Annotated in this window: 57 protein-coding genes, 2 pseudogenes and 1 riboswitch (2 of these 60 only partly in view); of the genes and pseudogenes, 26 read left to right on the top strand and 33 right to left on the bottom strand. The window is 72.9% G+C overall.

From position 1 onward, the window contains the following. Positions 1–427: the start of a sensor histidine kinase gene (locus tag ACZ6S4_RS07690; RefSeq protein WP_465474125.1), read on the bottom strand. It extends 758 nt beyond the left edge of the window; 427 of the gene's 1,185 nt are visible here — the first part of the coding sequence; it begins with the start codon at positions 425–427; its stop codon lies beyond the left edge, outside the window. Between the two features lie 132 nt (positions 428–559). Between ACZ6S4_RS07690 and ACZ6S4_RS07685 the strand changes: the two genes are divergently transcribed. Next, on the top strand, positions 560–1,981 hold the full coding sequence (locus tag ACZ6S4_RS07685; protein ID WP_465474124.1) for an alpha/beta fold hydrolase: 1,422 nt from the start codon (positions 560–562) through the stop codon (positions 1,979–1,981). Here ACZ6S4_RS07685 and ACZ6S4_RS07680 read toward each other — a convergent pair. Then, complete coding sequence (locus ACZ6S4_RS07680) at positions 1,957–2,556, bottom strand: dihydrofolate reductase family protein (protein WP_465474123.1); 600 nt, start codon at positions 2,554–2,556, stop codon at positions 1,957–1,959. The genes ACZ6S4_RS07685 and ACZ6S4_RS07680 overlap by 25 nt on opposite strands. 116 nt (positions 2,557–2,672) lie before the next feature. On the opposite strand from ACZ6S4_RS07680, the gene ACZ6S4_RS07675 reads away from it, so the two are divergent. Both ACZ6S4_RS07675 and ACZ6S4_RS07670 read left to right on the top strand, forming a co-directional pair. Then, complete coding sequence (locus tag ACZ6S4_RS07675; RefSeq protein WP_465474122.1) at positions 2,673–3,176, top strand: winged helix-turn-helix transcriptional regulator; 504 nt, start codon at positions 2,673–2,675, stop codon at positions 3,174–3,176. A gap of 219 nt (positions 3,177–3,395) precedes the next feature. Beyond that, on the top strand, positions 3,396–4,100 hold the full coding sequence (locus ACZ6S4_RS07670; RefSeq protein WP_465474121.1) for a PASTA domain-containing protein: 705 nt from the start codon (positions 3,396–3,398) through the stop codon (positions 4,098–4,100). A gap of 1 nt (position 4,101) precedes the next feature. Here the strand turns inward: ACZ6S4_RS07670 and ACZ6S4_RS07665 are convergent, their stop codons facing one another. The 3 genes from ACZ6S4_RS07665 to ACZ6S4_RS07655 are packed head-to-tail and all read right to left on the bottom strand — an operon-like array spanning position 4,102 to position 7,029. Continuing rightward, positions 4,102–4,971, bottom strand: coding sequence for an ABC transporter permease (locus ACZ6S4_RS07665; RefSeq protein WP_465474120.1), 870 nt, complete (start codon positions 4,969–4,971; stop codon positions 4,102–4,104). After that, entirely contained in the window at positions 4,958–5,890 is a 933-nt protein-coding gene (locus ACZ6S4_RS07660; protein ID WP_465474119.1) for an ABC transporter ATP-binding protein, read from the bottom strand. Before ACZ6S4_RS07660 ends, ACZ6S4_RS07665 begins: the two co-directional genes overlap by 14 nt. Beyond that, entirely contained in the window at positions 5,887–7,029 is a 1,143-nt protein-coding gene (locus ACZ6S4_RS07655) for a LolA family protein (protein WP_465474118.1), read from the bottom strand. Before ACZ6S4_RS07655 ends, ACZ6S4_RS07660 begins: the two co-directional genes overlap by 4 nt. Positions 7,030–7,131: 102 nt before the next feature. Here ACZ6S4_RS07655 and ACZ6S4_RS07650 point away from each other — a divergent pair, with 102 nt between their 5' ends. Further along, positions 7,132–7,800, top strand: a complete 669-nt coding sequence (locus tag ACZ6S4_RS07650; RefSeq protein ID WP_360828146.1) for a response regulator transcription factor — start codon at positions 7,132–7,134, stop codon at positions 7,798–7,800. Between the two features lie 2 nt (positions 7,801–7,802). Beyond that, on the top strand, positions 7,803–9,161 hold the full coding sequence (locus ACZ6S4_RS07645; RefSeq protein WP_465474117.1) for a HAMP domain-containing sensor histidine kinase: 1,359 nt from the start codon (positions 7,803–7,805) through the stop codon (positions 9,159–9,161). A 2-nt stretch (positions 9,162–9,163) separates the two neighbouring features. On the opposite strand, the gene ACZ6S4_RS07640 is transcribed toward ACZ6S4_RS07645, so the two are convergent. Beyond that, entirely contained in the window at positions 9,164–10,333 is a 1,170-nt protein-coding gene (locus tag ACZ6S4_RS07640) for a hypothetical protein (protein WP_465474116.1), read from the bottom strand. Positions 10,334–10,455: 122 nt separating this feature from the next. On the opposite strand from ACZ6S4_RS07640, the gene ACZ6S4_RS07635 reads away from it, so the two are divergent. Together ACZ6S4_RS07635 and ACZ6S4_RS07630 are read left to right on the top strand one after the other, a co-directional pair. Then, on the top strand, positions 10,456–11,175 hold the full coding sequence (locus tag ACZ6S4_RS07635) for a YcnI family copper-binding membrane protein (protein WP_465474115.1): 720 nt from the start codon (positions 10,456–10,458) through the stop codon (positions 11,173–11,175). Next, positions 11,172–11,747 (top strand): sigma-70 family RNA polymerase sigma factor, encoded by a 576-nt coding sequence (locus ACZ6S4_RS07630; protein WP_360543318.1) that lies wholly within the window; start codon positions 11,172–11,174, stop codon positions 11,745–11,747. Before ACZ6S4_RS07635 ends, ACZ6S4_RS07630 begins: the two co-directional genes overlap by 4 nt. An 8-nt stretch (positions 11,748–11,755) precedes the next feature. Here ACZ6S4_RS07630 and ACZ6S4_RS07625 read toward each other — a convergent pair whose 3' ends face one another. Both ACZ6S4_RS07625 and ACZ6S4_RS07620 read right to left on the bottom strand, forming a co-directional pair. Continuing rightward, complete coding sequence (locus tag ACZ6S4_RS07625) at positions 11,756–12,388, bottom strand: SRPBCC family protein (protein ID WP_465474114.1); 633 nt, start codon at positions 12,386–12,388, stop codon at positions 11,756–11,758. Continuing rightward, positions 12,385–12,744 carry an ArsR/SmtB family transcription factor gene (locus ACZ6S4_RS07620; RefSeq protein ID WP_465474113.1) on the bottom strand — a complete coding sequence of 120 codons (360 nt, stop codon included), beginning with the start codon at positions 12,742–12,744 and terminating at the stop codon, positions 12,385–12,387. Before ACZ6S4_RS07620 ends, ACZ6S4_RS07625 begins: the two co-directional genes overlap by 4 nt. Positions 12,745–12,816: 72 nt before the next feature. Between ACZ6S4_RS07620 and ACZ6S4_RS07615 the strand changes: the two genes are divergently transcribed. Further along, positions 12,817–13,566: an RlpA-like double-psi beta-barrel domain-containing protein gene (locus tag ACZ6S4_RS07615; protein ID WP_465474112.1), complete on the top strand. Its 750-nt coding sequence runs from the start codon at positions 12,817–12,819 to the stop codon at positions 13,564–13,566. On the opposite strand, the gene ACZ6S4_RS07610 is transcribed toward ACZ6S4_RS07615, so the two are convergent. The 4 genes and pseudogenes from ACZ6S4_RS07610 to ACZ6S4_RS07595 form a co-directional block, all read right to left on the bottom strand. Next, a complete protein-coding gene (locus ACZ6S4_RS07610; RefSeq protein ID WP_212989454.1) occupies positions 13,547–13,816 on the bottom strand; it encodes a DUF2277 domain-containing protein in 270 nt (89 codons plus the stop codon). The two genes, ACZ6S4_RS07615 and ACZ6S4_RS07610, sit on opposite strands and share 20 nt — an antisense overlap. A 522-nt stretch (positions 13,817–14,338) precedes the next feature. After that, a pseudogene (locus ACZ6S4_RS07605) lies at positions 14,339–14,655 on the bottom strand (response regulator); the annotation flags it as partial. Further along, a complete protein-coding gene (locus ACZ6S4_RS07600; RefSeq protein ID WP_465474149.1) occupies positions 14,577–15,068 on the bottom strand; it encodes a histidine kinase in 492 nt (163 codons plus the stop codon). The pseudogene ACZ6S4_RS07605 and the gene ACZ6S4_RS07600, both read right to left, overlap by 79 nt. Then, positions 15,068–15,367 carry a hypothetical protein gene (locus tag ACZ6S4_RS07595; protein ID WP_465474111.1) on the bottom strand — a complete coding sequence of 100 codons (300 nt, stop codon included), beginning with the start codon at positions 15,365–15,367 and terminating at the stop codon, positions 15,068–15,070. Before ACZ6S4_RS07595 ends, ACZ6S4_RS07600 begins: the two co-directional genes overlap by 1 nt. Positions 15,368–15,506: 139 nt before the next feature. Between ACZ6S4_RS07595 and ACZ6S4_RS07590 the strand changes: the two genes are divergently transcribed. Then, complete coding sequence (locus ACZ6S4_RS07590; RefSeq protein ID WP_465474110.1) at positions 15,507–17,129, top strand: glycosyltransferase family 39 protein; 1,623 nt, start codon at positions 15,507–15,509, stop codon at positions 17,127–17,129. An 18-nt stretch (positions 17,130–17,147) separates the two neighbouring features. On the opposite strand, the gene ACZ6S4_RS07585 is transcribed toward ACZ6S4_RS07590, so the two are convergent. Beyond that, complete coding sequence (locus ACZ6S4_RS07585; RefSeq protein WP_465474109.1) at positions 17,148–18,308, bottom strand: branched-chain amino acid ABC transporter substrate-binding protein; 1,161 nt, start codon at positions 18,306–18,308, stop codon at positions 17,148–17,150. A 137-nt stretch (positions 18,309–18,445) separates the two neighbouring features. Between ACZ6S4_RS07585 and ACZ6S4_RS07580 the strand changes: the two genes are divergently transcribed. Together ACZ6S4_RS07580 and ACZ6S4_RS07575 are read left to right on the top strand one after the other, a co-directional pair. After that, positions 18,446–20,392, top strand: a complete 1,947-nt coding sequence (locus ACZ6S4_RS07580; RefSeq protein ID WP_465474108.1) for a putative bifunctional diguanylate cyclase/phosphodiesterase — start codon at positions 18,446–18,448, stop codon at positions 20,390–20,392. 40 nt (positions 20,393–20,432) lie between these two features. Further along, entirely contained in the window at positions 20,433–21,236 is an 804-nt protein-coding gene (locus ACZ6S4_RS07575) for an MBL fold metallo-hydrolase (protein WP_465474107.1), read from the top strand. 32 nt (positions 21,237–21,268) lie between these two features. Here ACZ6S4_RS07575 and ACZ6S4_RS07570 read toward each other — a convergent pair whose 3' ends face one another. From ACZ6S4_RS07570 to ACZ6S4_RS07560, 3 genes are all read right to left on the bottom strand, one after another. Next, positions 21,269–23,395, bottom strand: coding sequence for a catalase (locus tag ACZ6S4_RS07570; protein ID WP_465474106.1), 2,127 nt, complete (start codon positions 23,393–23,395; stop codon positions 21,269–21,271). A gap of 88 nt (positions 23,396–23,483) precedes the next feature. Continuing rightward, positions 23,484–24,284, bottom strand: coding sequence for an alpha/beta fold hydrolase (locus ACZ6S4_RS07565; RefSeq protein ID WP_465474105.1), 801 nt, complete (start codon positions 24,282–24,284; stop codon positions 23,484–23,486). Between the two features lie 180 nt (positions 24,285–24,464). Then, positions 24,465–25,799, bottom strand: coding sequence for an aminotransferase class V-fold PLP-dependent enzyme (locus tag ACZ6S4_RS07560; RefSeq protein ID WP_465474104.1), 1,335 nt, complete (start codon positions 25,797–25,799; stop codon positions 24,465–24,467). A 35-nt stretch (positions 25,800–25,834) separates the two neighbouring features. Then, positions 25,835–25,951, bottom strand: a riboswitch (SAM riboswitch). A gap of 152 nt (positions 25,952–26,103) precedes the next feature. On the opposite strand from ACZ6S4_RS07560, the gene ACZ6S4_RS07555 reads away from it, so the two are divergent. From ACZ6S4_RS07555 to ACZ6S4_RS07540, 4 genes and pseudogenes are all read left to right on the top strand, one after another. Further along, on the top strand, positions 26,104–27,093 hold the full coding sequence (locus ACZ6S4_RS07555) for a methionine ABC transporter ATP-binding protein (RefSeq protein WP_465474103.1): 990 nt from the start codon (positions 26,104–26,106) through the stop codon (positions 27,091–27,093). Then, a complete protein-coding gene (locus tag ACZ6S4_RS07550; RefSeq protein ID WP_465474102.1) occupies positions 27,090–27,746 on the top strand; it encodes a methionine ABC transporter permease in 657 nt (218 codons plus the stop codon). Before ACZ6S4_RS07555 ends, ACZ6S4_RS07550 begins: the two co-directional genes overlap by 4 nt. 14 nt (positions 27,747–27,760) lie before the next feature. Further along, entirely contained in the window at positions 27,761–28,585 is an 825-nt protein-coding gene (locus tag ACZ6S4_RS07545) for a MetQ/NlpA family ABC transporter substrate-binding protein (protein WP_465474101.1), read from the top strand. Positions 28,586–28,620: 35 nt separating this feature from the next. Continuing rightward, positions 28,621–29,600 (top strand): annotated as a pseudogene (locus ACZ6S4_RS07540) (DMT family transporter). A 7-nt stretch (positions 29,601–29,607) separates the two neighbouring features. On the opposite strand, the gene ACZ6S4_RS07535 reads toward ACZ6S4_RS07540, so the two are convergent. From ACZ6S4_RS07535 to ACZ6S4_RS07525, 3 genes are read right to left on the bottom strand one after another with little or no spacing between them, the layout of a single operon-like run. Then, positions 29,608–30,063 (bottom strand): GNAT family N-acetyltransferase, encoded by a 456-nt coding sequence (locus ACZ6S4_RS07535; protein WP_465474100.1) that lies wholly within the window; start codon positions 30,061–30,063, stop codon positions 29,608–29,610. Between the two features lie 50 nt (positions 30,064–30,113). Beyond that, positions 30,114–30,275: a hypothetical protein gene (locus tag ACZ6S4_RS07530; RefSeq protein WP_465474099.1), complete on the bottom strand. Its 162-nt coding sequence runs from the start codon at positions 30,273–30,275 to the stop codon at positions 30,114–30,116. Between the two features lie 40 nt (positions 30,276–30,315). Beyond that, complete coding sequence (locus tag ACZ6S4_RS07525; RefSeq protein WP_465474098.1) at positions 30,316–30,717, bottom strand: winged helix-turn-helix transcriptional regulator; 402 nt, start codon at positions 30,715–30,717, stop codon at positions 30,316–30,318. Between the two features lie 81 nt (positions 30,718–30,798). On the opposite strand from ACZ6S4_RS07525, the gene ACZ6S4_RS07520 reads away from it, so the two are divergent. Both ACZ6S4_RS07520 and ACZ6S4_RS07515 read left to right on the top strand, forming a co-directional pair. Next, positions 30,799–31,731, top strand: a complete 933-nt coding sequence (locus ACZ6S4_RS07520; RefSeq protein WP_465474097.1) for an NADP-dependent oxidoreductase — start codon at positions 30,799–30,801, stop codon at positions 31,729–31,731. A gap of 55 nt (positions 31,732–31,786) precedes the next feature. Then, positions 31,787–32,419, top strand: a complete 633-nt coding sequence (locus ACZ6S4_RS07515) for a redoxin domain-containing protein (protein WP_465474096.1) — start codon at positions 31,787–31,789, stop codon at positions 32,417–32,419. A 442-nt stretch (positions 32,420–32,861) separates the two neighbouring features. Here the strand turns inward: ACZ6S4_RS07515 and ACZ6S4_RS07510 are convergent, their stop codons facing one another. The 4 genes from ACZ6S4_RS07510 to ACZ6S4_RS07495 all read right to left on the bottom strand — a co-directional run bounded on the left by ACZ6S4_RS07510 (position 32,862) and on the right by ACZ6S4_RS07495 (position 35,972). Beyond that, positions 32,862–33,914, bottom strand: a complete 1,053-nt coding sequence (locus tag ACZ6S4_RS07510) for a hypothetical protein (RefSeq protein ID WP_465474095.1) — start codon at positions 33,912–33,914, stop codon at positions 32,862–32,864. Between the two features lie 83 nt (positions 33,915–33,997). Then, positions 33,998–35,107 carry a DUF4241 domain-containing protein gene (locus ACZ6S4_RS07505; RefSeq protein ID WP_465474094.1) on the bottom strand — a complete coding sequence of 370 codons (1,110 nt, stop codon included), beginning with the start codon at positions 35,105–35,107 and terminating at the stop codon, positions 33,998–34,000. Between the two features lie 51 nt (positions 35,108–35,158). Next, positions 35,159–35,428: a hypothetical protein gene (locus ACZ6S4_RS07500; protein WP_465474093.1), complete on the bottom strand. Its 270-nt coding sequence runs from the start codon at positions 35,426–35,428 to the stop codon at positions 35,159–35,161. Positions 35,429–35,660: 232 nt separating this feature from the next. Beyond that, positions 35,661–35,972 (bottom strand): hypothetical protein, encoded by a 312-nt coding sequence (locus tag ACZ6S4_RS07495; RefSeq protein ID WP_465474092.1) that lies wholly within the window; start codon positions 35,970–35,972, stop codon positions 35,661–35,663. Between the two features lie 125 nt (positions 35,973–36,097). Here ACZ6S4_RS07495 and ACZ6S4_RS07490 point away from each other — a divergent pair, with 125 nt between their 5' ends. Together ACZ6S4_RS07490 and ACZ6S4_RS07485 are read left to right on the top strand one after the other, a co-directional pair. Then, complete coding sequence (locus ACZ6S4_RS07490) at positions 36,098–36,805, top strand: hypothetical protein (protein WP_465474091.1); 708 nt, start codon at positions 36,098–36,100, stop codon at positions 36,803–36,805. Beyond that, on the top strand, positions 36,805–38,067 hold the full coding sequence (locus ACZ6S4_RS07485; protein WP_465474090.1) for a hypothetical protein: 1,263 nt from the start codon (positions 36,805–36,807) through the stop codon (positions 38,065–38,067). Before ACZ6S4_RS07490 ends, ACZ6S4_RS07485 begins: the two co-directional genes overlap by 1 nt. Here ACZ6S4_RS07485 and ACZ6S4_RS07480 read toward each other — a convergent pair. Beyond that, the gene (locus ACZ6S4_RS07480; protein ID WP_465474089.1) at positions 38,047–39,474 is read right to left on the bottom strand and encodes an MFS transporter; all 1,428 of its coding nucleotides are present in this window, start codon (positions 39,472–39,474) and stop codon (positions 38,047–38,049) included. The genes ACZ6S4_RS07485 and ACZ6S4_RS07480 overlap by 21 nt on opposite strands. Positions 39,475–39,611: 137 nt before the next feature. On the opposite strand from ACZ6S4_RS07480, the gene ACZ6S4_RS07475 reads away from it, so the two are divergent. The 5 genes from ACZ6S4_RS07475 to ACZ6S4_RS07455 are packed head-to-tail and all read left to right on the top strand — an operon-like array spanning position 39,612 to position 43,513. Further along, on the top strand, positions 39,612–40,487 hold the full coding sequence (locus tag ACZ6S4_RS07475; protein ID WP_465474088.1) for an ABC transporter permease: 876 nt from the start codon (positions 39,612–39,614) through the stop codon (positions 40,485–40,487). Between the two features lie 9 nt (positions 40,488–40,496). Further along, positions 40,497–41,525 carry a taurine ABC transporter substrate-binding protein gene (locus tag ACZ6S4_RS07470; protein WP_465474087.1) on the top strand — a complete coding sequence of 343 codons (1,029 nt, stop codon included), beginning with the start codon at positions 40,497–40,499 and terminating at the stop codon, positions 41,523–41,525. Then, positions 41,512–42,291 carry an ABC transporter ATP-binding protein gene (locus ACZ6S4_RS07465; RefSeq protein WP_465474086.1) on the top strand — a complete coding sequence of 260 codons (780 nt, stop codon included), beginning with the start codon at positions 41,512–41,514 and terminating at the stop codon, positions 42,289–42,291. The genes ACZ6S4_RS07470 and ACZ6S4_RS07465 overlap by 14 nt, the downstream gene beginning before the upstream one ends. After that, a complete protein-coding gene (locus tag ACZ6S4_RS07460; RefSeq protein WP_465474085.1) occupies positions 42,288–43,151 on the top strand; it encodes a TauD/TfdA dioxygenase family protein in 864 nt (287 codons plus the stop codon). Before ACZ6S4_RS07465 ends, ACZ6S4_RS07460 begins: the two co-directional genes overlap by 4 nt. A gap of 20 nt (positions 43,152–43,171) precedes the next feature. After that, positions 43,172–43,513, top strand: coding sequence for a VOC family protein (locus ACZ6S4_RS07455; RefSeq protein WP_465474084.1), 342 nt, complete (start codon positions 43,172–43,174; stop codon positions 43,511–43,513). 2 nt (positions 43,514–43,515) lie between these two features. On the opposite strand, the gene ACZ6S4_RS07450 is transcribed toward ACZ6S4_RS07455, so the two are convergent. Next, a complete protein-coding gene (locus ACZ6S4_RS07450) occupies positions 43,516–44,418 on the bottom strand; it encodes a DMT family transporter (RefSeq protein ID WP_465474083.1) in 903 nt (300 codons plus the stop codon). A gap of 59 nt (positions 44,419–44,477) precedes the next feature. Beyond that, the gene (locus ACZ6S4_RS07445; protein ID WP_465474082.1) at positions 44,478–45,398 is read right to left on the bottom strand and encodes a LysR family transcriptional regulator; all 921 of its coding nucleotides are present in this window, start codon (positions 45,396–45,398) and stop codon (positions 44,478–44,480) included. A 49-nt stretch (positions 45,399–45,447) separates the two neighbouring features. Here ACZ6S4_RS07445 and ACZ6S4_RS07440 point away from each other — a divergent pair, with 49 nt between their 5' ends. Together ACZ6S4_RS07440 and ACZ6S4_RS07435 are read left to right on the top strand one after the other, a co-directional pair. After that, complete coding sequence (locus ACZ6S4_RS07440; RefSeq protein ID WP_465474081.1) at positions 45,448–45,933, top strand: MarR family winged helix-turn-helix transcriptional regulator; 486 nt, start codon at positions 45,448–45,450, stop codon at positions 45,931–45,933. Continuing rightward, entirely contained in the window at positions 45,930–47,177 is a 1,248-nt protein-coding gene (locus ACZ6S4_RS07435) for an MFS transporter (protein WP_465474080.1), read from the top strand. Before ACZ6S4_RS07440 ends, ACZ6S4_RS07435 begins: the two co-directional genes overlap by 4 nt. A gap of 92 nt (positions 47,178–47,269) precedes the next feature. Here the strand turns inward: ACZ6S4_RS07435 and ACZ6S4_RS07430 are convergent, their stop codons facing one another. The 7 genes from ACZ6S4_RS07430 to ACZ6S4_RS07400 form a co-directional block, all read right to left on the bottom strand. Beyond that, positions 47,270–47,875, bottom strand: coding sequence for a hypothetical protein (locus ACZ6S4_RS07430; RefSeq protein WP_465474079.1), 606 nt, complete (start codon positions 47,873–47,875; stop codon positions 47,270–47,272). Then, positions 47,872–49,191 (bottom strand): hypothetical protein, encoded by a 1,320-nt coding sequence (locus ACZ6S4_RS07425; RefSeq protein ID WP_465474078.1) that lies wholly within the window; start codon positions 49,189–49,191, stop codon positions 47,872–47,874. Before ACZ6S4_RS07425 ends, ACZ6S4_RS07430 begins: the two co-directional genes overlap by 4 nt. Continuing rightward, positions 49,188–49,991 (bottom strand): ATP-binding cassette domain-containing protein, encoded by an 804-nt coding sequence (locus tag ACZ6S4_RS07420; RefSeq protein WP_465474077.1) that lies wholly within the window; start codon positions 49,989–49,991, stop codon positions 49,188–49,190. Before ACZ6S4_RS07420 ends, ACZ6S4_RS07425 begins: the two co-directional genes overlap by 4 nt. Before the next feature lie 35 nt (positions 49,992–50,026). Further along, positions 50,027–50,827, bottom strand: coding sequence for a hypothetical protein (locus tag ACZ6S4_RS07415; protein ID WP_465474076.1), 801 nt, complete (start codon positions 50,825–50,827; stop codon positions 50,027–50,029). Beyond that, entirely contained in the window at positions 50,824–51,375 is a 552-nt protein-coding gene (locus ACZ6S4_RS07410; protein ID WP_465474075.1) for an RNA polymerase sigma factor, read from the bottom strand. The genes ACZ6S4_RS07415 and ACZ6S4_RS07410 overlap by 4 nt, the downstream gene beginning before the upstream one ends. 71 nt (positions 51,376–51,446) lie before the next feature. Then, complete coding sequence (locus ACZ6S4_RS07405; protein WP_465474074.1) at positions 51,447–52,949, bottom strand: IMP dehydrogenase; 1,503 nt, start codon at positions 52,947–52,949, stop codon at positions 51,447–51,449. Between the two features lie 61 nt (positions 52,950–53,010). Continuing rightward, positions 53,011–53,794: the 3' portion of a glutamate-cysteine ligase family protein gene (locus tag ACZ6S4_RS07400; RefSeq protein ID WP_465474073.1), read on the bottom strand. Its footprint extends 302 nt past the window's final position; 784 of the gene's 1,086 nt are visible here — the last part of the coding sequence; the start codon falls outside the window, past its right edge; it ends in the stop codon at positions 53,011–53,013.

Raw genomic sequence — 53,794 nt, 5'->3', positions numbered from 1 at the left:
GGTCCACCCACACCGGAAACTCCGGGCTGTCGTGCAGCACGAAGTACACCGGCACCACCGCGACGTACGCCACGCCGAGCGCCAGTGCCACCGGGCCGCGCCGATGGATCGCCACGGTGAACAGCGCGACGATGACGGCGCCGGTCGCCATCACCGACACCGTGCTCACGGGCAGCAGGGCGATGGTCAGGCCCACGGGCCGGCGCCGGCGTACCAGCAGCGCCGCGCAGCACAGCACGCCGAGCGCGACGTCGGCGAGCCACGGCAGCGGCGCACCCTCGCGGGTGGCGTCGCCGAGCGGCACCATCAGCGACCCGTACGCCAGCGCCACGGTCACCGCGACGGTGTCGGCCAGCCGATCCCGGACCGCCGACCGGCGACCGCCCGCCGGGTCGGGCACGAGCAACGTGAACACCAGGCCGGCCATGTGCCGAGCCTACGATCCGGCGTCGCGCGAGGGCACTGTCCGAAGTCACCGGTGCCCCCTACCGAAGTATGGGTGCGTACCGGATCCGAGGGCCGATGCGCCGGGCGGCCGGCCGCGGCCAGGCTCTCGGCCATGGTGAGACGAGCGGGGTGGATCGGTGCGGCGGCCGGCTGGGGGATCGTCGCGGGGTGGTGGATGCCGCGCGGCCCGTTGACGGGCGCGCAGGCGCTGTGGTCGGTGGGGCTCAGCATCGTCGTGGGGGTGGCGATCGGCCGGCTGAGCTGGTCACGGTGGTCGCTGCTGATCGCGCCGGCGGTCTTCGTCGTGGCGGTGGAGCTGCTGCGGCTGCGCGTGGACGGGCCATCGGTCGACGCGCCGCACGCCAGCGCTCTCGGCTTCATCGTGCTGGTCGCCGGGCGCGGCCTGCACGCGGTGCTGTCGGTGCTGCCCATGGTGCTCGGTGCCCTGTACGCGCGGCGCGGCGGCACCGGCGGCCGGCGATATCTGCGGCGTACGGCGACGGCGTTGCTGAGCGCGGTGCTGCTGGCGGTGACGGTGGCGGTGGCCGTACCGGCCCGGACGCCGGGGATCGCGGGGGAGCGGAGCATCGCCGAACTGACCCGGATCGACGCGGGCGGAGATCGGCTGGGTGCGCTGATCCGGGGCGTCGACCGGTCGGCACCTGTGTTGCTGTTCGTGCCGGGGGCGCCGGGCGGCTCCGAGCTGGGCGCGGCCCGGCGCCACCTGGCCGAGCTGGAGAAGCGGTTCGTGGTGGTGACGCTGGACCGGCGTGGCGGAGGATCGTCGTACCCCGCCCTGGATCCGACCGCGACGGTGACGCTGGACAGTGCGGTCGCGGACGTCATCGCCGTCACCGAGGCGCTGCGCCGCCGGTTCCACCAGGACAAGATCTTCCTGCTCGGGCACTCCGGCGGCTCGATCCTCGGCGTGCTGGCGGTGCAGCGGCGGCCCGAGCTGTACCGGGCGTACATCGGCGCCGGGCAGGCAGTGGATCTGCCGGCCAGCGACAAGATCTTTTACGCCGACATCCTGGCCTGGGCGCGAGCCACGGGCCGCGAAGAGCTCGTCCATACGCTGACCGCGCTCGGGCCGCCGCCGTACCGGGACGTCTACTCGTACGAGCCGATCATGCTCTACGCGAACCAGGTCTACGACTACGACCACTCGGGCAACGAGGCCGGGGCGGACGATCCCTTCGACGGCATCAACGCCTCGGAGTACACGTTGTTGCAGAAGGCGCACACCGTCAACGCCGTGCTGGACACCTGGAACGCGCTCTACCCCCGGATGCAGAGCGTGGACCTGCGCCGCGACGCGCCCCGGCTCGACGTGCCGGTCCACTTCGTGCAGGGCGCCCACGAGATGCGGGGCCTCGCCGCCCTCTTCACCCCCTGGTACGAGGCGCTGCGGGCGCCCGGCAAGCGGCTGACCGTGGTGCCGTCCGGTGGCCATCGGGCGTTCCTGGAACAGCCGCGCCGCTTCGCCGAGGTGATGGACGAGGTGCTGGCTCAGGCCGGGGGCAGCACCCGGTAGGTGAGGTGGGTGACCAGCGACGCCGACCGGCCGGAGAGCTGCTCCAGGCGCACCGGCGGGATCCCGTCGAAGAGCCGCTCGCCCCGGCCCAGCACCACGGGCGCGATGTGCAGGCGCAGCTCGTCGATGATGCCGGCGGCGAGAGCCTGGTTGATCGTCGAGGCGCCGCCGGCCACCGAGGTCCGCCCGTCGCCGGAGGCCTCGCGGGCCCGGGCGAACGCCTCCTGGATGCCGCCGGTGACGAAGGAGAACGTGGTGCCGCCCTGCATCACCAGGTCGGCGCGCGGGTGATGGGTGAGGACAAAGACCGGCTTGTGGTACGGCGGGTCCTCGCCCCACCAGCCGCGCCACTCCGGATCCCAGTCGCCGCGCCCGGGGCCGAACATGTTGCGCCCCATGATGAACGCGTCGGCGGCGGTGATCGCCGCCAGCTCGGCGGTGTTCTCGTCCGGGGTGTCGAACATCCAGCGGTGCAGCTGCTCGCCGCCCTCGCCGATGGGATCCTGCCGGCTCTGGCGGGGTCCGGCCACGAAGCCGTCCGCGGAGACGGCCGGGTCGGAGGTCACGTAGGCCATGGTCGTTGTCCTCTCAAAACCGGTTGTAATCCGCAATCGGTTGGGACCGTACCGGAGACCGGTTGTAGAGTGCAACCGGTACGGCGTGGTGCGGTCCGAACCGGCGAGGAGCGACGATGACCGAGGAACACCGGTCCGGGTGTCCGATCAACCTGTCCCTGGAGGTCCTCGGGGACAAGTGGTCGCTGCTGATCATCCGGGACATGATGTTCGGCAACCGCCGGCACTTCCGGGCTCTGCTGACCGAGAGCGAGGAGGGCATCGCGTCCAACATCCTGGCCGACCGCCTCCAACGGCTGACGGCGCTCGGCATGCTGACCTCGGCGCCCGATCCCCGGCACAAGCAGCGCATCCTGCTCAGCCTGACCGAACCCGCCATCCAGCTGGTGCCGGTGCTGGCCCACCTCGGCGCGTGGGGCCGCCGGCACCTGCCGGTCACCCGCGAGCTGGCCATCCGGGCCGAGCTGCTGGAACGCGGCGGCCCGGCGCTCTGGGAGGACTTCATGGCCGAACTGCGCGAGCTGCACCTGGGCGTGCCCCGCCCGTCCGGCACCGAGTCGGTGCTGGTCCGGCTCACCGCCGCCTACCACGCCGAAGTGGCTCGGGGCGAAGCCGCGTGATCCCGGCTTGGCCCGGGGTGGGGCCGCGTGATCCCGGCTTGGCCCGGGGTGGGGCCGCGTGATCCCGGCTTGGCCCGGGGTGGGGCCGCGTGACCCCGGCCTGGCCCGATCGAGGCCGCGTAACCGCCGGATGTGCCGTCCCCGGCCCGGGCGGGAACCGGGCTCGCGCGCCGGCGCGTCCAAGCGCGGACTGCCCTCGTGCGATCCCGGAGGCCCACCATGTCCGTCCGCCGCGCCCGCCCGATATCCGCCCTGCTCAACACCGCGATTCTGCTGGGTCCGGTGATCCTGCTCGCCACCGCCGTGCGCCGGCCGCGCCGGGGAGGTGACCGGGTGGACACCGCGGCCGCGACCGTTCCCGATCTGGTCGGCCGCGACGTCGCGCGGGTCGACAAACTGGCCGGTGACGCCGGCGTGGTGCCGATCCTGAGCTACCGCCCCCGAGCCCGGCAGGCGCCCGGCACGGTGGTGGCGGTTCATCCCGCCGCCGGATCAGCGGTGCGGCGGGGCAGCACGATCCAGGTCTCCGTGGCGGGCCGCCCGGCCGCGGACCTCGACGGCCGGATCGCCGCCGACCGCCGCCGCTTCGTCGGGCTCGGCGCCGACCCGGACGGGACCGTGGTCGTCGCGGTCGCCGCCGGTGTGGACCCGGACGTCGCCGTCTCGGCCATCCGTCCGGCCCTGGCCGGCCGCCGGCACCGCGTCGTCGCCTGCCCGACCACCTTCGCCGAGCTGGAGAGCGTCCGGGCCGGGGTGAGTGCCGACCTGCTGCGGGCGGCCGGCTACACGGTGCGGGTGGATCCGGTAACGGGCGCCGTCCGCGTCGCGGGCGACATCCCGGCCGACGTCGCCGCCGCGCTCACCGACCGCTACGGCCGGGCCGTCGTCGTGGAGCGTGACGGAGCCGGCCGCCGGTCGGCGTGAGTCAGCTGGTGATGTCGCGGCCGGCGAAGCGTGCCCACGCCGCCGACAGGAACACCAGGATGTAGGCGCCGGCCGACAGCAGCCCGGGCGTCAGCGCGTCGAAGGACACCGGGTTGCGCAGCAGCTCCCCGAAGTCCTGCCAGTGCCGGGTCAGCAGGTACGGATGCAGCCAGTCAAGCTGCGGGATCTGCTGGAGCACAAAACTGGCCACGGTCAGCATGGTCAGCGCGATGGTGGCACCCATCGGCTGCTCGGTGAGCGTGGACAGGAACAGTCCCATGGCGCCCAGCGCCGACAGGCACACCCCGAGGAACAGACAGACGCCGAGCAGCCGGAGCAGCGCCTCGCCGAAGCCGACCTGGGTGCCCGACAGCAGCGTGACGTCCCCGCCGCCGAACAGGATCAGCCCGATCACCAGCCCCGAGACCGCCACGACCAGCGGAGCCAGGAACGCACCGGCGACAATGCCGGCGTACTTGACGGCCAGCAGGCGGGTCCGGCCCACCGGCACGGTCAGCAGGTAACGCAGCGTGCCCTGGTTGGCCTCGCCGGCCACCGCGTCCCCGGCCAGCATCGCGATGGCGATCGGCAGGAACAGTCCCAGCTCGACGCCGAGCGCGGCCAGCGCCACGAAGAAGCCGTTGCCGGTGATCTGGGCGAAGAAGTCCGGACCGCCACCGGGGCCGTCCGAGGTGTCCGGCGCGGCCACCTTCATGGCCACGGCCAGCACGATCGGTACGGCGGCCAGCGCGGCCAGGCCGACCTGGTTACGCCGGCGCACCGCGATCAGGCGCAGCTCGGAGCGCAGGAACCGGGTGGAGACCCGGCGTACCGGGGTCGCCGGGATCCCGGACACCTCAACCGCTGACATCGAAGCCTCTTCCGGTCAGGGAGACGAACACGTCCTCGAGGCTGGGCGACTCGGCCGCGAAGCCGCGTACCGCCACCCCGTCGTGCACCAGCGCGGCCACCACCTTCTCCGGCGCGATCGCGCCGAGCTGCCCGGTGGCCTCGGCCGCCGTCTCGGCGACCTCGGTCAGGCCCAGCGTGCGCAGCACCTGGGCGGCCTGGGCCGGCTGGTCGGTCAGCACCCGGGCCCGCGGCGCCGCGTCCGAGCGCAGCTGGGCCAGCGGCTCCTGGGCGACCAGCTTGCCGCGGTGCATGACCCCGACGTGGGTGCAGACCTGCTCGACCTCGGCCAGCAGGTGCGTGCTGAGCAGCACCGTCGCGCCCTCCGCGGCGAGCGCCCCGACCAGCGTGCGCACCTCGCGGGTGCCCTGCGGGTCCAGGCCGTTCGTCGGTTCGTCGAGGATGAGCAGCTCCCGTGGCACCAGCAGGGCGGCCGCGATGGCCAGCCGCTGCTTCATGCCGAGCGAGTAGGTGCGGTAGCGCTTGCCGGCCGCCGCGCCCAGCCCCACCCGGTCCAGGGCCGCGGCGATCCGGGCGTCCGACGTACGGGCCTCGGCGCTGCGATCGGCCGCGTCCACCCGGCGCAGGTTGTCGCGCCCCGACAGGTACGGGTGGAAGCCGGGGCCCTCGACCAGCGCGCCGACGCGGGGGAGCACGTCGGCGGCGTGCTCCGGCATCGCCGCGCCGAGCAGCTCGTGCTGCCCGGCGCTGGGACCGATCAGCCCCAGCAGCATCCGGATCGTGGTGGTCTTGCCCGAGCCGTTCGAGCCGAGGAAGCCGTAGACCGAACCGCGGGGGACAGCCAGGTCGACGGTGTCCACCGCGACCTGGCTGCCGAACCGCTTGGTCAGCCCCTGTGTGGCGACCGCGAGGTCAGTCACTTTCCGGCTGCCTCATACAGCTTCTCCGGGGCCACCGCGCCGACCAGGATCCGGCCGTCGTCGGTGATCAGCGCGCTGAACAGAGCGCTGGTGAGCAGGTGCCCGCTGCCCCAGCTGCCGCTGGTCTTCGGCAGCGTTCCGACGATGGCGTCCAGCTGCCCGGCCGCGCCCGCCGCGCCGTCCTCGGCCTTGGCGTCGTCGCCCTTGGGCATCTTGGCCACCAGCACCGACGTCCAGCCCTTGCCGACGACCTTGGTGCCCTCGGCGGCTTCCTTCTGCGCCTTCTCCGCCTCCGGCGTGGTCGCCTTCTTCTGCTCCTTGGCGATGTCGGCCTCGCTGGGCTCGGTCACCTTGGTGCCCGGCGGCGGGTTGAAGGTGAACTGCTCGGCGTCCGGCACCTCGAAGCTGACCTGCTGGAACGCCACCCGTACGGCCGGGTCGTTGGCGCCCTTGGCGTACACGTCCACGCCCAGCGGGATGTGCTTCTCCGCGTCGATGGCCAGGCGCACCTGGCCCACCAGCGAGGCGGTGTCACGCGGGGTGAGGACCAGCTCGTACGCGTCCCGGCCGGCGACCTTGGCCGCGCCGGTCGTGGTGACCGCCGTGGTCGGGTCGATCGCGGCGAGCGCCGCGTCGGCGGCCTCCTGCGGCGTCGACGGCACACCCGACGGCAGCGCCTCGGGCTTGGCCGCCTTGCCGGCCTTGTCCGCCGGCAGCTTGTAGTGCGTCGCCGAGCTGTCGGCGCTGCGCCACATCCACACGTCGGAACCGTTGCGGATCACGTCGGTCTCGCCGAGCGTGCCCATCAGGGCGAGGCGTGCCTTGTCCTCGCCGGCGTACCAGACGCGGGCGGTGTTGCTGCCCGCGACCAGGTTCATGATCTCCGAGCTGCCGGCTCCGCTGGTGACGCCGGGCAGCGACGGCAGGCCCAGGTCGGCCGTCTGCACGACCGTGCCGGAGAAGCCGTCGACCTTCGCGTTCTGCACGTCGACCAGCAGCTGAGCCGCGCTGCGCTCGGGCAGCGAGGGGTCCGCGCTGGCGACGATCGTGCCCGCCGCGGCGCCGCCTCCGATGACGACGACCGCTGCCGCTGCCGGAACCAGCCAGCGCAGCGCGGGCCTTGACCTGAACACACTCACGATGAGCACCTCCCGTTGTCTGCAGCCATCCTGCGCCGCACCGGCTGTGATGCCGCTGAGAACATCCCCTAGGGGTTGCCCCACCCGTGCCAAGGTAGTGGGGTGCGGTTGCTGGTGGTGGAGGACGAGGCGCGGCTCGCGGCTGCCCTGCAGCGTGGTCTGCAGGCCGAGGGTTTCGCGGTGGACGTGACCGGCGACGGTCAGGACGGGCTGGAGCTGGCCCGCCACGGTGACTATGACGCGATGATCCTCGACGTCATGCTGCCGCGGCTGTCCGGCTACCGGGTGGTGCGCCAGCTGCGGGCCGAGCAGAAGTGGCTGCCGGTGCTGATGCTCTCGGCCAAGGACGGCGAGTACGACCAGGCCGACGGGCTGGACTGCGGCGCCGACGACTACCTGACCAAACCCTTCTCGTACGTGGTGCTGCTGGCCCGGTTGCGGGCGCTGCTGCGGCGGGGCACCCCGGAACGCCCGGCGGTGCTGCGCCACGGCGACCTGGAGCTGGACCCGGCGCAGCGCAAGGTCACCGTGGCCGGGGCCGAGGTGGTGCTGACCGCCCGCGAGTTCGCGCTGCTGGAATACCTGCTGCGCCGCCCCGGCGAGGTGGTCTCCAAGACCGAGCTGCTCGACCACGTCTGGGACGCCGCGCTGGACACCGCGGCGAACGCGGTCGAGGTCTACGTCGGCTATCTGCGCCGCAAGATCGGCCGGGACCGGCTGGAGACGGTCCGCGGCGCGGGCTACCGGCTGGCCGCCGTCGACGGGTCCTGAGCATGGCCTGGCTGCGCCGGCTGAGCCTGCGGGCGCGGCTGCTGCTGGTGTCGGTGGTGGTGCTCTTCGTCGGGCTGGCCGGCGGCGGCGTGGTGCTGGTCGCGACGATGAACTTCGCGCTGCTGCGGACCGCGAACGAGGAGGCGCTCGACACCGCCAAGGCGGTGGCCGAGCTGGTGAACGAGAACACGCTGAGCGATCCGCTGCCGGCTGCTCCGGGCGTACGGGTGCAGGTCGTCGACGCCCAGAACCGGGTCCGTTCCGTGTCCGCCGGGGCCGACCGGCTGGTGCCGATCCTCTACCCGGACGAGATGGACGCGCTGGGGGACCGGGAGGGCCAGTTCATCCCCGGCAACCGGATCGGCTTCGACGGCCGGGTCCGGGTGGTCATGGTGCTGGCCGGGCCCGCGAACGACCGGGTCCGGGTGCTGGTCGCACGGCCCACCTCGGACCTGACCCAGGGCCTGCACCTGCTGCGCACCACGCTGCTGCTCACGTTCCCGGCGCTGGTGGCGCTGCTCGCGCTGGTCGCCTGGCGGGTGGTCGGCGCGACCCTGCGCCCGGTCGAGGCGTTGCGGGCCGGCGCCGAGGAGATCACCGGCGGCGCCCGCTCCGACCGGCTCCCGGTGCCCGACTCGCACGACGAGATCCACCGGCTGGCGGTCACCCTCAACGGCATGCTGCACCGCCTGGACGCGGCCCGGGGACGGCAGCGGGCCTTCGTCGCGGACGCCGCCCACGAGCTGCGCAGCCCGCTGACCAACATGCGCACCGAGCTGGAGGTGGCGCAGCGGCTGCCGGACACCACCGACTGGCCGGCGCTGGCCGACGATCTGCTGACCGATGTGGACAGACTCAGCCGGCTGGTCGACGACCTGCTGCTGCTGGCCCGGGCCGACGACGGGAGCACCCGGGTCGAGGAGCGGCGGATGGAGACCGTCGAGCTGGGCCAGCTGCTGGGCGAGGTCGCGGCCCGCTACCCGGCTGTCGAGTACGAACGCCCGGTGGTGCCGCTACGCACCCGCGGGGACCGCGACGCCCTCGGCCGGGTGGTGGCGAACCTGCTGGACAACGCCGTCCGGCACGCCGCGTCGTCCGTGCGGCTCACGGTGGTGGCCGACGGCGCGTACCAGTTGATCTCGGTCTCGGACGACGGCCCGGGCATCCCGGCGGCCGACCGGGAACGGGTCTTCGACCGCTTCACCCGGCTCGACGACGCGCGGGCCCGGGACGCCGGTGGCTCGGGCCTGGGCCTGGCCATCGTCCGTGAACTGATCCGCCGGCACCGGGGCACGGTGGTGCTGCGGGGTGCTTCCCCGCCGCCGGGGCTGCGTGTGGACGTCCGCCTGCCGGGCGCCTGACCTCAGTGGGCTCCGGGCTTGAGGCCGACGAACTGGGCCAGGGCCGCCTGCCCGGACGGCAGATTGCACTCGGCGATCACGCGGTGCCACGGTCCGAAGCCGTCGTCGTCGAGGATTCCTCCGTCGACGACGAAGCGGATCAGGTCGCGTTGCAGCGGGGTCAGCTCGGCGGCGGTGGTGCCGTCGGCCGCTGGCCCGTCCGGGAAGACGGCGCCCAGCAGCAGGGCGAGCAGGCGGGGATCGGCGCCGTACTCGTAGAACGGCTCGGCCAGCAGCTGGGGTAGGCCGGGTATCGATCCCGGGACCAGGGTGGCCAGCGCCCACAGTGCACCGTCGCGCGGGCTGTGGTGCATCGGCCAGGCCTCGGCCTCGTCTGCCGAGTCCGGCCGGCCGATGAGGTCGGCGAGTTCCCGGGCCAGGCCGGGGTCGGGCTCCTCGGCGAGATACACCGATGCCATCGCCGCCGACCAGCGGGTCAGGTCGTGCGGATGGTCGTGCCACCGGGCGATCGCGGGGATGAGCGCGGGGTCGAGGGTCGTGGCCGCGGTGAGACACAACGTGGCGGCCACCTGCGGGTCCTGCTCGGCGGTGAGCCGGGCGGCGAGCGCCTGCGCCGCGGCCGGAACGGCGGGCGACTCGGCGGGCGCTGCGGCGGATCCAGTGGGTGCCGCGGCGGTGAGCAGGTGTGCCGCGGCGATGCGCAGGCCGGCCTCGGGGTGGTCCAGCACCGTCAGGTAGGCCGGCGCACCCGCGGCGACGGCTGCGAGGGCGCGGTCCTCCCAGGTATCGAGGTCGTCGGGTGTGGCGGACGCCGGCTCGGACAGGCGGCTGACCCACCGGTCGCTGCGGTCGTCCGTCAGCTCGGCCAGGGTCGGCCCGGCGGCGCGGCGGCGCGGTGCGGGCTCGCGGTCGATGGCCATGATGTCGGCCAGCACCGCGTAGGCCGCCGCGCGGGCCGCCACTCCCGCACCGGCGAAGGTGTCGATCAAGAACGGCACCGCGGCGACGGTGGCCGGATATCTCGACCCCTGATGGACGAGCAGGTCGCTCAGGTCGTCCGCCGCCGCACTGTCTCCGGCGGCGAGTGAGCGGAGCAGACCGGGCACGTCACCGGCCGGCCCGTACGCGTGGGTCAGCGTCTGCCAGTCAGGCGCCGGCGGATCGTGGAGCACGCGGAGAAGTTAGCAGCCGAAGTTCGCGGCCGGGTCGCGAAACCCGCGGGAACTTTCCCGGGACGGTCACCGACCAATGACCGTGCCCGGCGCCCCGGCCGGGTCCGACCGGAAGGTTTCTGATGTCGCTGTTGAAGCGCTCGGCCGCGGTGGCCGGGATGGTCACCGCGCTCACCCTCGCCCTCGCTGTGCCCGCGTCCGCGCACGTCACGGTCAACGCGAACACCGCCGTGCAGGGTGGCTACGCCAAGGTCACCTTCCGGGTGCCGAACGAGAGCGACACCGCGAGCACCACCAAGGTCGAGGTCAACCTGCCGGCCGACACGCCGTTCGCGTCGGTGTCGCTCAAGCCGGTGGCCGGCTGGACCATGGCGCCGGTGAAGTCGAAGCTGGCCAAGCCGATCGAGGCGCACGGCACCCCGATCACCGAGGCGGTCACGAAGATCACCTGGACCGCCACCGGGGACGCGGCGATCAAGCCCGGCCAGTTCCAGGAGTTCGACGTCTCGCTCGGCCCGCTGCCGCAGGTGCCGCAGGTGGTGTTCAAGGCGCTGCAGACGTACTCGGACGGCAACGTCGTGCGCTGGATCGACGAGCCCACCACCGACGGCACCGAGCCGGAGAAGCCCGCGCCCGTCCTCAAGCTCACCGCGGCCGCGGCGACCGACGCGCCGGCCGCCGCCACCAGCGGCACCGCACCGACCGTCTCGGCGGCCGGCGAGGCCGAACCGGACGGCAACGGGACCTGGGCCGGCATCGTCGGCATCGTGCTGGGGCTGGCCGCGCTGGTGCTCGGGCTGCTCGCGTACCGCCGCTCGGGTCAGAGCACCGCGGGGCAGTGACCGACGAGCAGGTGACCGGGTGGGCGCTCGCCGCGGGCCGGGGTGACCGGGACGCGGCGGCGGCGTTCGTCCGGGCCACCCAGCGGCAGCTGCGGCGCTTCCTGCAGCACCTGGCCGGGCCGGAGGAGCTCGACGACCTGACCCAGGAGACGTACCTGCGGGCACTGCGCAGCCTGCCCGGTTTCGCCGGCCGGTCCAGCGCCCGCACCTGGCTCTACACCATCGCGCGCCGGGTCGCCGTCGACCACGTGCGGGCCGCGGTCGTCCGGCCGCGGATCGCCCGGGTCGAGGACTGGCAGGGCGCGGCCGACGCGGCGCTCGGCGCCGACCGGCCGCGCTTCGAGGACGACCTGGCCCTGCGCGACCTGCTGGGGGCGCTGAGCGCCGAGCGGCGGGAGGCCTTCGTGGCCACCCAGCTGCTCGGTCTCTCGTACGCGGAAGCGGCCGAGGTCTGCGACTGTCCGGTGGGGACGATCCGCTCCCGGGTGGCCCGGGCCCGCGAGGATCTGGTGGCGGCGCTGGCCGCCAGCGGTGACCCGCGCCGCGGCCGCCCCTCGAACGCGGCGGGCTGACGGCCCGGTCAGCTGCCCGTGTACGCCGCGTAGCACCGGTCGGCGCGTTCGCGGGCGACGGCCGGGTCGGTGCCGTCGGCGACGGCGGCCTCGGCCCAGCTGTCGCTGCTCAGCCGGTAGAAGAGCTTGCCCTCGTCGGAGGCCATCCACGCTTCGATGGCGGGCTGGTCGCGGGGCGCCGCCGGATCCGCCAGGTGCATGGCCAGGCCCAGCAGGCCCGCGTCCCAGCCGATCCCGACGGCGCCGGGGCCGAACTGCTCCCAGAACTCGTCGGCGACGTGCGCTACGTGCTCCAGCTCGAAGCGGGTGCGTCCGTCGCCCTCCGGGACGAGGCGGACTTCCACCCAGCTGACGTCGCCGTTGTACTCCCAGGTGGCGGCGAAGCCGTGCGGCTTGTCGCAGCGGGAGATCGTGCCGCCGGCGTTGCCCTCGAACTGGTACTTGCCGCCCTCGCGGAGCTCGCCGCTGACCGGCAGGAACCAGCGGGTGATCCGTTCCGGGTCGGTCACCGCGTCCCACAGGTCGTCCTGGCCGGTGTCGTAGACCTGGCTGATGGTCGACACGCGTGCCTCGCCGGCCTCCAGGGTGCGTCCACCGGCCTGCCGCCGTACCGCGCTGACCTGCTGCTTCGCGTCAATCATCCGTCGCTCCGATCGTCGTCGCGGGCGGCGAGCCGCCGCTGTCGTTTGCCGCGGGCCACCTCGGTGGCCAGCGCGTCCAGGTGGGGGGTCCAGAACCGGCGGAACCTGCTCAGCCACTCGTCGGCCTCGCGCAGCGCCGTGTCGTCGACCGCGTAGAGCCGGCGGGCGCCGTCCGGGCGTACCGTGGCGAAGCCGTTGTCGCGCAGCACCCGCAGGTGCTGGGAGACGGCCGGCTGGGAGATGCCGAACTCGGCCCGGATGACCTCGGTGACCGCGCCGGAGGGCCGCTCGCCGTCGGCGAGCAGCTCCAGGATGCGGCGGCGGACCGGGTCGCCCAGCACGTCGAAGGCATGCACCCCACCACCTTGTCAGCCGCAGCTTATATAAGTCAAGCCTTAATTGCCCGGCCGGCCGGGCGGACTGCTGCGATGCTGCATGACGTGCGGTTCTGCTCGGTGGTGCTGGCGCTGAGCCTGCTGGCGGGCTGCGGTGAACCCGCGACGCGGGCGCCGTCCACGGCATTGCCCCGGCCGTCGTTCGGGGCCTGGTCCGTCCCCGGCCCCTCGGTGGGCGCCTCGCCCGCCGCGCCGGCTCCCGCGTCGTCCCCGGCATCGTCCCCGGCGCCGGCCGCCGCCGTCAGCCGCGGGTGGGAGCTCACCGTCTACTACACCGCCGTGCAGAGCTTCCACGACGGCGAGCCCGAGACCGTCACCGGCTGCCGCGGGCTCGACTGCGCGCACGGCGACGAGGACCTGGGCGAATATCCCGCCGACTTCGTCGCGGCGGTCAAGGACGAGGGCACCGGGCGTACGGCGGCCGGCACGTACCTGAACTGGTCGTACGACATCGGCTACTGGCTGGACACCGCTGCCCGGGACACCGCCGGCGCCCCGCTGCGCCCGTTCGTCTCCGCCGCCGCCGACCCCGGCGTGCTGCCCCGCGGCACGACCTTCCGCGTCGCCGGCTGCGGGCACACCGACGACGGAGCCGCGGCGCCCGGGGAGGTCTGCACGGCTCTGCGCCGAGCCCGCTGGACCGTGACCGACGAGTTCACGCCCGGCCTCGGCGGCAGCAAGCACGTCGACCTCTACATCGGCGAGGAGACCGGAGCAGGCTTCACCAACTCGGCCTGGTACCTCACCCTCACCGGGGCCTCGGTCAGGACGCGTACCGCTTAGCGGCGCGCTCGCGTGCCTTGGCCGCCTCGGTCTCGCGGTCCTTGGGCGGCGCGGTGGTGACGAGCTCGGCGAGCAGCTCCTCGGTCGCGGCCGCGACCGCGGCGACCGCCCGGTCGAACGCGGCCTGGTTGCGCTGGGACGGATTGGTCGACCCGGCGACCTTGCGCACGTACTGCAGGGCGGCCGCCTGGACCTCGTCAGGGGTGGCGGGCGGCTCGAAGTTGTGCAGCTGGCGAATGTTTCGGCACATGGCAGAAGCGTAATCACTGCCGGCGGCTCGTGGGGGTCCCCGGCCGCCGGGGCGTCACGGCAGGACACCCGGCGGGAACCATTCGACGGTACGGAAGTCGCCGGTCTCCACCGTCTCGTAGGGCTGCTGGCGGTGATGATCCCGGTCGCGACGGCCACCGGCCCGCCGACCGCCAGGCAGTCGATCCGCCCGCTGAACCAGGCCCCCTCGGTGCCGAGGTAGTGGCTGACCCGGAACGTCCCCCGGGCGTCCGGGCCGAGGCCATGGGCGTCGAAGGTGAACCGGATGTCGTCGCCCGCGGCCCGCCACAACGTCGCCGAGCCGACCAGGCTGGGCTCGGTCGGCTTCGGGCGGGTGGCCGACGCGGCGCCACCGGACGTGATCAGGACGGCGGCCGCGGCGGTCAGGGCGAGAACTGCGCGCTCATCATGCTTCCTCCATGTCTCGGGTACTTCCGACATGGATCAGCCTGGTCCGTCGCGGCCCGGCCCGGCTCCCGCCCGGGAGGGAACCGGCTCCCTCTCAGGAGGGACTCACAAAACCCGACGCGTACGCGGCGATCACCGCCTGGGTACGGTCGCGGGCGCCGAGCTTGGCCAGCACGTTGCCGACATGGCCGGGAACAGCAGCGACTCGCCGGCCGCCACCACGCGGATCGCCGCCGGCACCTCGGCCGGACGGGCCCGCTTGAGCAGGAAGCCGCTCGCCCCGGCGCGCAGGGAGGCGTACACGTACTCGTCCTGCTCGAACGTCGTGATGATCAGGATGCGCGGCGGGCGGGCGGCGGTGGCGAGCGCGTGCCGGGTGGCCTGCAGGCCGTCGATCGCCGGCATCCGCACGCGCCGGTGGTCGCGAGCTGCGCTCCGGCGCCCGCAGCCAGCCGGGGGAGATCACGGAGGTCCGGCTGCCGGGTCACCGACGCCTGACCCTGTCGTGGCGGGGTGAGGGCGGCGGGGGAGCGGACAGGCCGGTACCGCTCGTCGCGGAGCAGGCCCAGGACCTGGTCCAGATCCTCCATGGCGGCGCGGCCCGTCTCCTCGATCGCGGTCAGCGCCCGGCGCCGCGCGAAGGTCGGGTCGCGTTCCAGCAGCTCGCCGGCGGCGGCCGCCTGCAGCACGCTCACTGTCAGTGCGTGGCCGACCGAGTCGTGCAGGTCGCGGGCCAGCCGGTTGCGCTCGGCGAGCTTGCGCGCCTCGGCCCGTACCGCCGCGACCCGTTCGTCGGCCGACGGGCCCAGCAGCACCGGCGCCATCACGGCGGCCAGGGCGCCCAGCCCGGCTGTCGCGTAGCCGGTGGCGAGCAGCAGGGCCACGCCCAGCAGCCCGAGGCCGGCCGGCCGGTATGCGTCATGATCAGCTCCGCGGCGACCGGCACGGCGACGAACAGCGCCAGCCCGACGATCGCGCCCACGCCGAGATGCACCGTGAACCACAGCGCCGCGCGCACCCGTGCCTCGAGCGCCGGCGTCGCGGGCGGATCCGGCAGGACGCCGCCGAGCGGCAGGAACGCGCCTCGCCGGTACGTCGTGGCCAGCACCAGCGGCCGGATCATCCGGGTCGCGGGGACCGCTCGCTTACCGCCGCGGGCGGGGTCCGGGGTGCCACGGTGGACATGCCGGGGCCCTAGTGCGCCACGGCACCGGCCGCTGCCCCGGCGAGGTCCGGCCCGCGGGCCCGGATAGGTTCTGCGGATGAGCGTGGACGTCGATGAGTCGCAGCCCGCTGCCGTTGCCGCTCCCCGGCATCACCGACGGTGGCTGGTCGCTTTGCTCATCGTGGTCATGCTGGGTCAGATGGCGGCCGCCATGGTGGTCACCTCGGTGCAGCAGACGCCGACCATCGACGAGCCGGTCTACGTCGGCGCGGCCATCACGTACGTCCAGCAGCACAGCCTGCGCTACAACCCCGAGCATCCGCCGCTCGGCAAGCTGATCATGGCGGCCGGGCTCGTGTTCGCCGATCCGCAGGTCGATCCGCGCTACCGGGGAAACCAGTCCGAGCTGGGCCGGTACGTGCTCTACGAGGCCGGCAACGACCCGTACGAGCTGATGTTCGCCGCCCGGCTCCCGATGATCATCCTGACGCTGCTGTTCGGGCTGGTGGTGTTCGCGTTCGCGCGTGACCTGGTGGGACCGGTGGGCGGGCTGCTCGCCCTGGCCCTGTACGCCTTCTCGCCCGACCTGATCGCGCACGGGTCGCTGGCCACCCTCGACGTGCCGGCGGCCGGTTTCCTGCTGACCGCCGCGTGGCTGCTCTGGCGGGCCCGGAACCGCCCGCAGCTGTACCTGCCGCTGGCCGGGCTGGCGCTCGGGGCTGCCCTGGCGACCCGGATGAGCGCGCTGCCCGCGGTGCCGGTGGTCATGCTCCTGGCGTTCCTGGCGGTCAGGCGGCTGCGCGGGGTGCTGGCCGCGGCCGGGGTCGGCCTGATCGCGCTCGCCGTGGTGTGGGTCAGCTACCTCGTCGTCGATCCGACGCTGCATTTCCTGACCCCGATCGGCCTGCCCGAGCTCCAGGGGCTGAAGCGGACGCTGGTGAGCCTGGTGCCGCTGCCGGAGCCGTACCGCGACGGCATGCGGATCCAGTTCGGCTTCGAGAAGCAGACGTTCAACGGCTTCCTGTTCGGCGAGGCGTACCGGGGTTCGCGCTGGTACTACCTGCCCGCGGCGATGCTGGTGAAGACGCCGCTGGGCCTGCTGGTGCTGTGGCTGGCCGGCGCGGTCACCATGCTGACCGTGGCCCGGCTGCGGGTGGCGGCCCTGTACGTGCTCGTGACGCCGGCGATCTTGTTCCTCGTGGCCATGACGGGCGCCCGCAACTACGGCAGCCGGTACGCGATCTTCCTGCCGGTATTCCTGGCCGTGGCCGCGGCGGCCGTGGTGACCCTGCGCCCGCGCTGGACCCAGGTCACGGCCGCGGCGCTGATGGCGTTCGTCGCGGTCAGCTCTGTCCGCACGTTCCCGTACTACCTGCCGTACTCGAACGAGGCCTTCGGCGGGCCGGCGAAGACCCACCTGCGGCTGCACGACTCGAACGTCGACTGGGGGCAGGACCTGGGCCGGGTCGCCGACCGGCTGCGCGAGCGCTATCCCGGCGAGCCGGTCTGGCTGCTGTACAAGGGCGCGGGGGTGCCGGCCGCGTACGGCATCGACGCGAAGGACCCGCGCGGGGTGCCCCCGGCCGAGGTGCGCGGCCTGCTGGTGGTCTCCGATTCCACGATCGCGGGCGCCACCGGCCGCACCCGGGCGCTGATCGCCGGCAGCGGCGCACCGATCGACTCGGTGGGCCACTCGATCAGCATCTACCGCCGTCCATGACGTCGTCCGCCCCGCCGGTCAGCCGGTGGTCGGCTCCAGGCCGAACTTGCCGTTCTCGGCCCGCAGCAGCAGGAACTTCGGTGTGGTGCGGGTGCCGTCCGGGTTGAAACTCAGCGGGCCGCTCATCGCCGCCAGGTCGGTGGCCGCGATCGCCTTGCGGACCGCCTCGCGGTCGGTGCTGCCCGCCCGCTTCACGGCGTCGAGGGCGACGTTCACCGCGTCGTACGCCTCGACCGTCGACGGTCCCGGCGGGGTGCCGAAGGCCGCCTGGTAGCGCTTCGACCATTCGGCCAGCTCCGGCAGGAACTCCGGGAAGATCAGTGCGGTGCCGTACACGTCGCGGGACTGCGCGGGGGTGAGGTTTTCGAGCAGCGGGCCGTCGGTCGCGCCGTCGCCGACGACGATCTTGCCGGTGAAACCGTTGCCGCGCAGGTCCTTGATGAGCTGGCTGGCCTCGGCGTAGTAGCCGGTGTAGTAGACGATGTCGGCCTTACCGGCCCGCACCGAGCCGGCGATCCGGGAGTAGCTCGGCGCGCCCTGGCTCAGCTCGAACTGGCCGGTCACGATCAGGTCGCCGGTGCGTTTCGCCGCCGTGGCCGTGGACTCCGCCAGGGTGACCGGGAAGCTGGTGCCGTCGTGCACGACCGCGACCCGGCGCCCGCCGAGGCGCTTCATCCAGCTGACCGCGAAGTCGGCCTCGGCGGTGACGGTGCCGCAGATCAGGAAGACGTTGTCGTACTTCGGCGCGAGCAGGTCGGTGGAGTTGGACTGGGCCACGACCATCGGCACGCCGGCCGACCGGAAGATCTTCAGGGTGGGCACGGTCGCGCTGCTGCAGTAGCCGCCGACCGAGGCGACGATGTCCTTGCCGACCAGCGTCCGGGCGGCGGTCACGGCGGTGCCGGGATCGCAGGCATCGTCCTCGACGGCCAGCTCGACCTGCCGGCCCAGGATCCCACCGGCCGCGTTGGCCTCACTGATGGCCAGCCGGGCCCCGTTCACCATGGCTTCGCCGGACGGGCTGCTGCGCCCGGTGAGCGGCACCAGGGTGCCCAGCCGGATCGTTCCCGACGACGGCGCGGGCGCACCCGCGGTCTCGGCCGCGGGCCCGCCGCAGCCGGCCAGTCCGGCCAGTACGACAGCCACGGCGACGCTGGACAGCACTCTGCGGCTGCGCATGGGACCACACCCCGTCCTTCGACTCATGGGTCTCATCGGTCCCCGGCCCGGTCACCTGAGCCCATTCGCCTTCACCCCCGCCGCCGGCTGCCGAATAGAGCGCCGTGATCAGCCGCATCCGGGGACGCAGTGTCGCGATGACGGCTGCCCTGGCTGGGGTGCTGCTGGCGCTGGCCGGCTACGTCATCCAGGGCACGGTGCACACCACCCGGGCCACCGAGCAGCAGAGCCACGCGCTGGTCGTCGACTCGCTGTTCTTCGAGGCGCGGATCGCGATCGCCATGCAGGAGGTGAACCTGCGGCACTACCAGGTCGAGCCGTCCGTGGCCGTCCAGCAGCGCTTCGACCAGGTCGCGCTGACGGCGAACGACACGCTGGCGCAGATCATCGCCGGGGACACCGGCCAGGCCCGGGTCGACGCACTGCGGTTGCGGGACGAACAACTGGCGTACCAGGCTCTGGCCGAGCAGCTGATCGCGCTCATCGCCGACAGCGACCCCGCGCACGTCCAGCTGGACCGCCTCGAGGTGACGCCGGCCTTCTACACGTTGCAGGACGACGTGGACGAGGTGTCGCGGGCGTACCACGACGCCGCCCAGTCGCAGGTGTCCGCCTTGCGCCGGACCCAGGTACGGCTGCTGGTCGGCACCTCGGTCGGTTTCGCGGTGGGGCTGACCCTGGTCGGCATGATCCTGCGGCTGGTGCTGAGCTACCAGCGGCGGCTGGTCGAACAGGCCGCGGCGAGCCGGCACCTGGCCCTGCACGACCCGCTCACCGGCCTGCCCAACCGCACCCTGTTCGGTCAGCGCCTGCAGACGGCCCTGGCCGGGGTGACCGCCGCCGCCGATCATCAGGTCGCCCTCATGGTCATCGACCTGAACGGGTTCAAGGCCGTCAACGACACCCTCGGCCACCACGCCGGTGACCTGGTGCTGCTCGAATCCGGGCGGCGGCTGGCCGCCGGGGTCGGTGCCGACGGCGTGGTGGCCCGGCTCGGCGGCGACGAGTTCGCCGTCCTGCTGCCCCGCGTGGCCGGCGCCGCCGAGGCCGCCGAGCTGGCCGAGCGGCTGGTCGGCGCGCTGCGCCGCGACTTCGTCCTGGCCGAGGGCCCGGCCGCGATCAGCGGCAGCCTCGGCATCGCGCTCGGCCCGCTGCACGGCGCCGGCGACGAGCTGTTCCGGCACGCCGACGCGGCGATGTACCGGGCCAAGGGAAACGGCGGCGGGGTCGCCGTCTATGACGCCGCCGAGGACGCTGAGATCCCGGACCGGATGCAGCTCTTCGCGGACCTGCGGGCCCTGCTCGACAGCGGCGACCCGGACGGTCAGCTGCGGCTCTACTACCAGCCCCAGGTACGCCTCAGCGACGGCGTCGTGACCTCGGTCGAGGCGCTCGTCCGGTGGCAGCACCCCGAGCGGGGTCTGCTGCTGCCGGCCACGTTCCTGCCCGTTGCGGAGAGCCGGGGCCTGGAGATCCGGCTGACCGACCACCTGCTGGGGCTGGCGGTCCGGCAGGCCGCGTGCTGGCTGGCCGAGGGGCACACGTACCAGGTGGCGGTGAACGTGTCGCCCGGCTGCCTGATCGACGCCGGTTTTGTCGCCCGGGTGCTGAGCACGGTCGCCGGCGCCGGCCTGCCGCCGCGGCAACTGTGCCTGGAACTGACCGAGACCAGCATCATGGCCGATCCGGACCGGGCGGTCCGCGCGCTGCACGAGGTCCGCGAGCACGGCATCACCGTGTCGGTCGACGATTTCGGCACCGGCTTCAGCTCGCTGGCCCAGCTGCGCCGGGTGCCGGCCGACGAGCTCAAGATCGACCGTACGTTCGTCCGCGACCTGACCCCCGGCACGCCCGACGCCGTCATGGTCCGCAGCGCGATCGACCTCGGGCACAACCTCGGTCTGTCCATGGTGGCCGAGGGCGTGGAGGACGTGTCCACGCTGCTGCGGCTGCGCGAGATGGCCTGCGAGTACGCCCAGGGCTACGCGCTGAGCCACCCGGTGCCCGCCGACCGGCTCCCGCAGGCCTGCCACGACGCCGAGGACGTCGTGCGCCACGCGATCGGTGCCGCACTGACCGCCTGATCCGGGGTGTGGACGGCCGTCGCCGGGGTATGCGCGCCCCATGGATCAGGACGGCCTGCGCGCGAGCATGACCTTCATCGGCAACGCGACGACCGTGTTGCGGCTCGGGGACTTCACCCTGCTGACCGACCCCAACTTCGTGTCGGCGGGCAGCCGGGTGCACCTGGGTTACGGCATGTGGACCCGGCGTCTGCTCGACCCGGCCTGCTCGATCGCGGAGCTGCCGCCGCTCGACGCCGTGCTGCTGTCGCACTTCCACGGCGATCACTGGGACCGGGTGGCCACGGCCGAGGTGGCGAAGGCGACGCCGATCGTCACCACCCTCCAGGCCCAGCGCAAGCTGCGGCGCCGCAAGTTCTCCGACGTCCTGGGCCTGCCGACGTGGGAGAGCCATGAGCTCTCGCGGGGACGGCAGCGGCTACGGGTGACCTCGGTCCCCGGCCGGCACGGTCCCGGCCTGATGGACCGCCTGCTGCCGGACGTCATGGGCTCGGTGGTGGAGCTGGAGGAGGACGGCCGGTGCCGGCTGCGCCTCTACATCACCGGCGACACGCTGTACCGGCCGTTCCTGGAGGAGGTGCCGCGGCGCTGCGGGGAGATCGACGCCATGATCATCCACCTCGGCGGCACGAAGATCATGGGCATGCTGCTCACCATGGACGACAAGCAGGGCGTGGCGACGACCGAGGTGATCCGGCCGCTGCTCACCATCCCGATCCACAACGACGACTACGTGGTGCAGAAGCTGCCGCTGAGCGCGTTCCTGCGGCGGGCCGGCGAGCACGGTCTCACCGGGATCCAGCCGATCACCCGCGGGAACAGCCTGGAGCTGCCGCTGCGCTGAGCCGGTGGCCCGGCGCAGCGGCAGCCCGCCGGCTACGCGGTCGGTGCGGCCGCGGCCATGACCTGCGGGGTACGCTCCCAGACGCGGTGCAGGCCGAGAGCGACGACAAGCTGCTTGCGGTACGCGGCCGTCATGCCGTCGGCGAGCAGGATGCCCGGCGCCTCCACGTCGATGCCCGCGGTGCGCAACGCCTGCACGCCGTCACCCCACGCGCCGATTGCCTTGGCGTGGCGGAAAGCCTCCTGCAGCAGCACGGTGAGCTTCACGTCCGCGAGGTCGCCGGCGCCACCCGCGATCAGGATCGCGTCGTACTCGATCGACCGCGTGGTCAGCAGCGTGCGCTCGATGATCTCCTTGCGCAGGCCCTTGATCAGCTCGCCGCCGTGCGACGCGATGACCCGGACGAAGGCGCCCTGCGCCGTCAGCGCGTCCCGCAGCTTGCCGATCCCGGCGAGGTCGGCCTTCGGACCGGCGACCACGCCGACGACGCGGCCGGCGATCGGGCCCGGCACCCCGGTGACCTGCGACAGGGCGGCGGAGACCCGGACCTCCGCGACCGGCGTGCCGGCCGGGGCGGGCAGTCCCAGCCCAGCGGCGACCTGGGCGCACAGACCGGCGTCCACGTTCGCCAGCACGCCGAGCATGCGCTCGCGGATCGCCTGCTCGTAGCACTTGCCGAGCTCGAAGGTGAAGGCCTCGGCGAGGTGGATGCGCTCGACCTCGCTCAGGCTGGCGTAGAACATCGCCGGCTGGCTGAAGTGGTCGTCGAAGGAGACCGGGTTGGCCCGTACCTTCTCACCCTCGACCAGCCGCGGCACGTGCACGAAGCCGCCCTCCGGCTCGGTCGCCGGGGCCGGGCCCTCGGCCCCGGCCAGGCTGTTGGGCAGGTACGGCGCGATGCCGCGGTGCACGGCGGTCTGGTGCATCCCGTCGCGCAGGTTGTCGTTGACCGGCGCGTGCGGCCGGTTGATCGGCAGCTGCGGGAAGTTCGGCCCGCCGAGCCGGGTGAGCTGGGTGTCGAGGTACGAGAACAGCCGCGCCTGCATCAGCGGGTCGTTGGTGACCTCGATGCCGGGCACCAGATGGCCGGTGTGGAAGGCGACCTGCTCGACCTCGGCGTGGTAGTTGTCCGGGTTGCGGTTCAGCGTGAGCAGCCCGATCGGCTGCACCGGGGCCAGCTCCTCCGGCACGATCTTGGTCGGGTCGAGCAGGTCGATCCCCTCGAACGTCTCCTCGGCGCTGTCCGGCATCACCTGGATGCCGAGCTCGTAGGAGAGAAAGGCGCCGGCGTCGATGGCGTCGGCCATGTCCCGGCGGTGGAAGTCCGGGTCGACCCCGGCGGCGAGCTGCGCCTCCTCCCAGACCAGCGAGTGCACGCCGGCGACCGGCTTCCAGTGGAACTTCACCAGGTGGGTGCCGCCGTCCGCGTCGACCAGGCGGAAGGTGTGCACCCCGAAGCCCTCCATGGTGCGGTACGAGCGCGGGATGCCGCGATCGGACATGTTCCAGAAGACGTGGTGGGTGGCCTCGGTGTGCAGCGAGACGAAGTCCCAGAACGTGTCGTGCGCCGACTGGGCCTGCGGGATCTCCCGGTCCGGGTGCGGCTTGGCGGCGTGGATGATGTCCGGGAACTTGATGCCGTCCTGGATGAAGAACACCGGGATGTTGTTGCCGACCAGGTCGACGTTGCCCTGATCGGTGTAGAACTTGACGGCGAAGCCGCGGGTGTCGCGCACGGTGTCGGCGGACCCGCGCGACCCGAGCACGGTCGAGAACCGGACGAAGACCGGCGTCTCCTTGCCGGCCTCGGCCAGAAAACCCGCCTTGGTGACCGACGCCGCGCTGCCGTACGCCCGGAAGACGCCGTGCGCGGCGGCCCCGCGCGCGTGCACGACCCGCTCGGGAATCCGCTCGTGGTCGAAGTGGGTGATCTTCTCCCGCAGGTGGAAGTCCTCCAGCAGCGAGGGCCCGCGGGGTCCCGCCTTCAGCGAATGATCGGTGTCGCTGAGCCGCAGACCCTGCGCCGTCGTGAGGAACTCCCCGGTCTGCAGCCCCTGTTCCGGCGCCAGCGCACCGGTCAGCGGGGTGGTCGCCGCCGGCTCCATGGCGGCCGGGCTCGGCACGGTGGGCTCTGACCTGCGGGGGCGCTTCACTGCCATCTACTGTCCTCGTCTCGAGACCGGGCACCGGGAGTCCGGGGCCTTGTCCCCGTTGCCCGATTTTGATCATCCGAAACGCGCTATTGATCTATTTTCGGGCCGCGCTGCGCTCCACGAACGCCATCGCCTGCCTCGCCACGACGGTTCCGGCGGTCGTGATGGCGTTGTGCGCGGCGGCCGGGACGACCTCGGTCGCGGCGTACGGCGTCAGCTGGGCGGCCTGCCGCAACCAGCGCGGCGGCGCGATGGGATCGTGCTCGCCGCGCAGGAACAGCACCGGGGCCTGGACCAGCGGCAGCCGGTGGTCGATGCGATGACGCACGGACAGCCGCAGCGTGGTCAGGATCCGGCGGGGTCGTGCGTCCCGGACGTCGGCCGCGATGATCCGGGCCTGCCGCGCGTCCTCCCACAACAGATCGGCCAGCCAGCGGCGCGCCTGGCCGGTGGCGGTGGGCGCGGCCGGATCCACCGTCGGGCCGACCAGCACCAGCGCGGAGACCAGATCGGGCCGCCGCACGGCCAGCTCGACGGCGATCTGGCAGCCGAACGAGTTGGCGAGCACCCGCGCGCCGGTGATGCCCTCGGTGTCCATCCAGGCGGCGATGACCGCCGTGTGCTGCTCGACGTCGAAGACCTGCCGGGGCTTGCCGGACAGGCCGAAGCCCGGCAGGTCGGGCACGTGCACCGGGCCGCCGGTCAGCGCGGCGGCGGTCGGCATCAGGTAGCGGTGGGAGACGGCCAGGCCGTGCAGCAGCACCCACGGCCGGCCGGTGGCGGCGGCCCGGGAGCGTACGTGCAGCCGCAGGCCGGCCACCGCGGTCCAGTGGCTGACGAATCCCTGGGCGGTGCGCGGTGCGGCCCGGGTCAGCTGGCGCTGGCCGGGGCTCATCCGTGCGATGTGTCGTATCACCAGCCGTTGTTACCCCCGGACACCCCAGCGAACCTCAGGGTGGCCCGATCGGCGGAAGCGCCGCGGGTGGACGGCCCGGCGAGGGAGCGATCAGGCAGGTGGGCCGGTCGGGTGGGCGGTCGAGCGGTGCGGGCGGCAGGGCGGTCCGGCCGGCCGGGGTCAGCTGGGGCGGGCTGTCAGGTCGGCCAGGGCGGCGACCAGCCGGTCGACGTCGTCGTCGGTCGTGCCGAGCCCGAAGCTCGCCCGCAGCAGCCCCGGCGTCGCGCTGCCGCAGCCACCCGTGCCCGTGTCCCCGGTCAGCCGGCGCGTCAGCGGGTGGGCGCAGAACAGCCCGGCCCGCACCCCGATGCCGTACTCGCGGGCCAGCCGGTCGGCGATCACCGCGGGGTCGTGGCGGGGCAGGGCGAGCGACACGATGCCGACCCGGGGCTGTCGATCACCGAACACGCTCACCGGCCGTACCCCCGGGACCCTGGCCAGTCCCTCTTGGAGCCGGCCCAGCAGCTCCTGCTCGCGCTCGTGCAGCGCGGCGCGGTCGGTGCGCAGCAGCGCCGCGCAGACCGCGGCCAGCGACACCGCGCCGAGCAGGTTGGGGGTGCCCGCCTCGTGCCGGGCGGCCCCGCGGGCCCACGTCACGTCCCCGGCGGCGGCGCCGACCGCGGTGCTGGCCCCGCCGCCGCTGAGGTACGGCTCGGCGGCGTCGAGCCAGTCGGCCCGCCCGGCCAAAACGCCGGCGCCGAACGGGGCGTAGAGCTTGTGCCCGGACAGGGCGAGATAGTCCGCGCCCAGGGCGGCCAGGTCGACGGGGGAGTGCGGCGCGAGCTGCGCGGCGTCCACGACGATCCGGGCGCCGTACCGGTGGGCCACGTCGGCCAGCCGCCGCACCGGCCAGATCTCGCCGGTCACATTGCTCGCGCCGGTGACCGCGACCAGGACCGGCCCGCCCAACCCCGGCCCGTCCGGCTCGGTCCCGCTCAGCCGGGGCCCGCTCAGCCGGGGCTCGTCCAGCCCCGGTCCGTCCAGCCCGCGCACGCCACGCAGGGCTCGCTCGACGGCCGCGACGGCTTCGTCCGGGCTCGCGGGCGTGGGCAGTCGCAGCGGGCGGCGCCACGGCAGCAGGTTCGCGTGGTGCTCACCGTCGAAGACGATCGTGGTGGCCTCGGGCGGCAGGGCGCGGGCGAGCAGGTTCAGCGCGTCGGTGGTGTTGCGGGTGAAGATCACCGTGTCGCCGGCCCGGGTGCCGATGAACTCGCCGACGAGGTCGCGGGCTCGCTCGTACTCCAGGGTCGAGGTCTGGGAGCGGATGCCGGTGCCGCGGTGCACGCTGCCGTACCAGGGGAGCAGGCTCTGCACGGCGTCCGCGGCGGCGCGCACGCAGGGGGCGGTCGCGGCGTAGTCCAGGTGGGCGAACGGGACCGTCGTGCCATCGGGCAGGTCGACGGTCAGGTCCGCGCCGACGACGTCGAGGTCGGTGTGCTGCAGGACGAGGGACATGGTGCTGCCTCCGGGAGGTCGGGGACCCCGCCCGGGGCCCGCGCTTGCCCGCGTCGGTGTCGACGCCGGCCCGGTCCTCACCCGGAGCACCCCATCGCGAACACAAGGGTTGCCGGCCAGCAAGCCGGGGCTTCGCGCTGGCACTCATGACCTGAAAGCACCGTAGCAGAGCCCTCGGGGTCAGGCCTGCCAGGCGGTGACGGTCGTTACAAACTCCGGCCCGGGCATCGACCCGCGGCGGCGGTCCGAGCTATCTTTCGGCCTCGCAATACCCATCGGCTTTATAGGATTCGACGGTGCATCCGTGATTCAGATCCAAGGTCTGCGCAAGACCTACCACTCCCGCCGGCGCCCTGCCGTCGTCGCGGTCGACGGCGTTGATCTCAGCGTCGCCCGGGGCCAGATCTTCGGCGTGCTGGGGCAGAGCGGCGCGGGCAAGAGCACCCTGCTGCGCTGCGTCAACCTGCTGGAACGCCCGGACGCGGGGACCGTGGTGGTGGACGGCGTCGAGCTGACCGCCCTCAAGCGCGGACCGCTGCGCGCGGCCCGGCAGCGGGTGGGCATGGTGCATCAGCACTTCGCGCTGCTGGCTTCCCGTACGGCGGCCGGCAACGTCGCCTTCCCGCTGGAGGTGACCGGCGTGCCGCGGGCCGAGCGGGCGCGGCGGGTGGCCGAGCTGCTCGAGCTGGTCGGGCTGAGCGAGCGCGCGAACGCGTACCCGGCGCAGCTGTCCGGCGGGCAGAAGCAGCGGGTCGGCATCGCCCGGGCGCTCGCGGCCGGTCCGCAGGTGCTGCTCTCCGACGAGGCCACCTCCGCGCTGGACCCGGAGACGACCCGGTCCATCCTGGATCTGCTGCACGAGCTCAACCAGCGGCTGGGACTCACCATCCTGCTGATCACCCACGAGATGGACGTGGTCAAGCGGATCTGCCACGCCGCCGCGGTGATGCGTGACGGCCGGTTCATCGAGTCCGGTCCGGTCGCCGACCTGCTGCGCCAACCTGGTTCGGAGCTGGCGCAGGGGCTCTTCCCGTTGCCGCCGGCCGAGCCGCGGCCGGGGGAGACGCTCGTCGACGTCACGGTCAGCGGCGCGGCGGCCGACGAGCCGATCGTGGCCGAGCTCGCCCGCCGGTTCCACAGCGACGTGCGGATCGTGCACGGCGCCGTGGAGACCCTGGCCGCGACCCGGGCCGGGCGGTTGCGCCTCGCCCTGCCCGGCAGCGCCGACGACAACGCCGCCGCGCTGCGCCACCTTCGCGAGCGCGGTGCCCTGGTGACGGAGGCCGGGCGATGACCTTCGCGGAGCTTTCCGAGCTGCTCTGGACCGGCGTACGGGAAACAGCCTGGATGGTCGGCTTCTCCGCCCTGCTCACCGCCGTCGGCGGGCTGCTGGCGGGCATCCTGCTGGTGCTGACCGACCGCGGCGGGCTGCTCGCCGCCCGGCCGGTCAACGCGTTGCTCGGCCTGGTCGTCAACATCGGCCGGTCGCTGCCGTTCATCATCCTGCTGGTCGCGGTCATCCCGTTCACCCGTGCGGTGGTCGGCACGACCATCGGCACCACCGCCGCCGTCGTGCCGCTGACCATCGGCGCCATCCCGTTCTACGCCCGGATCGTGGAGACCGCGATCCGTGAGGTGCCCGGTGACGTCGTGGCCGCCGCCGTGGCGATGGGTGCGTCCCGCCGCCAGATCGTCGGCAAGGTCCTGCTCCGCGAGGCCCGCCCCGGCCTGGTCGCCGGGCTGACCATCACCGTCGTCGCCCTGGTCGGCTACTCCGCCATGGCCGGCGTGGTCGGCGGCGGCGGCCTGGGTGACCTCGCCGTCCGCTACGGCTACCAGCGCTTCGAGACCGACGTGATGATCGCCACGGTGGTCGTGCTCGTCGTGCTCGTCCAGGCCGTCCAAACGCTGGGCGACGTCGTCGTCCGGCGCCTCTCCCACCGATAGAAGGGCACCACCTCATGCACCGCCGCTTGCTCGCCACCCTGCTCACCGCGACCGGTCTCGTCCTGGGCCTGGCCGCGTGCGGCGGGTCCGACGACGCCGCCGGGTCCGCCGGCGACGACACCCTCAAGGTCGGGGTCAGCCCGGTTCCGCACGCCGAGATCCTCACCTACGTCAAGGACAACCTGGCCGCGGCCGAGGGCCTCAAGCTCGACATCGTCGAGTTCAACGACTACATCCAGCCCAACGTCGCGCTGCGGGAGAAGCAGATCGACGCCAACTACTTCCAGCACGTGCCGTACCTCGAGGAGGAGGTCGCGGCCAAGGGCTACAAGTTCACCGCGCTCAAGCCGGTGCACATCGAGCCGCTGGGCGTCTACTCCAAGAAGGTCAAGTCGCTGGCCGAGGTGCCCGCCGGCGGGGTCGTGGCCATCCCGAACGACCCGTCGAACTCGGGCCGGGCGCTCAACCTGCTCGCCCGGAACGGCCTGATCACGCTCAAGCCCGGCGTCGGGGTCAAGGCGACCGAGCGGGACATCGCCACCAACCCGAAGAACCTCGAGTTCTCCTCGCTCGAGGCGGCCCAGCTGCCGCGCAGCCTGGAGGACACCGCGCTCTCGGTGATCAACGGCAACTACGCGATCGAGACCGGGCTCAAGCCGGCGCAGGACGCGCTCGCCCTGGAGGACGGCAAGGACAACCCGTACGCGAACCTGGCCGTCGTGCGCACCGGCGACGAGAGCGACGCGCGGGTGGTCAAGCTGGAGAAGCTGCTGCACTCGCCCGAGGTCCGCAAGTTCATCGCTGACAAGTACCAGGGTTCGGTGCTGGCGGCCTTCTGAGCGAAGTGTCGTACCCGTACGGCAGAGTGTCAGGGGTGCGTAGCCCTACCGCCCCTGACACTGCCCACCCCCGCGACTGGCTGCCGAGCTACCTGGCGCTCGCCGCGATCTGGGGCACCAGCTTCCTGTTCATCAAGGTCGGCGTCCGTGAGCTGCATCCGCTGGGGCTCACCTTCGCCCGGGTCACCGCGGGCACGGCGGTCCTGCTGATCGTGCTCGCGGTGACCCGCGACCGGCTGCCCCGCGACGCCCGGCTGTGGGGCCATCTCGCGGTCGTGGCCGCGCTGGGCGTCTCGGTGCCCTTCACCCTCTTCGGGTACGGCGAGCAGCGCGTCTCCTCGGTGCTCGCGGGCATCTGGAACGCGGCCACCCCGCTGGTCGCGTTGCCGCTGGCGGTGCTCGTCTTCCGCACCGAGGCCCTGACTCCCCGCCGGGTGGCCGGCATCGCGACCGGCTTCCTCGGCGTGCTGGTGGTGCTGGGCGTCTGGCGCGACCTCGGCGGCTCGCAGCTCACCGGGCAGCTCATGTGCTTCGGCGCCGCGATGTGCTACGCCGTCGCGATCCCGTACCAGAAGAAGTTCATCGCCGGCCGGGCCGGCTCCGGGGTGTCGATCGCCGGCGGGCAGCTGCTGATGGCCCTGGCCAGCTCGCCGTGCTGGCGCCGCTGCTGGCCGGCGCACCGCCCGCCCCGGCGCAGCTCTCCCTGCAGGTGGTGCTGTGCGTGCTGGCGCTGGGCGCACTCGGCACCGGGCTGGCGTTCGTGCTCAACATGCGGGTGATCCGGGTGGCCGGCGCGAGCACGTCGGCGTCGGTGACCTACCTGATGCCGGTGGTGGCGACGGTGGTCGGCGTGCTGATCCTGGGCGAGCACCTGATCTGGAACCAGCCGCTGGGCGCGCTGATCGTGCTGGCGGGCGTGGCGATCTCCCAGGGGGTGTTGTCCCGCCGCCGCGGTGCCCGGCCGCCGGACGACCCGGTGGCGGCGAGTCCCGGCCCGGCGGCGGCTGCCCCCTGACCGTGCCTCAGGCCTGCCCGAGGATGGCGGCGCGGGTGGGGCGCCGGTCGAGTTCCATGAAGCGGTCGGCGCCCTCCAGCCCGGCGAAGCCGGCCCGCCGGTAGACCTCGTGGGCGTCCTTGGTGGCGAGCATGAGGCGGAGGACACCCCGGGCGGTGAGGTCCTCGACGATGCTGTCGACCAGCCACCCGCCGAGCCCCCGGCCGCGGTGCCCGGCGGCGACGAAGACGTCGCAGATCCACGCGAAGGTCGCCCCGTCGGTGACGATCCGGGCGAAGGCCACCTGCTCGTCGCCGTGGAAGACCGAGTACGGCAGCGAACCCTCGATCGACCGCGCCACCACGTCATAGTCCCGCCCGGCAGCCCAGTACGACTCGTCGCACAACCACCGGTGCACCCGCCCGACGTCGACGCGCGTGGCGTCGGTGGTCAGCACGTAGTCGCCCCGCCGGCGATCCCCCATGAGTCCTCCTCCGTTGCCCGCCCCAGGATGCCAGAGGCGTCCGGCGAGGCTCAGCCGACCTCGCGCACCTTGCCGGCCTCGACCTCGTGGACGAAGCCGCGCACCGGGTCCTTCACCGGGATGAACGGGGCGGCCTCGATCCGCCGCAGCGACTGCCGCACGATGATCTCCCGGGTGCCGAGCAGGCCGTACGGGTTGAGCCGCGCCTCCATGCAGGCGACGACGGCGACGTGCTTGGCGGGCGGATACGGGTCAGCTCGGGCGGTGGTCGTAGGCGGCGCGGGCGCGGTGCACCTCGGCGATGTGGGTCTCGGCCCAGCTCTTGATGGCCCGCTGCAACGGCAGCAGCTCGTGGCCGAGGGCGGTCAGCTCGTACGACACCTGCACCGGGACCGCCGCGGTGACGGTGCGGGTCACCAGGCCGTCGCGTTCCAGCTTGCGCAGCGTCTGGGTGAGCATCTTCTGGCTGGCCCCGGCGACCTCGCGGGACAGTTCGGCGTACCGCAGCGGCCCGTCCGCCAGCGCGGCCACCACCAAGGTCAGCCATTTGTCGCTCAGCGTGCCCAGCAGGTCGTGGCCGGGGCACTCGGCGAGGTTGGCGTTGTAGGCGCGGTGCGCCGCGTCCCGGCGCTCTGCGGCGGACCTCGTGACCATCGCGGCGGGCTCCTCCCGGTACGGTACGCACTCCCGGGTGCGTCCTTACCGCCCGACGATATCGCCCCTAGCGTCGCCACCATGAGAGCCGTGATCGTGCGCCGCTTCGGCGGTCCCGAAGTCCTGGAAGTGGCCGACCTCCCCGAACCCCGCCCCGGCCCGGGCCAGGTCCGGATCCGCGTCGCCGCGGCGGCCGTGAACCGCATCGACCTGTCCACCCGCAGCGGCGCGATGACGCAGGCGGGCCTGCTGCCGCCGGCTGACGAGGTCAACCTGGGCTGGGACGTCGCGGGCGTGATCGACGAGGTCGGTCCGGGGGTACGCCGCCGCGCCCCGGGCGACACCGTCACCGGCCTGCGTGACGTCCTGTCGGCCGGCGGCGCGCAGGCCGAGTGGGTGGTGCTGGACGAGTCCGCGACCGCCCCGGCGCCCCGCTCGGTGAGCCTGCCGGAGGCGGCCACCCTGCCGCTGATCGGCCTCACCGCCGACCGCGCGCTGTCCCTGACGGGCCTGCGAGCGGGCCAGACCCTGCTGGTCACCGGTGCGGCAGGCGGGGTCGGCGGCCTGCTGCTGCAACTCGCCGCCATCCGCGGGATCCGCACTGTCGCGGTGGCGGCCGGGGCCGACGAGAAAACGGTACGGGAACACGGCGCCGACGAGTTCGTGCCCCGCACGGACCGGCTGGGCGCGGCAGTCCGCGACGTGGTCCCGGGCGGCGTGGACGCGGTCGTCGACGCCGCCGTGGCGGGTGTCACAGCCCACGAGGCGCTGCGCGGCGGAGGGGTGTTCGTGGCCCTCGTCGCCCCGTTCGCCCCGCCACCGCTGCGCGCCACCCGCGTCGTCGTCCAGGAGGTCTGGGCCGACGGCGGCCGCCTGACGGAACTCGCGGCGCTGGTCGACGCGGGTCTGCTGACGCTGCGCGTGGCGGACACCATCCCACTGGCCGGCGTGGCCCGGGCCCACGAGCGGCTGGCCGCCGGTGGCCTGCGCGGACGGTTGGTGCTCGTGCCCTGACAACCGTTCATCAAGGCTTCACAATGCCTACCTATTGCATGGATATGGTGGCGCCATGACGAGATCCGTACACCTGAGCGCCGGCGGCCCGGACGCCGCCCGCCGCCGGGCCGAGGAGGCGGCAGTCCGGCGCCAGTTCGAGAAGGACGCGGTCTGGAGCCGGATGATCGCCCCCGGCGGCCGGGTCCCGGACCTGCCTTTGATCGAGGTCGACCTGGGCCCGATCCACCTGCGCCGGCTGCTGGCCACCGGGCCGCTGGTCCTGGTCTTCATCCGGTACGCGGGCTCGGCGGCCTGCGAGGAAACCCTGGTGGCATACCAGCGGACTCTGGCCCCGGCCTGCACGGACCTGGGCGCGCACCTGGTGGCGGTGAGCCCGCAGCGGGCCGAGCTGCTGGCCCCGGTCAAACACCGCAACGACCTGAGCTACCTGGTGGCGGCCGACCCCCGGCACACGCTGATCGACGCGTTCGGCCTCGGCTACCAGGCGCCGGAGGCCACCGAACTGCTGGGCACGCGGCGGTCGGTTTTGCCGTACCCGAGCGTGGTGGTCGCGGACCGCACGGGAACGGTGCGCTACGCGGACGTGCACCCGTTCACGGCGGCGCGCACCCCGGCGGCGCCGATCATCGCGACACTGCGCCAGCAGATCGCCTCGATCCCGGTGGCGCCGCGCGGCCGGCCGTAAGTCGTTCGAGGGGTTCTGGTTCGCTGCCGGCACCGGCCGCCATGCTCCGAAACTGCCGATCATCCATGAATCGACGTCAACGGTTACTCGGGCGACCGCTGATCCGCGTCCGGAAGAGACCGCAGGCTCGGGCCTTGGCTACGGCCGGTCGGTGACGCGCCGCTGCGCTCCTCCATCATGGGGGACCGGACGCTGCAATCGGGACGCGAGCTGGGCGATGAGGAGATCATCACCTTCGCGCGATGCCACTTCCCGTTCGGCGCTCTGGTGGTCACTCCCAGCCGGATCATCATCCTGTTGCACGCAGATGCGCAACGGGCACCCGGCATACCGGCCAAAGTGTCGGCACCGGCAGGGAACGGGGCATCCGTGCAGCCCGCACGATGATCGCCGCGCACGAAACCTACTCGTTGCGAGCTCGCTGAGCGATGCCCGAACACGTTCAGTTGTCGGAAGCGGCTTCGTAGCTGTAACCATCGGTGGGCGCGAGTGCCAGGAGTCGATCGAGGACTGGTTCGGTGTTGGTGCCCCACATCTTCGACAGCACCCACGTCTTTTCCCCGTCGTGCAGGGGCGCCTCGATGAACCAACGCCCGATTCGCTTGTGGGAGCCGGGATGGGCAGTCGTGAAGGCGGCTGCGAGCTGTTCACCGGTGAGGGTTCCGTCCACGGAAACGAACCGGGATCGAGGGATAGCAGTCGCCAGCGTCGGCGCGGTGACACCTGCCTGGTGAAGAGCGGTTACCAGGGCGAGGACTGCCCGTCGCTTGCGCAGGGGTTCGGTTCGGCCTGCCGGGGTGATGATTTCGTAGGGGGTCCAATCCCTGGTGTCGGTGTTGACCGCACGGGCCTGTGTCTGACGGCGTCGCAGCTGGACGGTGAGCTCGCTGGCCTCGGGCAGAGGGATGACCTGCTGGACATCGAGGAGCAGGCGGCTGTCGACCTTGTACGGGGTGAGGCGGACGCACCGCACGTCGAGGCCGTATACGTCATTGAGCCAGAGGACCGTCGTGGTGATCTCGCGGTCGAAGCCACCCGCGACCAGCATGACGCGAACTTCGCGGCTGAGTACGGCCTCTTCGCCGCCGGCATCTTCGAGGAACTCGGCGAGCCGCGTGCGGGCTTCCTCGACGGCGTCGGGCTCGACCTTCGCCAGGTAGAGCTCGTAGTGCTCGACGAGGTCCTCGAAGGTCATGACCGACACCATCGCCGCGTACCGCAGGGCTTGTAGTTCGAGGTGACCGCCGTCTGTGGTGCGCTTCAGCTCGATGACCACCAGATGCCCGGTGCGGTCGACACCGAGCAGATCAATGCGGCGGCGGGCGTCAGCGAATGCCCCGAACTCCTCGGAGACCACCAGTACGTCCTCGACGATCATGTCCAGCCGTGCCCGCAACAGCCGCTGCAGGTCGGCCCGTTCCAGCACCTGCTCGGCGGCGAACGTGGTCGACGGAACCGGCACCAACTCATCAGTGGTCATCTCGAACAGCGGCATCCGTACATCCTGACGACCGCACGCTCTTACGGGAAGCGCGAGACGGCCCGACAGGGTCTTGTCACTCCCGCCCGAGGCACGCGCTACGGGCCCGTACCGAAAAGGAGCATGTCGGCGACGAAGCAGGTCACCGCGCCGGACGCGTCGCGGCCGATCCAGGTCGGGTAGACGCCGTCGCCCCAGCCGCTCGACCAGGCCACCATGCCGCCGCCGGTCAGGGTGGTGAAGCGGTCGAAGTCGAACCGCTCCCACTCCTCGGCCAGCCGTTCGCGGTTGTCCTCGTCGACGAAGCAGCCCAGCCCCGCGTCGACGCCGAAACCGAAGAACTCGCCGTCGCCCAGGTCAAGGTGGTCCTGGCCGTCACGCAGGGCCAGCTCCCAGCCGGCGGTGGGCGAGTCGGCGATCTGCAGGCGGACGGCAGCCACCCGGCGATGGCCCGGATCGTCGGTGAAGGTGGCCAAGCTGATCGTCACCGCGTACCCGCCCGGCGCGACCGTGACAGTGAACGGCTCCTCGCCGTAGTCCAGCGACGACGGGTCGGCGGCCACCAGCCGCCCGGACGGCAGGTGCAACGGCCCGGCGGAGTGGGTGGAGATCCGCATGGTCCGGTCCCGGACCGGCCGCTCAGTGCCGTCGGTGAAGAGCTCCTCGATCCGGTACGGCCGCAGCGGCCGAGGCGGCTGCCACGGGCGTACGCCGGTCCGAACCTGTAGTGAATGCGCCGACGCGTCGACGATCCCGGGCCGGCCGTCCCCGGCGAACTCCAGCAGCGGCTGCCACTCGCCGAAAGCCGGAACCGGCGTACGCGGCGCCGGCGAGTCGGGCGTGTAGTCCTGCTTGCGGAAATTTTCCTGCTCGACGAGATCGGTACGGCGGCCGTTGAGCTCGAAGGTGACGGTTGTTGTCGTCGTACCTCTCCATCGGCGTGCCTGGCGCAGAAAGAGGTCGCCGGTCCGGGTTTTCCGCCACTGGTGGCGGGATGCCCGCCCGCCGAAGCCGTCGAAGCGGGTCAGCCCGACATGACCCTCGCCGAGCGCGACGTCGAGCACGGCGTGCGGCCGCCCGCCGACAAGCAGAACCACCGAGTACGGCTCACCGGCAGCATGCCGAGCCTCGGCGATGTCCCTGGTGAGCGGGTTGACCACCGCGTCATCCCAGCCGTCGCAGTACACCGCCGTGAGCGTCGCCCCCATGAGCGGCGATCCTAGAAGACTCCGACCAGCCGCAGCGGGCAGGCAGGCGGCCTAGCCGACGTTTCTCTTCAGGACATACTCGAATCTGTTCTCGTCGTGAAAGGCGGCAACAACCTCCCAGCCCTCGGCGCCCAGCGCGTTGAGGATCTGCATCGGCGTTCCCGCAAGACCGCTGCGGGTGTCCTGTCCTTCGCCCTCCGGCCCGGCCCAGTAGACGCTCCAGTCCTGAACCTGGAACGTCTTCTTGAAGATCCAGCCGGTCTCTTCCGCGTGTTCACCGATGAACGTCACAACGAGGTGCGCATGCTGCCAGCGGCTCATCGCCTGATGGTGCACGTCCGGGTCACTCACACGCCATGCCCGCGGCCGCTGATCAGCACCCAATGAAGGTTGAGCACCGAGATCTTCGGCTGTGGGGTCACGATGTTTTCATGAGACACCCGCACCTTCCGCTGCGCCTGACGGGGATGTGACTGGTCGCATCGACTGCTCGCCGGCCTTACTTGCTCTGGTGTTCCAGACGGAAGAGGCGAGGCAGCGAGTGCCCGGCCGCTCAGGCGAGGCCGTACACCTCGTTGAGGTCGAGCAGGTGATGGCCGGCGACGGCGTGTTCCTCGAGGTTCAGTACGAGCACCAGGAACACGTTGGCTGTCTCGCACTGGACGAGGACGTGCTGGTACGGCGTGCCGGTCATGGTCCAGCCGTACGGCACGTCCCCTTCCGAGAAGTCGTGCCCGCCGAAGTCTTCCGGGGGGATCGCGTCGAAGTACGGCCAGAAGTCGAACGGCGGTTCCACGTCCGTGTCGAGCGGCGCCGGTTGGGGCACCGTCGTGGCCTTGAACTCTTCCTTGGTCAGCTTCCGCACCCGATCAGCATGCAGCGCCCACCTGATGCGGCCGCGAGGGGGCCACTCACTCGGGCGAACCCGCAGGTGCCACCGCAACCGGCGCCGTCTTTGCGCGTTCACCAGGCGTGCGGAGAATCGCGAGCTTGGCGCTGGTCGTCGCGTGCGGCGGGGTGCTGGCCGGATGCGGGAGTGCGGACGGCGGCTCGGGATCGACCTCGCCCGGCGGGAGCGCCGACGAGTCGCGGCCGGGTGGGTGGGAGGCGATCGTCGACAGGGTCATGCCGGGTGACCACCTGATGCCGGATGGTGGCCGCCCGCCGACCATGCCGGACAGCGGCGATCAGGGCCGGATGCCGCCGGCCGGCGGCCAAGGAGCCGGCGGTCAGGGCACAAACGGCCAGGGCACAAACGGCCAGGGCACAAACGGCCAGGGCGCAAACGGCCAGGGAGTGAACGGACAAGGCCCCGGTGGGCAGGGGCCCGGTGGGCAGGGAGGGCCGCCGCCGGTATTCAATGGCGGCGCGCCGCATGCCGGGCTCGACACGCCGGCTCCACCACCGCCCGCGCCGCCGCACCACGGGCCGCCGCCGATTCCGGACAAGCCTGCGCCGCCGCGACAAGGCCCGCCGCCGGTTCCGGCAAAGCCTGCCGTGGCCCCGGTGCGGACGATGGAGCCGGGCAACGCACCACCGACCATGACGCGCGTGGTCGTGGTGACCCCCGGCATGGGACCGGACACCGTCAGGCCGGGCATCGGACGGGCTGTCCCGGCGAATCCAGTGATGGGCCAGGAAAGGGGCACTTCGATGTCGGGCGGCGGTGACAACGGCGGGATGCCGGCCACCCGCTGATGGCCGAGGGGGAACGTGGTCAGCCGGCGGGTCGCCGCACGCCGCCGACGGACACCAAGTCTCTGCGAGAGCGGATCCGGGAACGGGAGTGGCGCACGTGGTCCCTCGAGAAGTGGACCGCGGTACTCAGCGCGGTGGCGACGGTGCTCACCGCGGTCGTCGCCCTCGGGTGGTGGGCCGGGCCGATCGTCGTGAAGAAACTCGCCTCGCGTGCGGCGAGTTGCGGCATCTCCGACAAGGGCCGGGTGCTGCTCGACGCCGCCTGGCTGACGGTGCCGGCCGGCACCGCAGCATATCCGCGGCCCGCGGTGACCGGCTCGTGCAACTCGCGCGGTGGCGGTCAGACGGTGACACGGCGTGCTACGGGGACCTACGACGTCAGCCTGGAGGATCTGGGCGTCGACAGCGGCACCGTGGAAGTGACCGCAGTGTCCGGCGTGCACCGGGTCTGCGGCACGAGTCGCTGGGGCCGCGCGGCCGACGGCTTGGACCTGCTGGTCCGGGTGAACTGCGTGGACGGCCGCGGCGAACCGGCTGACTCCGGGTTCGCGGTCCGCTTCCTCCAGGCGGTTCCGGGCACCGGCGCGCTGGCCTACCTGCGCTACGACCTCGGCAGCGCGTCACCCTTCATCCCGGACGAGAACTACAGTTTCAACTCGTTCAACGTCCCCAACTCGGTCGAGCGCCGAGGCGCCGGCGTGTACGAGGTGTTCCTGCAGGGTGTGCAGCGGTCGGCGGAGAAGAGGATGCCGGGCGTCGTGAAGGTGACCCCCGTGGGCGAGGTTGTCCACGTCTGCAACCCGACGATCTGGTATCCCCACCACGAGAAGACCACGGGCGTGGACTCGATGTTCGTCAAGGTGGAATGTTTCGACGCAGCCGGAGCTCCGGTCGACAGCCGCTTCACCCTCACCTACTCGGTCAATCTGGCTGCCCTGCCGGGGATCGTGATCGAGGGCGCCCAGCTGTGGAGCAACGATGCGGGTGCGCGCAGCTACACGCCCAGCTCGCTGTACCAGTTCTCGTCCGCCGGTCGACTGGCCATGGTCGAGCGCCGATCCGCCGGTGACTACCTGGTGAAGATGCCGGCCGCCGAACTCACCCGCGGCGGGCACACGCAGGTCTCCGCCTACCACACCGCCGCGTCCTGCCACCCGGATGCCGTCCCGGACGAACGGGACGACGTCGTCACCGTCCGGGTCCGCTGCTGGGCCCGCGGCGCCCCCACGGACGCCCGCTTCTCACTGCTGTTCCAGAGTTAAGGCAGCACCGGCCGGGGCGGCGCCAACCCCCGCCCGCCGCACATCCAAGGCTGCGCAGACAGTCGCCAGCGCCAGCATGGCCACGCAGATGACCAGCCCGTGCGCCACCGCCTCCCGCGCCACCCCCGCCGTGATGCCCGCCAGCACCACCCCGGCCACCGCTGCCGTCGCGATCGTCGCCGAGATCCGCTGCGACACCTGCAGGAATCCGCCCGCCAGCCCGGCCGCCGAGGCCGGCGCGTGGGCCAGCGTCAACGCCTGGTTCGGCGAGATGATCAGGCCGCCGGAGACCCCCATCGCCAGCTGGGTCACCGTCAGCGCGATGCCGATCTGTTCCGCCGGCACCCAGCCGATCACCGCCGCCGTCAGCGCCAGCGTCACGAATGATCCGGTCAGGGCCCACACCACGCTGATCCGGCCGTACCGGCTGACCAGGCGCCAGCTCTGCGACGAGGCGATCGCGAAGCCGAGCGAGCTGGGCAGGATCGTCAGCGCCGCGTGCAGCGGCGACCAGCCGAGCCCGTCCTGCAGGAACAGCGTGAGGGCCAGCGACGCCGACATGGTCGCGCCGAACTGGAACATCGCGGTCAGGGCGCCGAGGCTGAAGCCGCGGGAGCCCAGCAGGGCCGGGAGCAGGATCGGGGTGCGGCCGCTGCGGGCGTACCGTCGCTCCCAGGCGATCAGCGTGACCAGCGCCGCCGCCGCGACCACCGGCCACCAGAACCGCGGCGGGCCCTGGCCGTCCGGCAGGACGAAGGGCAGCAGCACGGCGAGCGTGGCCGTGGCCAGCAGGGCGAGCCCGGCCAGGTCCAGGGCCGGCCGGGTGCCGGGCCGCCGGGCCGCCGCGGGCAGCCATTTCAGGGCCAAGGGTACGGTGATCAGCCCGAACGGCACGTTGAGCAGCATCACCCACCGCCACCCGTGCTGCTCGCCGAGCGCCCCGATGACCGTGCCGCCGACCAGGGGCCCGATGACGCCGGAGATCCCGCCCACCGTCGCGTACGCCGCGAGGGCGCGGGTCCGCTCGCGCCCGGTGAACAGCTCCTGGATGATGCCGAAGATCTGCGGGTTGACCGTGCCCGCGCCCACGCCCTGCAGCAGCCGGGCCAGCGCGACCACCCACGCCGACTCCGCCGTGCCGCCCACCACGCTCGCCGCGGTGAACAGGCTCAGCCCGCCGACGAACAGCCATTTGCGGCCGTGCGCGTCGCCCAGCCGGCCCGCCGGCACCAGGGCCAGCCCGAATGTGAGCGAGTAGCCCGCGACGATCCACTGGAGGGTGCCGGGCCCGGCGTCCAGGGCTGTGCGCAGCGACGGGATCGCCGTGTTGAGGCTGGACTGGTCGAGCAGGGTGGTGAAGGCGGCGCACAGGCAGATCGCCAGCGAGACGGTACGGCGGTTCGGCACGCCCAGACCGTAGGGGAGGGCAGCCCCGGGTGGTTAGGACGCAGCTCGCTTCCAGCAGGCGGGACGGGGGCTTGCCCAAAAGCCTAGTAAGGCTATAGGAATAGCAGGCCGCATCCGCCGTCCCGCAGGAGTCGTCCGTGAGCACCTCCGTGTCCGTTCCGCCGGCTCCCGCCGGTGCCGATCCGGGCCTGGGGGCGCCGAGCGCTGTCCGTCCCGCCCCGGCCGCGCGTGGCGGGCGCCGGCGTCGCCTGGTGTTGCGGCTCGTCTCGCTCGTCGTGCTCTACGTGCTCTGGGAGGTCGCCGCGCGGCTGGTGCGCAACCCGACCTTCATCCCGGCCCCGGCGGCCGTCTGGCACCAGCTGATCGTCACGTCGTCCACCCACGACGGCATCCGCGGCTACAGCGGCCACCTGCTCATCGAGCACCTCGGCGTGAGCCTGCGGCGCATCCTCATCGGCTCGGCGATCGGCATCGGCGGCGGCCTGGTCCTCGGCATCCTGATGGGAACGGTCGGCTGGTTGCGGGTCGTGGTCGAACCCGTCGTCACCTTCGTCCGCGCGCTGCCGCCGCTGGCCTACTTCAGCCTGTTCATCATCTGGTTCGGCATCGACGAGACGCCCAAGCTGTGGCTGCTGTCCATCGCCGCGCTGCCGCCGGTCGCCGTGGCCACCGCCGCGGCGGTCTACTCGGCGCCGACCGGGCTGGTCGAGGCGGCCCGGGCGCTGGGGGCCGGACGCTGGCAGACCACCCGGGACGTGGTGCTGCCGAACGCGTTGCCCGAGATCTTCACCGGCGCGCGGCTTGCCGTCGGCGTCGCGTACTCCTCGGTCGTCGCGGCCGAGACCATCAACGGCGTCCCCGGGATCGGCGGGCTGATCCGCGACGCCCAGCGCTACTCCCAGACCGACGTGGTCGTGCTCGGCCTGTTCGCCATCGGCCTCTCCGGCCTGCTCATCGACGCCCTGCTGCGGACAGCCGAGGACCGGCTGATCCCGTGGCGCGGCCGTAGTTAAGGAACCTCCGTGAAGAAACTCCTTTCCGTTCTCGCCGCCGCTCTGCTGCTCGCGACGGCCGCCTGCGGCGACGGTGCCGCCAGCGGTGGTTCCGGGTCGGCGGACAAGACCATCCGGCTCGCGTACCAGGCGTTCCCGAGCGGGGACCTGATCGTGAAGAACCAGGGGCTGCTGGAGAAGGCGCTGCCGGACTACAAGATCACCTGGACCAAGTTCGACTCCGGCGCCAGCATCAACACCGCGTTCCTGGGCCGCAGCATCGACATCGCGGCGATCGGGTCGAGCCCGGTGGCCCGCGGGCTGTCCGCGCCGCTGAACATCCCGTACCAGGTCGCGTTCGTGCTGGACGTGGCCGGTGACAACGAGGCGCTGGTCGCGCGCAACGGCAGCGGGATCACCGACGTGGCCGGGCTGCGCGGCAAGAAGGTGGCCACGCCGTTCGCCTCCACCGCGCACTACAGCCTGCTCGCCGCGCTGAACAAGGCCGGGGTCAAGGAGTCCGAGGTGACCATCGTGGACCTCGAGCCGCAGGACATCCTGGCCGCCTGGACCCGCGGGGACCTGGACGCCGCGTACTCGTGGCTGCCGTCGCTGGACGAGCTGAAGAAGAACGGCAAGGTCCTGATCAGCAGCAAGGAGCTGGCCACCGCCGGCAAGCCCACCCTGGACCTGGGCGTGGTCAGCACCGCGTTCATCCAGGCGCACCCCGAGGCGGTCGACGCCTGGCGCAAGGTCGAGGCACAGGCCCTGGACATCATCGCCAACGACCCGGCCGCGGCGGCCAAGGCGGTCGGCCAGGAGCTGAACCTCAGCCCCGCCGACGCCCAGAAGCAGCTCAGCCAGGGCGTCTTCCTCAAGCCCGCGGACCTCGCCTCGCCGGAGTGGCTGGGCACCGAGGCGCAGGTCGGCAAGCTCGCCGAGAACCTGGTCAGCGCCTCGGAGTTCCTCAAGAGCCAGCAGAAGATCGACGCCGTGCCGGACCTGGCCACCGTGCGGAAGTCCATCTACGTCAAGGGACTGCCCGATGTCCTCAGCTGAGGCCGCGGTCGAGCTCGACGGCGTCCAGCACTCCTACGGCGACGTCACGGCGGTCGGGCCGGTCAGCCTGACCGTGCCGGCCGGGGAGTTCCTGGTGCTGGTCGGCGCGTCGGGCTGTGGCAAGAGCACGCTGCTGCGGCTGATCGCGGGCTTCGAGCAGCCGACTCTGGGCACGGTCCGCACCGGCGGGACGGCTCCCGTGCCGGGCCGCGGTGCGGGCCTGGTCTTCCAGCAACCACGGCTGTTCCCGTGGAAGACCGTGGGCGGCAACGTCGAGCTGGCCCTGCGCTACGCCGGCATCGCCGACCGCGGCGAACGGGTGGCCGAGCTGCTGGCCGGCGTCGGGCTGCACGACGTGGCCCACCGGCGGACCTGGCAGATCTCCGGTGGCCAGCAGCAGCGGGTCGCCATCGCCCGGGCGTTGGCCGTGCCGAACCCGTTGCTGCTGCTGGACGAGCCGTTCGCCGCGCTGGACGCGCTGACCCGCGAGCGGCTGCAGGAGGACCTGCGCCGGGTCAGTGCCGACACCGGCCGTACGTGTGTCTTCGTCACCCACAGCGTCGACGAGGCCGTGTTCCTGGGCAGCCGGGTCGTGGTGCTCAGCGCGCGGCCCGGCCGGGTCGCCCTGGACCTGCCCATCGACCTGCCGCGCACCGGCATCGCGCCGGACGAGCTGCGCGGGCTGCCCGCGTACGCCGCCCTGCGCTCGGAGATCGGTCACGCCGTCCGTGCGGCGGCCACCGTAGGAGAAGGAGTGTCCGCATGACCGCGACCGCAGTGGGACTCGACCTCGAGGCGCTCGGCCCGCACTTCGGGTCGGTGGTGCACGGGGTGGACCTGGGCGCCGCGACCGACGAGCAGCTCGTCGCCGTACGGGCCGCCCTGGTGGAGCGCAAGGTGCTGTTCTTCCGCGACCAGCGCCTGGATGACGACGGCCAGGTCCGGCTGGGCCGGCGGATCGGCGAGCTCACCGCCTCACACCCGGTGGTCGGCGGGGTCGACGCCGCGCACCCCGAGGTGTACGCGCTGGACAGCACCGACAACGGTTTCGCCGACGTGTGGCACACCGACGTGACGTTCATGCGCCGCCCTCCGCTGGGCTCGATCCTGCGCGCCGTCACGCTGCCGCCCAGCGGTGGTGACACCAACTGGGCCGACTCGCAGCTGGCCTACGACTCGCTCAGCCCGGCGGTCCGGGACCTGGTGGACGGGCTGACCGCGGTCCACGACGGCACCCGCGAGTTCGGCTACTACCTGGCCCAGCGCCGCGGCGGCCAGGGCAACGAGTGGGACGGCGAGGTCGTCACCCGGCTCGACCCGGTGGAGCATCCGGTGATCCGGGTGCACCCGGAGACCGGCCGCAAGGGCATCTTCGTCAACCCGGGCTTCACCTCGCACATCACCGGGGTGTCGGAGTTCGAGAGCCGGGCCATCCTCGACCTGCTTTACGCCCACCTGACCAAGCCGGAGCACATCGTCCGGCACCGCTGGCGGGCCGGCGACGTGGCGATGTGGGACAACCGCAGCACGGCCCACTACGCCAACCGCGACTACGGCACCGAACGCCGGGTCATGCACCGGATCACCCTGCGCGGCGACGTCCCGGTGGGACCCGGGCGCCGCTGAGCAGGTGGCACGATGGCCGGATGACTCTGGACCTGTTCGCGGGCGTCCCGGTCCGTGACTACACCGCCGCGGCGGCCTGGTACGAGCAGCTCCTCGGGGAGCCGCCGTCGTTCCTGCCGAACGACACCGAGGCGGTCTGGGAGCTCGCGGAGCACCGTTTCCTGTACATCGAAGTGCTCCCGGACCGGGCCGGGCACGCCCTGCACACGGTCTTCGTCAGCGACTTCGACGACCGCCTGGCCGCGATCGCCGAGCGCGGCCTCACGCCGGCCCACAGCGAGACCTACGAGAACGGCGTGCGCAAGGCGATCTTCCGCGATCCGGACGGCAACGAGATCGGCCTCGGCGGCGGCCCGCTCTGAGGTCACCGCGGCTGCGACGCGGCCGCGGTGACCGGGTCCCGGCGCGGACGGCGCAGGCGGTTCTCCGCGTACGCCATGCCGACCAGCACGATCACACCACCGGCCACAGTGGTCGGAGTGATCCGCTCGCCCAGCGTGATCGCCCCGACGACGACCGCCGCGATCGGGACGAGGTAGTTGACCGCGGAAGCCGTGGTCGCGCCGACCTCACCGATGAGCCGGAAGTACAGCACGTACGCCAGCCCGGTGCTCAGCACGCCGAGCAGCACGATGCTCACCGTCACCCGCGGCGTGAGCGACACCGCACCCCACTGCAGGAACGGGCTGACCGCCGCTTGCAGCACCACGGCCATGGACAGCTGGCCGGCGGCGAGCGACATCGGCGCGAGGTGCCGCGGCGACAGGAACTTGCGGACGTAGACGAAGCCGGCGGCGTAGCTGACCGCCGCGCCGAAGCACGCCAGCTCCCCGCCGGCCGAGCCGCCTCCGGTGCGCCACGGCGCGATGACCACGACCAGGCCGGCGAAGCCGACCAGCAGCCCGATCAGCTTGCGCGCGGTGGCGCGTTCCTCGGCCAGCGCGAAGGCCGCGACCGAGAGGGTGAGCAGCGGGGTCGCGCCGACCAGCACCCCGGCGATGCCGGCGCCCGCGGTGCGCTCACCGTAGGAGAGCAGCAGGAACGGGATGACGTTGCCGAACAGGGCGGCGGCGGTCAGGTGGCCCCAGACGGCGGCACCGCGCGGCAGCCCCACCCGTCGGATCGCCGCGATGCTCAGCAGCACCGCCGCACCCAGCACCAGCCGGGCCAGCACGAGCTGCGCGGGGGAGAGGCCGGCCAGGGCCTCCTTGATGAACGTGAAGCTGCTGCCCCAGAGCAGCGCCAAAACCACGAAGCGAATCTTCATGGTTCCATCCTCGAAGTGCGGGGGCTCCGACGTCCACCAGGTGTTTCTAAGCGCTTTTGTTAAGCAGAAATGAAAGATTGCTCCAACTCGGCGGCGGCCCGGCGGAACGCCTCCACCACCGGCCGCAGGTGCGGCGCCTGCTCGGCCGCGTGCCGCAGGAACACCGAGACCTGACGCGCCGGCTGTTGCGCTCGTGGCGCCCGTACAGTCAGGCCCGGCGCCTGGCCGGCGCCGCACATCCGGGGCGCCAGCGCGACGCCGTGCCCGGCGCGGACCAGGGCGAAGACCGAGACGTAGCTGTCCGCCGTGTGCGCGGTCCGGGGCGTGAAGCCGGCCAGCGCGCACTCGCGCAGGGCGATGTCCCGGCACAGCCCGGCCGGCGGCACGATCCACTCCTCCTCGGCCAGGTCGGCGAGACATAGGTCGGCGGTGGCCGCCCGCGGATGACCGGACGGCAGGATCACGTCGAGCGGGTCCACCAGCAACGGCGTACGGGTGAAGCGCGCGTCGTCCGCTCGTACCTCTCCGTCCAGCCCGACCACGACGTCGGTCTCGTCACGCAGCAGCCGGTCGAGCGCCTCCTCGGTGTCGGCCTCGCGCACCCGCAGGGTGAGCCGCGGCGCGTCCGTCGCCAGGCGGGCCATCGCCGGCACCGCCAGGGCCGGCACGGCCGTGGTGAAGCAGTCGACCCGGACCGTCGCCGCCGCCCCGCTCACGTAGGCGTCCAGCTCGGTCTGGGCGAGCTCCAGCTGGGCGAACAGCCGGTCCGCGTGGCGCAGCAGCAACCAGGCGGCGTCAGTCAGCCGCACCCGCCGCCCGTGTGGCTCCAGCAGCGGCGCGCCGACGTCCTTGGCCAGCAGCGCGAGCTGTTGCGACACCGCTGACGAGGTCATGTGCAGCGCGGAGCCGACGGCGGTGACGGTGCCGCGGTCGCGCAACTCGCGCAACAGGCGCAGCCGCCGCAGGTCGATCTGTCCCATGCCCGCATCCTAGGCGCAGAATTTATATAAGCGCTGTTACAGTTTCCCGGTGCCGCCTCCCGATCTGCTCGACAGCAGCTACTACGGTCCGCTCTTCCGCCTGCTCGCCGACATGGACGCCGACATCGCCGGGCTGTACGCCGAGGCCGGCATCGAGGGGGTCCGGACCCGCTTCGTCGGCCCGATGATCGAGCTCGGCCGCGGCGGCCCGCTGACCATCAAGGAGATCGCCGAACGCCGCAAGGTCAGCCACTCGGCGATGAGCCAGACCGTGGCGGCGATGCGCAAGGCCGGCCTGGTCGAGCCGGCCGACGACAGCGACGGGCGCAAGCGCCGGGTCCAGCTGACCGCCCGTTCCCGCGAGCTCCTGCCGTTCCTGCAGGCCGAGTGGCGGGCCACCGAGGCGACCGTGCTGGCCCTGGACGCCGAGCTGCCGTACCCGATCATGCGGGCGGTGGCCGACATCCAGGCCGCGCTGAGCGGCCGCCCGTTCGCCCAGCGGCTGCGCGACCACCTCGCCGGCGAGCAGTCGTGAGTGCCCTCGACTCCCTGGTCGACCTGCGCCCGCTGCGCGAGAACCGCACGTTCCGCCGGCTCTGGCTGGGCACCACCGCCTCCGGCCTCGGCGGCCAGTTCGGCGGTTTCGCCGTCGTCTACTACATCTGGGAACGCACCCACAGCGCCGCCATGGTCGGGCTGGTGGGCCTGGTCACCGCGATCCCGCTGATCGTCCTCGCGCTGGCCGGCAGTGCCTTCTCCGACCACGTCGACCGGCGGCGGCTGGCGCTGGGCTGCTCGTACGGCCAGCTGCTGATCAGTGTGGGGATGGCCGGGGTGGCCGCTTCGGACGTGGGCGGCGTACCGCTGATGCTGGTCCTCACCGGCGCGGCCTCCGGGCTGGCCGCCCTGGGCGGGCCGGCCAAGCAGACCTTCACCCCGGTGCTGCTCAGCGGGCACCGGCTCGCCGCCGGCCTGGCCCTGAACCACCTGTCCTTCCAGCTCGCCATGCTGCTCGGCCCGGCCGCGGCCGGCCTGGTCACCGCGCAGTGGGGAACCACGTGGTGCTTCGTCATCGACGCGGTCACCTTCGGCTTCGCGCTGATCGGCATCGCCGGCCTGCCCCGGGGAGTGCAGGGCGCGACGGGACGTCCGGGTGCGGCGGCGGTCCGCGACGGTCTCGCGTTCACCGTCCGCACCCCGCAGGTCCGGGGCGCGTTCCTCGCCGACCTGGCCGCGACGTTGCTGGCCATGCCCGTGGCGCTGTTCCCGGTGATCAACGAGGAGAGATTCGGGGGCCGGCCGGAGATCCTCGGACTGTTCATCACGGCCGTCGCTGTCGGCGGGGTGTTCGCCTCGGTGCTGTCCGGTCTGGCCACCCACCGCCGCCACCCCGGGACTGTGCTGCTGGTCTGCGGGGCCGTCTGGGCGGTGGCGCTGGGCCTGGTCGGGCTCAGCGGCCACCTGCTCGTCGTGCTGGGTCTGCTGGCGGTGGCCGGCGGGGCCGACACCTGGGCGGTCGTGTCCCGGGGCACGGTGGTGCAGACGGTGACGCCGGCCGCCTACCGGGGGCGGGTGGCCTCCCTCGAGCACATCGTCGGCTCGGCCGGTCCGCAGCTCGGTAATCTGCGGGCCGGCCTGGTCGCGACGGTGACCTCGGGCGGCGCGTCCCTGGCCATCGGAGGAGTCCTCGGCGTCGTCGCGACGGGCCTGATCGCGCTGACGACGCCCGCGCTGCGCCGCTTCACCGTCGAGGACCGGGCCACCGAGCCGGTGCCCTGACCGGCCCGACCGGCCCGACCGCACCCGGCCCAGCCGGCCGGGCCCGGTGCCGGCCCGATTGGGCCGGCCGGCGCCGGGCGGTTCCGTCCACCTCAGTGCTGGCCGGCCTCGGCCGGCGGGCGCCGGGCCGGCCCCGCCGCCGCGTAGGCGACCAGCCCGCCGAGCGCGAGCAACGCCGCCGTGAGGTTCGCGGCCGTGCTCGCCGGAGGCTGGGACTGCCACGTCAGGACCTGGCCGAGGACCGGTTCCGGACGGGGGAACAGAGCCGCGGCCAGCGTCCAGGCCAGCGGCAGGAACCAGGCCCGGGCAGTGCCCATCGTGGCCGCGGCCAGGGCGGTCAGCCCCAGCAGCCCGGCCGCGTCACGCACCACAAACCACCCGGGCCCGAAGCGCGCACCGGTCGCCAGCGTGACCAGCAGCAGCACCACGACGACCACCGATGCCATCAGCAGGTGCGCGACCCGTCGCCGCGGCCACCGCAACGCGGCCGTGCCCTCCAGCGCGTCGTCCGGGCCGCCGAGCGTGGCGGTCAGCGCGACGACCAGCAGCAGCACGGTCAGGACGACCATCTGGAAGCCCACCTCGCGCGTGTTCGAGAACACCGACCACAGTGACCACATCAGCACCGCGAGGCCGCCGGCCGCGGCCAGCGCCATCGGGGCCCGCCGGGAGCGCAGATAGAGCGTCAGCCACCTCATCGCGCGGTCCCCGCGAGCAGCCCTTCGCCGACCGAGCAGCTCAGCGCGGCCCGGCGCAGCGCCACCACGCGCGCTTTCGCCTCGTCCTCGGGCAGCTGCCGCAGGCTCTGCCACAGTTGCACGGCACTGTTGTGCACCTCCGGGTCGGACATCTCGTCAGCCACCGGCTCGCGTCCGATCAACCACGAGGCGGCGGCGAGCCGCTCCGGCCAGCCGGCCGACTTCTCACATCCGGGTGGGCTCCCGAAGGCTCCGAACACCACTTCCGCCGGTGTCGCGGATGGTGCCAGGACGTGACCGTCCGGGCCGGTCTCGAGCCGGAGCAGGGCGACGTCCTCACGCCACGCCGGGTAGACGTCCGGGTACGTGGTGGTGTCCTCGTGCACCTCGGTCGGGCCGCCCGGCAGTTTCGCCAGGACGGCCAGGCCCTCGCGGGCCTTGGGGGTCACCTCGGCGAGCAGTCCGGAGTGGACCCGGCTGACACACACCCGCGGCTGGTCGTCGGTGCAGACCAGGGCCCGCGCCACCGGGTCGATCGCGTCCGACACGAACCTGTTCCGGTGCGGCATCACGGCTATGGCCAGCGACGCGCCCAGCACCACCGGCAGCAGCGCGGCCACCCGGATCCGCCAGCCGCCGGACGCGAACAGCAGCACGGCGGCGACGGCCAGCGCGGCCAGCCAGACGGCCTGGGCGGCGCTGACCCGGCCGGGCACGGTCGCGTAGGCACCGGGCATGTTCATCTCGTAGATCGGCGAGAACACCAGCGCCAGCCACCCCCGGGGCCGCGTCGCGGCCGGGATCAGCAACAGCAGCGCCAGGCCGGCCACGCCCAGCGCCGGGGCGGTGATGAGCGAGGGCAGCAGGCGGCCGACCGCCAGGCCGACCCAGACCGCCGCGACCAGTGCCAACACGCCGACGGCCGTGACGGCCAGGGCGGCCGGCGGGAAGTACCGCGCGGTGCTGACGATCCACACGGCGCCCGCGATCCCCATCGCCAGGTAGCCGCCCACCACCGCGACACCCATCGCGCCGAGCGTCGGCACGGTCCGGTGCGCTCGCGGGCGAGGCGTGCTGCCGAACAGCTCCTCCACGTTGGACCGGTACTCCCGCCGGGCCTGCCAGGCACCGGCAGCCAGCGCCAGCGGCCAGAGCACCGCCAGGTAGAGCCGCTGCGTCATGGCCAGCTGCATCCAGCCGGTGGAGAAGCCGATCCCCTCGGCGAAGAAGAGCAGCAGGGTGCCGGCCACCGCCAGGGCCAGGGCCGACCCGAGCGCCGCCGAGCGGCGCAGTTCGATACCGAGGATGCGGGTCATCGGCCGGCCTCCGCCCGGTGCCGGCGCAGCAGCGCGGAATAGCCGCGCTCGGCCGGGCTGTCCCCGGCGTCGCCCTGGCCGCCCTGCGTCATGAGGTCGTCCGGCGTGCCCTGATAGACCAGCCGTCCCTCGTTCATCAGGACGACGTCGGTGCAGGCGACGACCACGTCCTCCACCAGGTGCGTGGAGACCAGCACGCAGCTGTCGACGCCGAGATCACGCAGCAGTTCGCGGAAGTCGAGCCGCTGCTCCGGGTCGAGCCCGACGGTGGGCTCGTCGAGCAGCAGCACGGCCGGGTCGTTGACGATCGCCTGGGCGATGCCGGCCCGGCGCAGCATGCCGCCGGACAGCGTCTTCATCCGCGCGCCGGCCTTGGCCGTGAGCCCCACCCGGTCGATCGCCCGCTGCACCGCGCCCGGCACCGCCGGCTTCGGCATCTCCTTGAGCCAGGCCATGTACTCGACGAACTCCCGGACCGTGAACCGGGGATAGAAGCCGAACTGCTGCGGCAGGTAGCCCAGGCCGCGGCGGACCCGGCGCAGATCGGCCCGGCCGTCGACCGCCTCGCCGAGCAGCGTCAGCCGGCCGCCGGCGGGCCTGACCACCGTGGCCAGTGCCCGCATCAGCGTGGTCTTACCGGCGCCGTTCGGACCGAGCAGGCCGTGCACCCCGGTGCCGAGGGCCAGGTCCAGCCCGTCGACGGCGAGATGCCGGCCGGCGCGCACCCGCAGCTCCTGGGCATGGACCGCCCAGGGGTGGGTGGTGGGAGCCGTCTCGTCCGCGCTCACCGTACGCATCATCAATCCTCCGAAAGTAGGGGCGGATGCCCGGGAGCTCAGTTGTGGCTGGACAGCCGGCGGAAGCTGTCGGCCCGCAACACGGCGAGCCCGGCCAGCGTGAGGGTGAGCAGCGCCCACCCGGGAGAACTGCCCGCTCGCAGCACCGCCGGCAGTTCGGCGGTGACCACGGCCGGCACGATCACGGCCAGCGCCCAGGCCGCGCCCAGGCCGAGAGCGGCCAGGCGCACCCCGACAAAGGCGCCCAGGGCGATGGTCGCGGCGGTGAAGGCCAGGCACGGCAGCAGCGTCAGGGCCAGCGAGGTTCCGGTACGGGTGCTCGCCAGCGCCAGCGCCGGCACCACGACGGCCAGCACCCCGGCCGTACGCCGTAACAGCATCGTCAGCCCGGCCGCCGGCGTACCCGCGATCAGTTCCCAGGCCGGGTCGTGACGCCGGCTCCACGCGATCGCGACGCCCGGCAGCGGCGCCACCGGAGCCAGCAGCGACACCAGCGACGGCATCCCGGGCGCCAGCGCCTGGAGCAGCACCGCGCAGGCCAGCACCGCGACCGTCATGGTGAGCCACGGCATCAGATGCCAGACCACCCACCGGTGCCGTGCCGCCGACCAGCGTGGCCGGCGCACCGGGGCCGGACCGGCGGCGATGCCGTCGTCCAGCCCGGCGGCGACCCGGGCGAGCAGGCTCCGGGTGTCGTCGGCCGTGCTGCCGGCCACCAGGGCCCGGCAGTGCGCGCACCCTTCCAGGTGCACCTCGACCGACCACACCGTGACCTCGTCGAGCTCGGCCGCCGGGTCGGCGTAGCGGGCGATCACCGCGGGGTTCGGATGGGTCGTCATGAGAGCGCCTCCCGCAGCGCGAGCCGGGCCCGCCGGGCCCGGGATTTCACCGTGTTCTCCGGTACGCCCAGCAGCAGCGACGTCTCCCGCACCGAGAAACCGTCGAGCACCATCGCCTGCAGCACCTGCCGCGCCTCCGGTGGGAGCACGAGCAGGGCGTGTTCCAGCTCCTGACCGACCCGGGCGGCCATCACCTCGTCCTCGGCGGCCGGCGCGACCGTCTCGGTGAGCGCCACCGCCGGGAGCTGGTTCTGCCGGGCCCGGCGCCGGAACGCGTCGACGAGGCGGTGGGCCGCGATGGTCCACAGCCAGCCGATCCCGTTGCCGGAGGTGGCGGACCCGGCGAAGGTGCCCGCGGCCCGCCACACGGCGAGGTACGTCTCCTGCATCACGTCGGCGACGACGTCCTCGTCGGCGCACCGGCGACGCAACCGGGCGAGCAGCCACGGCGACGTACGCCGGTACAACTCGTCGAATGCGCCCCGGTCACCGGCGGCGGTGCGGCGTACGAGGTCGTCCTCGCCGGCCGCGTCCAAGCTTCGTCTCACACCCAGCAAGACGAAAGATCACCGCCCGCGGTTCTCCAGCGCGTGTGACATGAGTCACTGCTGGCGGCTGATCACCGGCCCGCGTCGCCGGGGCGGTCGCGCAACTGGATCTCCGCGCTGTTCTGCAGGAAGCTCTGCTGCGACACCGGCACCAGCACCGCGTCGCGGTGGAAGCCCGGCAGGTCGGTCGCCCCGCAGCTGATCATCGTCGCCTTGAGCTTGGCGATGGTCAGGGCCACGTTGTCGTAGAGGCTGCCCGCGTACGGCACGTAGCCGTCGACGCCCTCCTCGAAGGTGAGCCGGCTGCCACCGCCGTGCTCGTAGCGCGACACGTTGCGGGCCCGGTTGGAGCCCTCACCCCAGTACTCCTTGAAGAACTGACCGCCGACCCGGACCAGCGGCGACGGGCTCTCGTCGAAGCGGGCGAAGTAGCGGCCCAGCATCACGAAGTCGGCGCCCAGGGCGAACGCCACCGCCATGTGCGCGTCGGTCAGCAGGCCGCCGTCGCAGCACAGCGGCACGTACACCCCGGTCTCCGCGGCGTACGCGTCCCGCCCGGCGACGACGTCGATCAGCGCCGACGCCTGCCCGCGCCCGATGCCCTTCTGGTCGCGCGTGGTGCAGATCGAGCCGCCGCCGATGCCGACCTTGACGAAGTCCGCCCCCGCGTCGGCGAGGTAGCGGAACGCCCGGGCGTCGACCACGTTGCCCGCGCCGATCCGCACCTGGTCGCCGTAGGTGTCCCGGACGAACTTCAGGGTGTCGGCCTGCCACACCGAATAGCCGTCGGAGGAGTCGATGCAGAGCAGGTCCGCGCCCGCTTCGACCAGCGCCGGGATGCGTTCGCGGTAGTCGTGCGTGTTGACCCCGGCGCCGACCCGGAACCGCTTGTCGGCGTCGATGGACTCGTTGCGGAACCGCTTGTGCAGCTCGTAGTCGCGGCGCAGCACGATGGACTGCAACAGCCCGTCGGCGTCGACCACCGGCAGCACGTCGAGGCGGTGGTCCCAGATCAGCGTGTTGGCCTCGGAGAGCGTGATCGAGAGCGGGGCGGTGACCAGATCCTGCGCCGGGCGCATCCGGGAGTCGACCGGGCTGCCGAGGTCGTGCCGGTGCGGATGGAAGTCGTCGGTCGAGATGAGCCCGACGAACCGCCCGTGCGGGCTGCCGTCGTCGGTGACCACCGCGACGTCCCGTTCGGCCGACTCCAGCAGGAGCGCGACCTCGCCGAGGGTGGCCGACGGCTTGATGTTGATGTCGGAGAACCGGAAGCCGGCCTTGTGCCGCTTGACCGCCTGCACCATCGCGGCCTGGGCGGCCACCGGCTGGTTCTGGTGCACGAAGCTGAGCCCGCCGCACTGGGCGAGCGCGATGGCCAGCCGCGGCGAGGACACCGCGCCCATGATCGCGCTGGTCAGGGGAGTGGCCACCCGGATGGCCGCGGGCTCACCGACCCGGTGGCGCACCAGCGGCGCGCCGAGGTCGACATTGTCCGGGGTGCAGCCGGCGGTGGTGAGGCCGGGGACGAGCAGGAATTCGTTGAGCGTTCGCGACACTTCGTCGAGGATCTTCACAAGGCTCCTGAGCAGTGGGCCGGGCCGACATAAAGGTACGAACCTAGCAGCCGGCCGGTCCTCAGGGGCGCGCTGTCGCCCGGTCGAGGACGTCGTCGGCCGGGCAGCGGCCGCGCAGCACGTACCGTTCGGTGAAGTCGGCGACCGCGTCCCGCAGCTCGCGCGAAATCCCCTGACGGGCCAGTGACGCGTACGCCGCCACGAAACACTCCCGTGCGACCGCCGCCAGCTCGGGATCGGTGAGAGCGTCGCGGGCGGCGCGCTCCCAGAGCCGGGGCGTGCCCGCCAGCGCCCGCGTCGCCGCCTCCGCCTCCGTGGCCGCCTGCGGGTCGTCGAGCAGCGCGGCGATCACCGCGAGCGGCACCCGCCAGCCGTGGCCGGGCTGCCGGTCGGCCACGTCCAGCTCCAGGTGCCCGCGGGCCGCCACCGGGGGCCGCAGGCTCGCCAGGTGCCGGGTCAGGTCGGTGACGGTGGGCCGGTCGCCGGGCCCGGACCGGCTCCACGCCCGCAGCGTCCGGCCCGTTCCCGCCACCGGCGCGTCCAGGACCAGGGCCGTCCAGGCGCCGCGCGGGTCGGGGCCGGCCGGTGCGGACGGCAGACCGCGGCGCAGGGCCTGGCGGGTGCTGCGCCAGCCGGAGGGCCGGCCGTGCCGCAGCGGTGCGTTGGCGAACGCCGCGGCCAGCACGGGTGCGAGCGCGTGGGCCAGATTCCACCGCCGGCGCAGCCCGAACGGCCCGTCCCCGTCGGTGCCCGCCTCCAGCGCCACCCGGATGCCCGCGGTCGCCGTGGCGTACGTGTCACCCGCGGCAATCGCCGGGTCGACGGCGTCGGCGGCCTCGGTCAGG

This window comes from Actinoplanes sp. NPDC051405 (genome assembly GCF_055586185.1).
The sequence above is the reverse complement of the archived record's forward strand: the minus strand, read 5'-3'. Positions and strand labels throughout refer to the sequence as shown.

Bases quoted from the DNA above. Each gene is read 5' to 3' on its own strand.
- ACZ6S4_RS07685 (WP_465474124.1), top strand. From the start codon at position 560: ATGGTGAGACGAGCGGGGTGGATCGGTGCGGCGGCCGGCTGGGGGATC.
- ACZ6S4_RS07680 (WP_465474123.1), bottom strand. From the start codon at position 2,556: ATGGCCTACGTGACCTCCGACCCGGCCGTCTCCGCGGACGGCTTCGTG.
- ACZ6S4_RS07675 (WP_465474122.1), top strand. From the start codon at position 2,673: ATGACCGAGGAACACCGGTCCGGGTGTCCGATCAACCTGTCCCTGGAG.
- ACZ6S4_RS07670 (WP_465474121.1), top strand. From the start codon at position 3,396: ATGTCCGTCCGCCGCGCCCGCCCGATATCCGCCCTGCTCAACACCGCG.
- ACZ6S4_RS07665 (WP_465474120.1), bottom strand. From the start codon at position 4,971: ATGTCAGCGGTTGAGGTGTCCGGGATCCCGGCGACCCCGGTACGCCGG.
- ACZ6S4_RS07645 (WP_465474117.1), top strand. From the start codon at position 7,803: ATGGCCTGGCTGCGCCGGCTGAGCCTGCGGGCGCGGCTGCTGCTGGTG.
- ACZ6S4_RS07635 (WP_465474115.1), top strand. From the start codon at position 10,456: ATGTCGCTGTTGAAGCGCTCGGCCGCGGTGGCCGGGATGGTCACCGCG.
- ACZ6S4_RS07625 (WP_465474114.1), bottom strand. From the start codon at position 12,388: ATGATTGACGCGAAGCAGCAGGTCAGCGCGGTACGGCGGCAGGCCGGT.
- ACZ6S4_RS07615 (WP_465474112.1), top strand. From the start codon at position 12,817: ATGCTGCATGACGTGCGGTTCTGCTCGGTGGTGCTGGCGCTGAGCCTG.
- ACZ6S4_RS07610 (WP_212989454.1), bottom strand. From the start codon at position 13,816: ATGTGCCGAAACATTCGCCAGCTGCACAACTTCGAGCCGCCCGCCACC.
- ACZ6S4_RS07600 (WP_465474149.1), bottom strand. From the start codon at position 15,068: ATGGCGCCGGTGCTGCTGGGCCCGTCGGCCGACGAACGGGTCGCGGCG.
- ACZ6S4_RS07595 (WP_465474111.1), bottom strand. From the start codon at position 15,367: ATGATCCGGCCGCTGGTGCTGGCCACGACGTACCGGCGAGGCGCGTTC.
- ACZ6S4_RS07590 (WP_465474110.1), top strand. From the start codon at position 15,507: ATGAGCGTGGACGTCGATGAGTCGCAGCCCGCTGCCGTTGCCGCTCCC.
- ACZ6S4_RS07585 (WP_465474109.1), bottom strand. From the start codon at position 18,308: ATGCGCAGCCGCAGAGTGCTGTCCAGCGTCGCCGTGGCTGTCGTACTG.
- ACZ6S4_RS07580 (WP_465474108.1), top strand. From the start codon at position 18,446: ATGACGGCTGCCCTGGCTGGGGTGCTGCTGGCGCTGGCCGGCTACGTC.
- ACZ6S4_RS07575 (WP_465474107.1), top strand. From the start codon at position 20,433: ATGGATCAGGACGGCCTGCGCGCGAGCATGACCTTCATCGGCAACGCG.
- ACZ6S4_RS07570 (WP_465474106.1), bottom strand. From the start codon at position 23,395: ATGGCAGTGAAGCGCCCCCGCAGGTCAGAGCCCACCGTGCCGAGCCCG.
- ACZ6S4_RS07565 (WP_465474105.1), bottom strand. From the start codon at position 24,284: ATGAGCCCCGGCCAGCGCCAGCTGACCCGGGCCGCACCGCGCACCGCC.
- ACZ6S4_RS07560 (WP_465474104.1), bottom strand. From the start codon at position 25,799: ATGTCCCTCGTCCTGCAGCACACCGACCTCGACGTCGTCGGCGCGGAC.
- ACZ6S4_RS07550 (WP_465474102.1), top strand. From the start codon at position 27,090: ATGACCTTCGCGGAGCTTTCCGAGCTGCTCTGGACCGGCGTACGGGAA.
- ACZ6S4_RS07545 (WP_465474101.1), top strand. From the start codon at position 27,761: ATGCACCGCCGCTTGCTCGCCACCCTGCTCACCGCGACCGGTCTCGTC.
- ACZ6S4_RS07535 (WP_465474100.1), bottom strand. From the start codon at position 30,063: ATGGGGGATCGCCGGCGGGGCGACTACGTGCTGACCACCGACGCCACG.
- ACZ6S4_RS07530 (WP_465474099.1), bottom strand. From the start codon at position 30,275: ATGGAGGCGCGGCTCAACCCGTACGGCCTGCTCGGCACCCGGGAGATC.
- ACZ6S4_RS07525 (WP_465474098.1), bottom strand. From the start codon at position 30,717: ATGGTCACGAGGTCCGCCGCAGAGCGCCGGGACGCGGCGCACCGCGCC.
- ACZ6S4_RS07520 (WP_465474097.1), top strand. From the start codon at position 30,799: ATGAGAGCCGTGATCGTGCGCCGCTTCGGCGGTCCCGAAGTCCTGGAA.
- ACZ6S4_RS07515 (WP_465474096.1), top strand. From the start codon at position 31,787: ATGACGAGATCCGTACACCTGAGCGCCGGCGGCCCGGACGCCGCCCGC.
- ACZ6S4_RS07510 (WP_465474095.1), bottom strand. From the start codon at position 33,914: ATGCCGCTGTTCGAGATGACCACTGATGAGTTGGTGCCGGTTCCGTCG.
- ACZ6S4_RS07505 (WP_465474094.1), bottom strand. From the start codon at position 35,107: ATGGGGGCGACGCTCACGGCGGTGTACTGCGACGGCTGGGATGACGCG.
- ACZ6S4_RS07500 (WP_465474093.1), bottom strand. From the start codon at position 35,428: ATGAGCCGCTGGCAGCATGCGCACCTCGTTGTGACGTTCATCGGTGAA.
- ACZ6S4_RS07485 (WP_465474090.1), top strand. From the start codon at position 36,805: ATGGCCGAGGGGGAACGTGGTCAGCCGGCGGGTCGCCGCACGCCGCCG.
- ACZ6S4_RS07465 (WP_465474086.1), top strand. From the start codon at position 41,512: ATGTCCTCAGCTGAGGCCGCGGTCGAGCTCGACGGCGTCCAGCACTCC.
- ACZ6S4_RS07460 (WP_465474085.1), top strand. From the start codon at position 42,288: ATGACCGCGACCGCAGTGGGACTCGACCTCGAGGCGCTCGGCCCGCAC.
- ACZ6S4_RS07455 (WP_465474084.1), top strand. From the start codon at position 43,172: ATGACTCTGGACCTGTTCGCGGGCGTCCCGGTCCGTGACTACACCGCC.
- ACZ6S4_RS07450 (WP_465474083.1), bottom strand. From the start codon at position 44,418: ATGAAGATTCGCTTCGTGGTTTTGGCGCTGCTCTGGGGCAGCAGCTTC.
- ACZ6S4_RS07445 (WP_465474082.1), bottom strand. From the start codon at position 45,398: ATGGGACAGATCGACCTGCGGCGGCTGCGCCTGTTGCGCGAGTTGCGC.
- ACZ6S4_RS07430 (WP_465474079.1), bottom strand. From the start codon at position 47,875: ATGAGGTGGCTGACGCTCTATCTGCGCTCCCGGCGGGCCCCGATGGCG.
- ACZ6S4_RS07425 (WP_465474078.1), bottom strand. From the start codon at position 49,191: ATGACCCGCATCCTCGGTATCGAACTGCGCCGCTCGGCGGCGCTCGGG.
- ACZ6S4_RS07420 (WP_465474077.1), bottom strand. From the start codon at position 49,991: ATGATGCGTACGGTGAGCGCGGACGAGACGGCTCCCACCACCCACCCC.
- ACZ6S4_RS07415 (WP_465474076.1), bottom strand. From the start codon at position 50,827: ATGACGACCCATCCGAACCCCGCGGTGATCGCCCGCTACGCCGACCCG.